The organism is Helicobacter sp. 11S03491-1, assembly GCF_002272835.1.
GTDB lineage: Bacteria > Campylobacterota > Campylobacteria > Campylobacterales > Helicobacteraceae > Helicobacter_J.
This window is the reverse complement of sequence record NZ_MLAO01000006.1, coordinates 57,672-114,126: the sequence shown is the minus strand read 5'-3', so window position 1 is coordinate 114,126 and position 56,455 is coordinate 57,672. Positions and strand designations below refer to the sequence as shown.

At 33.5% G+C, this 56,455-nt stretch carries 52 protein-coding genes (1 of these 52 running past the window's edge); 26 read left to right on the top strand and 26 right to left on the bottom strand.

Annotated features, from left to right (window positions below):
* The coding region (locus BKH45_RS05685) for a hypothetical protein (RefSeq protein WP_143428385.1) at nt 1-1,153 on the bottom strand (1,153 nt) is incomplete at its 3' end.
* Between the two features lie 151 nt (nt 1,154-1,304).
* Between BKH45_RS05685 and carB the strand changes: the two genes are divergently transcribed.
* The 4 genes from carB to BKH45_RS05665 are packed head-to-tail and all read left to right on the top strand — an operon-like array spanning nt 1,305 to nt 6,042.
* Nucleotides 1,305-4,592, top strand: a complete 3,288-nt coding sequence (carB, locus tag BKH45_RS05680) for a carbamoyl-phosphate synthase large subunit (RefSeq protein WP_095274513.1) — start codon at nt 1,305-1,307, stop codon at nt 4,590-4,592.
* Nucleotides 4,592-5,032: a Sua5 YciO YrdC YwlC family protein gene (locus BKH45_RS05675; protein WP_095274512.1), complete on the top strand. Its 441-nt coding sequence runs from the start codon at nt 4,592-4,594 to the stop codon at nt 5,030-5,032. The genes carB and BKH45_RS05675 overlap by 1 nt, the downstream gene beginning before the upstream one ends.
* A gap of 55 nt (nt 5,033-5,087) precedes the next feature.
* Nucleotides 5,088-5,756, top strand: a complete 669-nt coding sequence (locus tag BKH45_RS05670; protein WP_095274511.1) for an outer membrane beta-barrel protein — start codon at nt 5,088-5,090, stop codon at nt 5,754-5,756.
* A gap of 40 nt (nt 5,757-5,796) precedes the next feature.
* Nucleotides 5,797-6,042 carry an RNA-binding S4 domain-containing protein gene (locus BKH45_RS05665; RefSeq protein WP_095274510.1) on the top strand — a complete coding sequence of 82 codons (246 nt, stop codon included), beginning with the start codon at nt 5,797-5,799 and terminating at the stop codon, nt 6,040-6,042.
* On the opposite strand, the gene arsB is transcribed toward BKH45_RS05665, so the two are convergent.
* Nucleotides 6,039-7,301 carry an arsenical efflux pump membrane protein ArsB gene (arsB, locus tag BKH45_RS05660; protein ID WP_095274509.1) on the bottom strand — a complete coding sequence of 421 codons (1,263 nt, stop codon included), beginning with the start codon at nt 7,299-7,301 and terminating at the stop codon, nt 6,039-6,041. The two genes, BKH45_RS05665 and arsB, sit on opposite strands and share 4 nt — an antisense overlap.
* Nucleotides 7,302-7,500: 199 nt before the next feature.
* On the opposite strand from arsB, the gene ileS reads away from it, so the two are divergent.
* From ileS to trmA, 8 genes are all read left to right on the top strand, one after another.
* Complete coding sequence (gene ileS / locus BKH45_RS05655) at nt 7,501-10,278, top strand: isoleucine--tRNA ligase (RefSeq protein ID WP_095274508.1); 2,778 nt, start codon at nt 7,501-7,503, stop codon at nt 10,276-10,278.
* Between the two features lie 36 nt (nt 10,279-10,314).
* Nucleotides 10,315-10,455, top strand: coding sequence for a hypothetical protein (locus tag BKH45_RS08845; protein ID WP_180675658.1), 141 nt, complete (start codon nt 10,315-10,317; stop codon nt 10,453-10,455).
* A 132-nt stretch (nt 10,456-10,587) separates the two neighbouring features.
* On the top strand, nt 10,588-11,568 hold the full coding sequence (locus tag BKH45_RS05650; RefSeq protein WP_095274507.1) for an iron ABC transporter permease: 981 nt from the start codon (nt 10,588-10,590) through the stop codon (nt 11,566-11,568).
* Nucleotides 11,569-12,336: an ABC transporter ATP-binding protein gene (locus BKH45_RS05645; protein WP_095274506.1), complete on the top strand. Its 768-nt coding sequence runs from the start codon at nt 11,569-11,571 to the stop codon at nt 12,334-12,336.
* 51 nt (nt 12,337-12,387) lie between these two features.
* The gene (gene flgG, locus BKH45_RS05640; RefSeq protein ID WP_095274505.1) at nt 12,388-13,176 is read left to right on the top strand and encodes a flagellar basal-body rod protein FlgG; all 789 of its coding nucleotides are present in this window, start codon (nt 12,388-12,390) and stop codon (nt 13,174-13,176) included.
* Nucleotides 13,177-13,452: 276 nt separating this feature from the next.
* Nucleotides 13,453-14,787, top strand: coding sequence for a hypothetical protein (locus BKH45_RS05635; RefSeq protein ID WP_095274504.1), 1,335 nt, complete (start codon nt 13,453-13,455; stop codon nt 14,785-14,787).
* Complete coding sequence (gene gmk / locus BKH45_RS05630; RefSeq protein WP_095274503.1) at nt 14,787-15,404, top strand: guanylate kinase; 618 nt, start codon at nt 14,787-14,789, stop codon at nt 15,402-15,404. The genes BKH45_RS05635 and gmk overlap by 1 nt, the downstream gene beginning before the upstream one ends.
* A gap of 206 nt (nt 15,405-15,610) precedes the next feature.
* Nucleotides 15,611-16,720 (top strand): tRNA (uridine(54)-C5)-methyltransferase TrmA, encoded by a 1,110-nt coding sequence (trmA, locus tag BKH45_RS05625; protein ID WP_095274502.1) that lies wholly within the window; start codon nt 15,611-15,613, stop codon nt 16,718-16,720.
* Here the strand turns inward: trmA and BKH45_RS05620 are convergent.
* A complete protein-coding gene (locus tag BKH45_RS05620) occupies nt 16,684-17,973 on the bottom strand; it encodes an MFS transporter (RefSeq protein WP_095274501.1) in 1,290 nt (429 codons plus the stop codon). The two genes, trmA and BKH45_RS05620, sit on opposite strands and share 37 nt — an antisense overlap.
* Nucleotides 17,974-18,190: 217 nt before the next feature.
* Between BKH45_RS05620 and ggt the strand changes: the two genes are divergently transcribed.
* Nucleotides 18,191-19,867, top strand: coding sequence for a gamma-glutamyltransferase (ggt, locus tag BKH45_RS05615; protein WP_257874503.1), 1,677 nt, complete (start codon nt 18,191-18,193; stop codon nt 19,865-19,867).
* Between the two features lie 16 nt (nt 19,868-19,883).
* Here ggt and BKH45_RS05610 read toward each other — a convergent pair whose 3' ends face one another.
* Together BKH45_RS05610 and BKH45_RS05605 are read right to left on the bottom strand one after the other, a co-directional pair.
* Entirely contained in the window at nt 19,884-20,600 is a 717-nt protein-coding gene (locus tag BKH45_RS05610; RefSeq protein ID WP_095274500.1) for an outer membrane protein, read from the bottom strand.
* Between the two features lie 193 nt (nt 20,601-20,793).
* Nucleotides 20,794-21,342 (bottom strand): YbhB/YbcL family Raf kinase inhibitor-like protein, encoded by a 549-nt coding sequence (locus BKH45_RS05605; RefSeq protein WP_095274499.1) that lies wholly within the window; start codon nt 21,340-21,342, stop codon nt 20,794-20,796.
* 333 nt (nt 21,343-21,675) lie between these two features.
* On the opposite strand from BKH45_RS05605, the gene BKH45_RS08840 reads away from it, so the two are divergent.
* Nucleotides 21,676-21,987, top strand: a complete 312-nt coding sequence (locus BKH45_RS08840) for an acyloxyacyl hydrolase (RefSeq protein WP_180675656.1) — start codon at nt 21,676-21,678, stop codon at nt 21,985-21,987.
* On the opposite strand, the gene pstS is transcribed toward BKH45_RS08840, so the two are convergent.
* Complete coding sequence (gene pstS / locus BKH45_RS05595) at nt 21,984-22,988, bottom strand: phosphate ABC transporter substrate-binding protein PstS (protein ID WP_095274497.1); 1,005 nt, start codon at nt 22,986-22,988, stop codon at nt 21,984-21,986. The two genes, BKH45_RS08840 and pstS, sit on opposite strands and share 4 nt — an antisense overlap.
* 135 nt (nt 22,989-23,123) lie before the next feature.
* On the opposite strand from pstS, the gene BKH45_RS05590 reads away from it, so the two are divergent.
* Nucleotides 23,124-23,801, top strand: coding sequence for a response regulator transcription factor (locus tag BKH45_RS05590; RefSeq protein WP_095274496.1), 678 nt, complete (start codon nt 23,124-23,126; stop codon nt 23,799-23,801).
* The gene (locus tag BKH45_RS05585) at nt 23,794-25,146 is read left to right on the top strand and encodes a HAMP domain-containing sensor histidine kinase (protein WP_180675654.1); all 1,353 of its coding nucleotides are present in this window, start codon (nt 23,794-23,796) and stop codon (nt 25,144-25,146) included. Before BKH45_RS05590 ends, BKH45_RS05585 begins: the two co-directional genes overlap by 8 nt.
* 11 nt (nt 25,147-25,157) lie before the next feature.
* On the opposite strand, the gene pstB is transcribed toward BKH45_RS05585, so the two are convergent.
* The 3 genes from pstB to pstC are packed head-to-tail and all read right to left on the bottom strand — an operon-like array spanning nt 25,158 to nt 27,648.
* The gene (gene pstB / locus BKH45_RS05580; protein ID WP_095274494.1) at nt 25,158-25,922 is read right to left on the bottom strand and encodes a phosphate ABC transporter ATP-binding protein PstB; all 765 of its coding nucleotides are present in this window, start codon (nt 25,920-25,922) and stop codon (nt 25,158-25,160) included.
* Nucleotides 25,919-26,773, bottom strand: a complete 855-nt coding sequence (pstA, locus tag BKH45_RS05575) for a phosphate ABC transporter permease PstA (RefSeq protein WP_219349989.1) — start codon at nt 26,771-26,773, stop codon at nt 25,919-25,921. The genes pstB and pstA overlap by 4 nt, the downstream gene beginning before the upstream one ends.
* Nucleotides 26,770-27,648: a phosphate ABC transporter permease subunit PstC gene (gene pstC, locus BKH45_RS05570; protein WP_095274493.1), complete on the bottom strand. Its 879-nt coding sequence runs from the start codon at nt 27,646-27,648 to the stop codon at nt 26,770-26,772. Before pstC ends, pstA begins: the two co-directional genes overlap by 4 nt.
* Nucleotides 27,649-27,799: 151 nt before the next feature.
* Here pstC and purM point away from each other — a divergent pair, with 151 nt between their 5' ends.
* The 8 genes from purM (at nt 27,800) to rpsR (ending at nt 34,600) form a co-directional block, all read left to right on the top strand.
* Nucleotides 27,800-28,795: a phosphoribosylformylglycinamidine cyclo-ligase gene (gene purM / locus BKH45_RS05565; protein ID WP_095274492.1), complete on the top strand. Its 996-nt coding sequence runs from the start codon at nt 27,800-27,802 to the stop codon at nt 28,793-28,795.
* A 19-nt stretch (nt 28,796-28,814) separates the two neighbouring features.
* Nucleotides 28,815-29,519: an SH3 domain-containing protein gene (locus tag BKH45_RS05560; protein WP_095274491.1), complete on the top strand. Its 705-nt coding sequence runs from the start codon at nt 28,815-28,817 to the stop codon at nt 29,517-29,519.
* Nucleotides 29,516-30,313, top strand: coding sequence for a shikimate dehydrogenase (locus tag BKH45_RS05555; RefSeq protein WP_095274490.1), 798 nt, complete (start codon nt 29,516-29,518; stop codon nt 30,311-30,313). The genes BKH45_RS05560 and BKH45_RS05555 overlap by 4 nt, the downstream gene beginning before the upstream one ends.
* The gene (locus tag BKH45_RS05550) at nt 30,314-32,269 is read left to right on the top strand and encodes a ribonuclease R family protein (RefSeq protein WP_095274489.1); all 1,956 of its coding nucleotides are present in this window, start codon (nt 30,314-30,316) and stop codon (nt 32,267-32,269) included.
* Nucleotides 32,270-32,271: 2 nt separating this feature from the next.
* Nucleotides 32,272-33,261: a DNA polymerase III subunit delta gene (gene holA / locus BKH45_RS05545; protein WP_095274488.1), complete on the top strand. Its 990-nt coding sequence runs from the start codon at nt 32,272-32,274 to the stop codon at nt 33,259-33,261.
* Between the two features lie 92 nt (nt 33,262-33,353).
* Nucleotides 33,354-33,806, top strand: coding sequence for a 30S ribosomal protein S6 (gene rpsF, locus BKH45_RS05540; RefSeq protein ID WP_095274487.1), 453 nt, complete (start codon nt 33,354-33,356; stop codon nt 33,804-33,806).
* Between the two features lie 17 nt (nt 33,807-33,823).
* Entirely contained in the window at nt 33,824-34,336 is a 513-nt protein-coding gene (locus BKH45_RS05535; protein WP_095274486.1) for a single-stranded DNA-binding protein, read from the top strand.
* A gap of 9 nt (nt 34,337-34,345) precedes the next feature.
* Nucleotides 34,346-34,600 carry a 30S ribosomal protein S18 gene (gene rpsR / locus BKH45_RS05530; protein ID WP_095274485.1) on the top strand — a complete coding sequence of 85 codons (255 nt, stop codon included), beginning with the start codon at nt 34,346-34,348 and terminating at the stop codon, nt 34,598-34,600.
* A gap of 38 nt (nt 34,601-34,638) precedes the next feature.
* On the opposite strand, the gene mfd is transcribed toward rpsR, so the two are convergent.
* Genes mfd through BKH45_RS05455 form a run of 15 tightly spaced genes read right to left on the bottom strand, consistent with a single transcriptional unit; the run spans nt 34,639 to nt 54,202 of the window.
* Complete coding sequence (mfd, locus tag BKH45_RS05525; protein WP_095274523.1) at nt 34,639-37,638, bottom strand: transcription-repair coupling factor; 3,000 nt, start codon at nt 37,636-37,638, stop codon at nt 34,639-34,641.
* Entirely contained in the window at nt 37,625-38,041 is a 417-nt protein-coding gene (locus BKH45_RS05520) for a polymer-forming cytoskeletal protein (RefSeq protein WP_095274484.1), read from the bottom strand. The genes mfd and BKH45_RS05520 overlap by 14 nt, the downstream gene beginning before the upstream one ends.
* Nucleotides 37,954-38,901 carry a M23 family metallopeptidase gene (locus BKH45_RS05515; protein ID WP_095274483.1) on the bottom strand — a complete coding sequence of 316 codons (948 nt, stop codon included), beginning with the start codon at nt 38,899-38,901 and terminating at the stop codon, nt 37,954-37,956. The genes BKH45_RS05520 and BKH45_RS05515 overlap by 88 nt, the downstream gene beginning before the upstream one ends.
* Nucleotides 38,898-39,842 carry a M23 family metallopeptidase gene (locus BKH45_RS05510; RefSeq protein WP_095274482.1) on the bottom strand — a complete coding sequence of 315 codons (945 nt, stop codon included), beginning with the start codon at nt 39,840-39,842 and terminating at the stop codon, nt 38,898-38,900. Before BKH45_RS05510 ends, BKH45_RS05515 begins: the two co-directional genes overlap by 4 nt.
* Nucleotides 39,832-40,980: a Mur ligase family protein gene (locus BKH45_RS05505; RefSeq protein WP_095274481.1), complete on the bottom strand. Its 1,149-nt coding sequence runs from the start codon at nt 40,978-40,980 to the stop codon at nt 39,832-39,834. Before BKH45_RS05505 ends, BKH45_RS05510 begins: the two co-directional genes overlap by 11 nt.
* Nucleotides 40,971-42,395 (bottom strand): GGDEF domain-containing protein, encoded by a 1,425-nt coding sequence (locus tag BKH45_RS05500; protein WP_180675653.1) that lies wholly within the window; start codon nt 42,393-42,395, stop codon nt 40,971-40,973. Before BKH45_RS05500 ends, BKH45_RS05505 begins: the two co-directional genes overlap by 10 nt.
* Before the next feature lie 42 nt (nt 42,396-42,437).
* Nucleotides 42,438-42,935 (bottom strand): LPS assembly lipoprotein LptE, encoded by a 498-nt coding sequence (gene lptE, locus BKH45_RS05495; protein ID WP_095274479.1) that lies wholly within the window; start codon nt 42,933-42,935, stop codon nt 42,438-42,440.
* A complete protein-coding gene (leuS, locus tag BKH45_RS05490; protein ID WP_095274478.1) occupies nt 42,935-45,388 on the bottom strand; it encodes a leucine--tRNA ligase in 2,454 nt (817 codons plus the stop codon). Before leuS ends, lptE begins: the two co-directional genes overlap by 1 nt.
* Nucleotides 45,389-45,397: 9 nt before the next feature.
* Entirely contained in the window at nt 45,398-45,739 is a 342-nt protein-coding gene (locus tag BKH45_RS05485) for a DUF6394 family protein (protein WP_095274477.1), read from the bottom strand.
* A gap of 9 nt (nt 45,740-45,748) precedes the next feature.
* Nucleotides 45,749-46,720 carry a protein translocase subunit SecF gene (gene secF, locus BKH45_RS05480; protein ID WP_095274476.1) on the bottom strand — a complete coding sequence of 324 codons (972 nt, stop codon included), beginning with the start codon at nt 46,718-46,720 and terminating at the stop codon, nt 45,749-45,751.
* A gap of 1 nt (nt 46,721) precedes the next feature.
* Nucleotides 46,722-48,305: a protein translocase subunit SecD gene (gene secD / locus BKH45_RS05475; protein ID WP_095274475.1), complete on the bottom strand. Its 1,584-nt coding sequence runs from the start codon at nt 48,303-48,305 to the stop codon at nt 46,722-46,724.
* A 5-nt stretch (nt 48,306-48,310) separates the two neighbouring features.
* Complete coding sequence (gene yajC, locus BKH45_RS05470) at nt 48,311-48,595, bottom strand: preprotein translocase subunit YajC (RefSeq protein WP_095274474.1); 285 nt, start codon at nt 48,593-48,595, stop codon at nt 48,311-48,313.
* A 49-nt stretch (nt 48,596-48,644) separates the two neighbouring features.
* Nucleotides 48,645-49,973, bottom strand: a complete 1,329-nt coding sequence (gene nhaA, locus BKH45_RS05465; protein WP_257874502.1) for a sodium/proton antiporter NhaA — start codon at nt 49,971-49,973, stop codon at nt 48,645-48,647.
* On the bottom strand, nt 49,966-51,441 hold the full coding sequence (gene nhaA, locus BKH45_RS05460) for a Na+/H+ antiporter NhaA (protein WP_095274473.1): 1,476 nt from the start codon (nt 51,439-51,441) through the stop codon (nt 49,966-49,968). Before nhaA (BKH45_RS05460) ends, nhaA (BKH45_RS05465) begins: the two co-directional genes overlap by 8 nt.
* Nucleotides 51,442-51,457: 16 nt before the next feature.
* Nucleotides 51,458-54,202 carry a RecB-like helicase gene (locus BKH45_RS05455; RefSeq protein WP_095274472.1) on the bottom strand — a complete coding sequence of 915 codons (2,745 nt, stop codon included), beginning with the start codon at nt 54,200-54,202 and terminating at the stop codon, nt 51,458-51,460.
* A gap of 146 nt (nt 54,203-54,348) precedes the next feature.
* Here BKH45_RS05455 and BKH45_RS05450 point away from each other — a divergent pair, with 146 nt between their 5' ends.
* Entirely contained in the window at nt 54,349-55,146 is a 798-nt protein-coding gene (locus BKH45_RS05450) for a hypothetical protein (protein WP_095274471.1), read from the top strand.
* 93 nt (nt 55,147-55,239) lie between these two features.
* On the opposite strand, the gene BKH45_RS05445 is transcribed toward BKH45_RS05450, so the two are convergent.
* Nucleotides 55,240-55,548 (bottom strand): hypothetical protein, encoded by a 309-nt coding sequence (locus BKH45_RS05445; protein ID WP_095274470.1) that lies wholly within the window; start codon nt 55,546-55,548, stop codon nt 55,240-55,242.
* 13 nt (nt 55,549-55,561) lie between these two features.
* On the bottom strand, nt 55,562-55,900 hold the full coding sequence (locus BKH45_RS05440; RefSeq protein ID WP_095274469.1) for a hypothetical protein: 339 nt from the start codon (nt 55,898-55,900) through the stop codon (nt 55,562-55,564).
* A 524-nt stretch (nt 55,901-56,424) separates the two neighbouring features.
* Between BKH45_RS05440 and BKH45_RS05435 the strand changes: the two genes are divergently transcribed.
* Nucleotides 56,425-56,455, top strand: the 5' portion of a protein-coding gene (locus BKH45_RS05435) for an A/G-specific adenine glycosylase (RefSeq protein WP_180675662.1). It continues 944 nt past the right edge of the window; 31 of the gene's 975 nt are visible here — the first part of the coding sequence; it begins with the start codon at nt 56,425-56,427; the stop codon falls past the right edge of the window.

Sequence of the window (56,455 nt, the reverse complement as noted above, 5' to 3'; positions counted from 1 at the left end):
TGTATTGGGCTCCATTAACATTATTTGCACTGATAGTATCTGTAGTTCCTGCCCTCACATCAGCCATCAAACGAAAGACACCATTTTCTCCGGTGATGGTATTGACTGAAAGAGTGCGAGGGGTATAATTGGGAGATTCAAGACGATAGGATACCCCATCATTAGCTATTTTTGTAAAATCAACAACTGCAAGTCTTTCAATATTGTTATATTGATTTTCTACCACTTCAGTTAAGTTATTTGTATCTAATGTAACAATTTTGGAAGTAGCATTTAAAAACCACTTCCCTCCATTATTGAGATAGAGTTCAACATTTGATCTGGAGCCGGGCGCAATTGAGACTCTGCCTTCAAAGTAACTTTGAGGATTATCTAAGTTAATATTAATATTTCCTTTTGAACCTGCTTCAGCAGAGAGGTCTCCTTTGAGTTGGATAATGTTTTTAGGGTCAAGAGTTTGCCCTGTAGCCTCGTTATAGTTAAGATAAACAGCCCCATCTCCTTCCAGACTAAAAATCATTCGATACCCTCTGCCACTTTTGACTCCTGCGCCAAATCCTTCTGAAGGTTGCATTTTAGATACATCAATGAATACATTTTTGGTAAATTTAAAATAACCCCCTGTAGGACCATTAGAAGTAAAAACTCCTCTTTGGATATAAACATCAGGGCTTGCAATAAGTGAAAAATTAGCATTAATATCAAAATTAGCATTTGTCCTATCAGATGCTTGTGAACGTGTCATTATCATCCCTTCAAGTCCATTACCTACTTTTTGAATCTGATTAACATTAAAGATAAGATTCCCTCCATTAATTGTATAGGTATTTCCATTTTGTCCTCTAAAAATAGGTCCGGAAAAGCCTAAAATAAAGCCTTTAGAATCAACATTAACAGTAACTGTTGCGTTAGGATCAATATTCATTGTGGTATAGCCATCAAACATTATGCCGGTAAAATTAGCAGGAAATTTATCGGTTGTTTCTAAGGTAAAATCTTCATTGATTGTGGTATCTGCAGTGTAAGTAGATTGCAATTGGTTAAGTGTGCCTGTAAAACCAAAACAAAAAGTTGGAATTAAAATAAATATAAAAGTATATGCAAAGATATGAGAACACAATGAAGTAAAAAATTCTTTAATATTTAATTTCAAATTAATTCTCGCAAATTTTTCTTTTTTTCACAGGATAACAGATAAAACTATAGATTTTATTTTTACATATATATATGTATTTGTATCGGCTAATATCAAGTTATTTTTAGAGAAATTAGACTAGAATCTTAAAAATATTTTGAGGAAAAATATGCCAAAAAGAGAAGATATAAAAACAATACTTTTGATTGGATCTGGTCCTATCGTGATTGGTCAGGCTTGCGAATTTGATTATTCGGGCACTCAGGCTGCCAAAACACTTAAATCTTTGGGCTATCAAGTAGTTCTTATTAATTCCAATCCCGCTACAATTATGACCGATCCGGAATTTGCTCATCGCACCTATATAGAACCTATCACAGAAGAAATAGTTGCCAATATTATTAAAAAAGAAAAAGTAGATGCAATATTGCCGACAATGGGGGGGCAAACAGCACTTAATATTGCCATGAGTATGTATGAAAAAGGTATGCTTGAGGGAATTGAATTTTTAGGGGCAAACCCTAGCGCAATTAAAAAAGGTGAAGATAGACAAGCCTTCAAAGAAGCAATGCTTAAAATTGGCATGGATTTGCCTAAGAGTCGCTATGCTTATGATGAAAATGAAGCCCTGGAAGCTGCCAAAGAAATTGGCTTTCCCCTTATTATTCGGGCAAGCTACACTCTTGCAGGTGGAGGGAGTGGGGTTGCTTATAATATTGATGAATTTAAAATTTTAGCTCAAAATGGACTAGAAGCCTCCCCAATTAATGAAATTTTAATTGAAGAATCTCTGCTTGGTTGGAAAGAATATGAAATGGAAGTAATTCGAGATAGGGCAGATAATTGTATTATTGTGTGTTCTATTGAAAATTTTGATCCTATGGGGGTGCATACAGGAGATAGCATTACAATTGCTCCGGCTCTTACGCTTACAGATAAAGAATACCAACGCATGCGAGATGCAAGTTTTGCTATCTTGAGGGAAATTGGCGTAGATACAGGTGGGAGTAATGTGCAATTTGCTGTAAATCCTCAAACAGGAAGAATGATTGTAATTGAAATGAATCCGCGTGTAAGTCGAAGTTCTGCGCTTGCTTCTAAGGCTACAGGATATCCTATTGCTAAAGTGGCTACGCTTTTATCCGTGGGTTATCGTTTGGATGAGATCAAAAATGATATTACAGGCACACCGGCAAGTTTTGAACCTAGCATTGATTATGTTGTAACCAAAATTCCCAGATGGACATTTGAAAAATTTCCTCAAACAGATTCCACTTTGACCACATCAATGAAAAGTATCGGGGAAGTAATGGCTATTGGGGGGAATTTTTGTGAGTCTGTTCAAAAAGCTATTTGTAGTTTAGAAACGGGCTTATGCGGGTTTGAATCTATTAGTAATGATTTGGAATTTATCAAAAAAGAAATTCGGCGACCTAATGCCAATCGATTGCTTTATATTGCTGATGGTTTCCGACAAGGACTCAGCATCAAAGATATTTACGACCTTAGCAGCATCGATCCATGGTTTTTAAATCAAATTTATTCAATCATCTCTCAAGAATCTATCATTACTTCAGAAATGCTTCAAGATCCAAAGCAAATGCGAAAAATCAAATCAATAGGCTTTAGCGATAAAATGATTGCTAAGTTAATCAATAGAAATGAAAAAATGGAGATGAGCGAAGTTGAAATTTATCAAGCAAGAAATCAATTAGGCATCCAAGCAGTCTATGAAGAGGTAGATACTTGCGCAGCAGAGTTCCCTTCATTGACCCCTTATCTTTATTCTACTATACCTACAGATGATTTTCTCCGGAGCCATTTTTTAGAGTTTAATCCTAGAGATTCAAAACAAAATCAAGAAGAATCTAAAAAAGTTATGATTATTGGTGGAGGTCCTAATCGTATAGGGCAAGGGATTGAATTTGATTATTGCTGTGTGCATGCAAGTTTTGCTTTAGGGGATATGAAAGTAAAAAGCATTATGTATAATTGTAACCCTGAAACAGTTAGCACAGATTATGATACAAGCGATGTTTTATATTTTGAACCTATTGATTTTGAACGCGTACGATCTGTTGTAGAAAGAGAAAAACCTGATGGGATTATTGTGCATTTTGGTGGGCAAACTCCCTTGAAACTTTCTAAAAACCTCACAAAAATAGGAGCTAAAATTATTGGCACTACAGCAAGAGTGATTGATATTGCTGAAGATAGAGAAAAATTTTCTGCTTTTGTGCAAGAGAATAATTTAAGACAACCTGAAAATGGGACTGCTTTCAACAAAGAAGAAGCTTATGTGATTGCAAACAAAATCGGTTTTCCTGTTTTGGTGCGCCCTAGCTATGTTTTGGGCGGGCGGGCTATGAGAATCGTTCATAATAGTGAGGATTTACGTTTGTATATGGAGGAGGCTGTCAAGGTTAGCGAAAATTCTCCGGTATTGATTGATAAATTTCTAGATCGTGCTATTGAGCTTGATGTGGATGCTATTTGTGATGGTAAAGATATTTATATTGGCGGGATTATGCAGCATATTGAGGAAGCAGGGATTCACTCCGGGGATTCAGCAAGTTCATTGCCTACAATCAGTATTGAACAGAGCTTACTTGAAGAGATTGAAGACACTACAGCCAAAATAGCCCTCAAATTAGGTGTTATTGGATTGATGAATGTCCAATATGCCATTTATAAAAATGAGGTTTATTTGATTGAAGTCAATCCGCGTGCAAGCAGGACTGTTCCGTTTGTGAGCAAAGCAACAGGACTTCCTCTTGCCAAAGTAGCCACACGTGTGATGTGGCAAGGCAATTTAAAAGAATGTCTGGAATATTATGATCATTTTAATATCGTGCGTTTTCAAAGGGGCATCTACAAGCCTAAAAAAATGGATCATATTGCCCTCAAAGAATCCGTATTTCCATTTAATAAGCTTTATGGAGCAGATTTACTGTTGGGTCCGGAAATGAAAAGCACAGGAGAAGTAATGGGGATTAGCAAAAATTTTGGATTAAGCTTTGCTAAGAGCCAAATTGCTTGTAAAAATTCTCTTCCCCAAAAAGGACAAATTTTTATCTCATTAAGCGAGCAAGATAAACTTGAAGCTCATAAAATGGCGCAAAAATTTATTGATTTAGGTTTTAGAATTTGCGCTACAGAAGGTACTCATAATGCTTTGGAAGCTAAGGGAATCCCCTCAACAAAGGTCCTTAAAATTTCTGAGGGTCGCCCAAATATACAAGATTTGATGGCTAATGGAGAGATTGTAATGGCAATCAATACAGGGGATAGCAAATCCAACAAGGAAGATGCCAAGCTCATTCGCATTCAAGTATTGAAAAATTTGATTTCTTATTTTACAACATTAGCAGGAGCAGAAGTTGCTACCCAAGCTTTAAGTGAGATGGAAAAAGCAGATGTAAATGAAGCTATTGCCTTGCAAGATTATTTGTGTTAATGGATGCTAAATTTATCTATCTTACTCAGAGTGATACTACAGCAGGTTTATTGAGTGCAGATCCTTTCAGATTAAATCAAATTAAAGGGAGACAGCCATATAAGCCTATTTTAGCTGAAGTTGATTGTTATGAGACACTTAAAAAATTCACAAGAGTGCCTGTTTTGTTTAGAAATCGTGTGCGGCGATCACAAAAAACTACTTTTATCTATCCCAATCATCAATCATTTCGCGTTGTAAAAGATGAATCTCATTTGATGTTTTTAAGAAAATTTTCGATCATGTATTCTTCTTCTGCAAATAAAACCGGATCTGTTTTTGATATTCAAGAAGCAATAAAAATGTGCGATATTATAGTTATAGATTCAAGAGGCATTTTTGCAGGGATTCCATCAAAAATTTTTAAGATTAATAAAATTAAGATTAAAAAAATCAGATAGAGTATTTATTATTGATATAAAATTATATAATAATTATCTAATAAAGAGGAATTAAATGAAAAAATTTTTTATTCTTTTGTTTTTTATACTCATGGTTAGCGTAAATGCTAGTGATAAGGAGAATAAATTAGGTATTTTTATCGGGCTTAATATTGGAGAATTTGGATTGTTTAAAAAATCCGGTTTGAAATCTTTAGATACGCAAAGTCATTCTCAGAATTCTGCAGATAGCAGTATGAATGGTGTTGATAATTTGGGTTTGAGAATTGGCTATCAAGTTATGGGTTCTTATAATGGGGTGTGTTTTTATGGTCACATGGATTATAGTAATTTTAATTTGGATTTTTATGGGCACAAAAATGTTTCTATGATCCGATACGGGGCTTATGTTGATTATTTGCTCAATCTTCTTGAGACAGGCAATTCTCATAATGGAGGGATTTTTTTAGGTGTTGGCTATGAATGGATAGGCGGGAGTTTTGGCAAATATATTGAAGATTTGCCAAATAGTTCTGAATCTATAAGTGTCGAAAAAAATTTGCATGGTTTTTTGATGAATATTGGACTTGCAAACATTTTTTTTGACAAACATCGGGTTGAAGTTGGAGTTAAATTCCCTTTTTATGTTCTATATTTTGCAGAATATAAGCTTAAAAATCCTGCCAACACAGGATCTCTTGATATTTTTGGAGACTATTATGTCAGCTATAGTTATATTTTTTAGTTATTATTTGTTATAAAGGTTTTGAAGGTATGTTTTTAAAATGAGAGTCGATAAATTTATAAACATAGTCAATATTGTCAAAAAACGATCTATTGCCCAAGATATGTGTAATACAGGTGTTGTATGCGTGAATGGCGTAGTTGCAAAGTCCGGCCGTGATGTAAAAATAGGTGATGTGATTGAAATAAAATATTTGGATAATCCCAGACGATATAAAGTGCTTGATATCCCACTTACTAAAAGTATTCCAAAATCTCAAAGTCAAATATATGCTAGAGAAATTTAGTTTATAAATCCTGTTGTAAAAAGAGTGATAAGTAAAACAGGAGGGGTAATGATAAACCCAATTTTGCAATATTGCAGCCATGATATTTTTATTTTTTTGGTAGCTAAGACATGAAGCCACAGAAGTGTCGCCAGAGATCCAATGGGGGTAAATTTAGTGCCCAGATTACATCCAATAATATTGCTAAAAGCAAGATAATTCAAATGAGTGTCTTTGATGGCAATATCTTGTATCATGACAGTTGGCATGTTGTTCATCGTTGCTGAGAGAAAAGCAGAAATCACACCAATACCAAGAGTGGCCATTAATTTTCCTTGCATATCCAGCCATAATATTAATTGACTTAAATAATTGCTTACTCCGGCATTTTTAAGCCCATACACAACAATATATAAACCAATGCTAAAATATACAACTTGCCAAGGGGCAGATTTTAAGACTTCAGTGATTTTGAGTGCTTGATGGTATTTGGCAATCATGAGAAATACTATTGATCCTCCCAAAGCAAAAAGACTTATAGGCAAATGATAAATGTCTCCAACCACAAAACCTATCAAAAGCAGTCCTAAAAATCCCCAAGAAAAACCAAACAAAAAAGAAGATTTAATAGCAGTTGCCGGACTTGGAAGGCAAGAAGCGTCAAAAGATTTTTGAAGTATTTTTCCAAAATACAAATAAAGCACTAAAATTGAAGAAATAATGGCTACTAAATTGGGTATAAACATTGTTTTTGCATATTCAACAAAGCTGATTTGAAAAAAACTTGCAGTAATAATATTGGTGAGATTAGACGTGATAAGGGGGTTTGATGTGGTATCTACAATAAATCCCACTCCTAAAACAAAAGCAATAAGTGTTGGTTTTTGCGCTTGAAGATGTTTCATCAGCGCAAATATAATAGGGGTTAGAATAAGCACTGCTCCATCATTAGCAAGTATGGCTGAGAGGATAGATCCAAATACCAAGATAAAAACAAAAAGTTTTTTGGGATTTTTGAAGCTATGTTTGGCAATCCATAGGGCAATGGATTCAAAAAAACCGATTTTATCTAAGATTATTGAGAGAATGATTAGCCCCACTAAGCTAAAGGTTGCATTCCAAACCATTTCTACCACAAATAAGGCATCCTTGAGACTGACTGTTTGCCCTAACAATGAAATCCCTGCTCCCATCAAAGCAATGCTGCCAAATCCCAAACCAAAAGGTCTGCAGATAACTCCTGCCATTGTGAGAATAAAAATTATTAATGAAAGTAACAAAATGATACCTTAAATAAAATTTTATAGAATAGATTTTATCATATAGAAATGATATTATGAATTATATGTTAAAAGTTTTAAATATTATTGCTATCTTTTCTCTGTGATTTTCTAATGAAGATTTAAGAAATAAATCAAATTTTTAGTTCATTTTTTGTAAAATAGCCTGGAAATTCTATCTATAACAATAAGGATTCTGATGGACTATAAAGATACACTCATACTCCCTCAAACTGATTTTCCCATGAGAGGTAATTTGCCTATAAATGAGCCACTTAGATACCATAAATGGCAAAAAAATAGAGTTTATGACAAAATGAAAAATAATCGAATCCAAGCAGAAAAAAATGCCCAAACCTTCAATCTCCATGATGGTCCTCCTTATGCCAACGGACATTTGCATATCGGGCATGCACTCAATAAAATTCTTAAAGATATTGTTGTAAAATACCACTATTTTCAAGGGAAAAGCATCCGTTATACACCCGGATGGGATTGTCATGGATTGCCTATTGAACAGCAAGTAGAAAAAAAACTTGGTAAGGAAAAAAAAGACACTCTTCCTAAACAAAAAATTCGCGAGCTTTGCAGGGCGCATGCAAGTGAATTTATTGCTATTCAATCAGGAGAATTTCAACAACTAGGTGTCTTGGGGGATTTTGAAAACCCTTATAAGACAATGGATTTTTCGTTTGAAAATGATATTTATAAAGTTTTATGTGAAGTGGCTATGAGTGGTCTCCTTAGCGAAAGAAGTAAGCCAATTTATTGGAGTTGGGCTTGCCAAACAGCTCTAGCAGATGCTGAAGTGGAATATAAAGATAAAGAATCTGATTCTATTTTTGTTGCTTTTCCTTTAAAATCAGATGCCTTGTCTAAATTGGGAGTTTTGCAAGCATCAGTAGTGATTTGGACGACAACACCTTGGACATTACCGGCAAATACAGGTATTGCATTAAAACCAAATCAAAAATATGTTCTTACTCAAAAAGGTTTTATTGTTGCAAAAGATTTGCATCAAAAGCTTGTAGAAAATGGCGTTGTAGATAGTGAGATTTCCAAAGAATTTCTTTCTAATGAACTGGAAAGATTCCACGCCAAAAATCCTCTCAATGGAAGAGATTCTATGTTGGTGTTAGGAGAATATGTAAGTATGAATGATGGGAGTGGCGCTGTGCATATGGCTCCTGCACATGGTGAAGAGGACTATTATGTGGGTTTAAAATATGATATGCCTGTTCTCATGGCAGTTGATGATAAAGGTTGTTTCAATGAGTTTATTCTCAAAGAGGGGCTTTTACCGGAGGAATTTGTGGGCACCCATATTTTTAAAGCTCAGAAAAAAATCCTTGAAATGTTAGGGGATTCTCTTTTAAAACATACTAAAATTATTCATTCTTACCCGCATTGTTGGCGATCTCATGAACCTGTTATTTACCGTGCTACAACTCAATGGTTTATTTTGATGGATAAACCTTTCAGAAATGGAAAAACATTAAGAGAAGTGGCACTGGATGCGATTGATGAAACTGTTTTTTATCCTCAAACAGGCAAAAATCGTATCCGAACAATGGTCGAAAATCGGCCGGATTGGTGTATCTCAAGACAAAGAGATTGGGGTGTACCAATTGCATTTTTTAGAGATAAAAAAAGTGGTGAGCCCATCTTTGATATTGAGGTTTTTGATCATTTATCAAGTATCTTTGAAAAAGAAGGTTGTGATGCATGGTGGAGCAAGGAAATAAAAGATCTCTTGCCTCCTTCATGGGTGCTGAAGGCTAACGATCTTGAAAAAGGCAAGCATATTTTAGATGTATGGTTTGATAGTGGGAGTACCTGGAGTGCTGTTTTGAAAACACATAAAAATAATCCCAAATATGATGGAGGTACTTATCCGGCTGATGTGTATTTGGAGGGAAGCGATCAACACAGAGGGTGGTTTCAAAGCTCTTTATTATTAAGCTGTATCCTTGAGGGCAGAGCTCCTTTTAAATCTATCATCACACATGGTTTTACTGTTGATGAAAATGGTGAAAAAATGAGTAAATCTAAAGGCAATGTTATTGGACTAGATACAATTTTAAAAGAATATGGCAGTGATATTTTGAGACTTTGGGTTGGGATGAATGATTACCAAAATGATTTAACAGTTTCAACAAATTTTTTTAAACAAATTGCTGAGCAATACCGAAAAATTCGCAATACTTTTCGATTTTTACTTGCCAATACAGAGGGGTTGGAAACTTTTGTGGGGTATCATGAATTAGGTCAAATTGATCGCTGGATTGTGAGTAGGGCAGATGAAGTTTTTAGACAAGTTGATGAACTCTTTGGAAAATACGATTTTGTAAAAGCGCTGGGAATTTTGATGACATTTTTAAGCAATGAGCTTAGCGGGATTTATCTGGATTTGTGCAAGGATAGTTTATATTGTGATAATAAAACATCTCTGACACGTAGGGCACATCAAAGTGCAATGGCGGCAATTGGACGAAATTTAGCCCATCTTTTAGCCCCGGTTTTAACTTATAGCGCAGATGAAGTTTTGGAATTTGCTCCAAAAGTTATGAAGGGCAATATAGAAGATGTTTTTGATTTAGATAAGTTAGATTTAAAGGTATTATTTGACCTTGAATTGAAGGTTGATTTTGAAGAACTTTTAAAGATTCGCTCCGGTTTTGGCGAGGCTATTGATATGCTTAAAAAAGATAAAGTAATAAAGTCTTCTTTAGAACTTTGTGTTGGCGTAGAAGAAAATATATTCGAAAATCTTGATACATGGCTTATTGTTAGTGAGATAGTCCCTTCTTCTTTGGCATCTCAAAATAATGTTATCAAAACATTTGAAGTGAGCACTGAAAATAAAGAAAAAAAATTTTTAATTTTTAAATCATCCAAACAGAAGTGTCCCAGGTGTTGGAGATATGTTTGTGCTTCTGAAGAAAAGCTTTGTAAAAGATGTCAAGGGGCGCTTTGAATCTAATAAGGTTGCAAGAGAAAAAAGGATATATAGATGGGATTTGAAATTTTTGGAATCAAATTCTTTGATTTTAGCCGGCCTTTTGGCTATCCGGAAGTGTTTAGTACAATCATTATCGTATGTTTATTGGCATATATAGGGTTTTTTATTTTAAAAATAAAATCAAAAAAATAACTTTTTATCCGGTATTACTAAAAATACAATATTAATAATTTGTCGATATGATGTTGCGTATTAAGTTTAAGCTGGAGTTAAGATGTCGTTTTTACTTGTTCGAAAAATCCAAATATACAGATTTCATTAGCTATGAAAAAAATAATTCTTTATGGACTGGTTTTTATATTAGGCGTGATTGTTTTATTTTTGGGAGCAAGTAATGTTGCTTGGGTTGGAGGGATAAAAAATATTTATTATCATATTTTTTATCACCAACCTTTGAGTGCTGATGGGGTAATTATTTATGAAGTTCGTCTTCCCAGAATTATACTTGCTATTATTATAGGGGGTATTTTATCAGGATCAGGGGCAGTGATGCAAAGTATTTTCAAAAATCCCTTAGTTGATCCGTTTTTATTGGGTATTTCTTCCGGGGCAGCATTTGGATGTGCTATTTCTATTGGTTTGTTTGAGAATCTTCCTTTAGGGATTTTGGCTTTTGTTGGGGCATTAGGAGCATCTTTTGTGGTGATTGTTGTTGGGAGACTTGCGGGAGGATCAAATGTTTCTTTGGTGCTTTCAGGAGTGGTACTTTCAGCATTTTTATCTGCGCTTAGTGGTTTGGTAAAGTTTTTTGTTGATCCTCAAAAAGCCCAAGCAATTGTAGTGTGGCTTTTAGGGAGTCTTTCTCTTGCTAATTGGGAAAATGTAGGGATTGCTTTATTGGGATTTATTGTGGGGTTTATCCCACTTTTTTTACTTCGTTGGAAAATCAATCTTTTAGGTTTGGGCGATGGAGAATGTATATCATTGGGGATTTCTCCTTCAAAAATGCGTTTTATTTGCATTACTTGTGTGAGTTTCGCTTGCGCTTTGGCTGTAAGTGTAAGTGGGACTATTGGGTGGATAGGTCTTGTTGTCCCCCATTTAGCCAGAGTTATATTTGGATCAGATATGCGTTCATTATTAACAGGATCAATTGGTTTGGGTGCATTGATATTATTGGGGGCAGATAGTATTGCTCGAACATTGACTTCTTATGATCTGCCTGTAGGGATTATTACTGCTGTTTTAGGCGCTCCTTTCTTTATTTTTTTATTGGGTAAATTTGCAGGTAAATGGAATCACTAGATGAATATTTTAGAGATCAAGGACTTAAGCTTTAATTATGGGAAAAATCATATTTTAGAAGATATTTATTTATGTTCCAAACAAGGGAGTATTAGTGCTATTTTAGCTCCTAATGGGACAGGGAAAACAACATTATTCCATAATATTTTAGGGATACTAAAACCTTTAAAAGGAAGTATCCGGGTAAAAGATGAAAATATCTTGGGTTTAGGGGCAGCCGGTAGAGCTCATTATATTTCTTATGTACCTCAAGAATGGCAAAGCCCATTTAATTACAATGTCTTAGATATTATTATAATGGGACAAACTCATAAAATGGGATTATTTGGAATGCCAACAATAAATGATAAAAATAAAGCTTTGGAATTAATGGAAGAAATGAATATCGCTCATCTTCAAAATCATGGTATCAATCAACTTAGTGGGGGACAGCGTCAAATGGTTTTGCTTGCACGTGCTTTATTTCAGGAATGTCCTGTGCTTTTACTGGATGAACCAACTTCTCATTTAGATATCAAAAATCAAACTTTGCTTTTTCATCATCTCAAAAATCAAGTTCGTAAAAAATCTCTTTCAGTTCTCATTAATATCCATGATCCTAATCTTGTAAGCGCATATGCAGATGAAGTATATATGATCAAAAATGGGAAAAATTTTTGTAATGGACATGTGAATGAAGTAATGAATGCACAGAATTTAAGTCAATTGTATGAGGTTGGAATAGAGATAGGTTATATCCATAATCGTCCCTTCATCCATGCTTATTGATTTGGTATTTTTTTTGCTTAGAAAGGGTAATTATTCCAAAAGGATTTCGAAATGATGCGTGCATTATATACAGCTACTACAGGGATGTTAGGGCAGCAGCTCCAAATTGATACGACTTCAAATAATATTGCTAATGTCAAAACAACAGGGTATAAAAAACAAAGGGCAGAATTTAATGATTTATTTTATCAAGCGCTTCAATATGCCGGAACAGCTACAAGCGAAACTACACTTTCGCCTACAGGGATAGAAGTAGGCTTAGGTGTGCGTCCGGGCGCAATTAATAAAATGTTTTCTCAAGGTAGCCCTCAAGAAACAGAAAATAATTTGGATATTGCCATAACAGGCAAAGGATTTTTTCAAATACAACTTCCTGATGGAAGTATTGCTTATACAAGAAGTGGAAATTTCAAACTTGATGATCAAGGTAATGTTGTAACAAGTGAGGGGTATTTGCTTTTGCCCCAAATCACTGTTCCCCAAGATGCTACACAGATTAATATTGGGACAGATGGGACGGTGAGTGTTGTGCAAGGAAACCGGGGATTGAGTAATGTTTTAGGACAAATTGAAATTGTAAATTTTATAAATCCTGCAGGGCTTCATGGACTAGGCGATAATCTTTATATCAACACAAATGCTTCCGGAGATCCTATAGCGGGAGTTGGCGGTACAGATGGATTAGGACAATTGCGACAAGGGTTTTTGGAATTAAGCAATGTAAAATTGGTAGAAGAGATGACTGATCTCATCACAGGGCAACGTGCCTATGAAGCTAATTCCAAGTCAATTCAAACAGCAGATTCAATGCTCCAAACCGTAAATAACCTCAAACGATAATCCGGTTTATTGATATTGAATTATTTGAAAGATTTTATAATGATTGATATAACCGGAGTTTTAATTTCTAATTAAAAATAAAAGAGGGATAACTAAAAATTATTATTCAAAGCTTTTGTATGAATTTGATTTTTTAAAGTTAATAAATATCATGATATTGATTGTTAATTTTAGACATATTAAGAGTCTTCAAAAATTAAAAATCAAGAAATTTTTTTTAAGTTTTAAATGTTATAATCTTAGAATTTTTTAAAAAAGTTTGAAAGTAGGGCATGAATGAAGATACTTCTCATAAATAATGATGCTATGGTGGGGAAGCTTTTTGAGACAATTGCTAAAAAAATAGGCTTAGAACTTGTTGTCCAAAAAGGGCTGGAGACACCAAATTTAGAAGATGATTTTTTCTTATTTGTCAATGAAGGGGTTGAGGGAAATTTTTCAGATTTTATTTCAAATTTTAAACCTGTTGCTACTTGCTACTTACATAAGCGCACTTCTTCGGGTATAGAAGGGTTTGAATTTTATGTTAAAAAGCCGTTTTTACCTACTGAGATTTTGGATATTATGAAGACAAAATTAGCTGATTTTGGAATTGATACGACAATGACAAGCAGTATTACAAGAGATGACTTGGAGATTTTGCCTTCTTATGCGCAAGATGATTTTGATTTAGATGAACTGGATGATTTTGATCTGGATGAATTAACAGGAATTCAAGCAGATACTTCCACCAAAGAATCTTCAAACCAAAAATTAAAACAAAAAGATCCTCAAACTCCCCTTGTTTCTAAAGATCTTGACATGAGCGATTTGGAAGAAATCAAGAACTTTGATTTAGATAACATTCAAGATGATATTCTTGATGATAATATGCAAAATCAAAATACTCAAGAAATTTTTGAAATCAAAGATGAAAATTCCGGGCAAACTGGCGATATTTCCCAAACGCAACTACAAAGCAAACTTGATGAAAATTTAAAAAACATCTCTCTTGCAGATAGCCCGGATTCTCAAGATATCAAAGATGATTTTGATGAAAATATCCATGATAACCATGGAGATATTGAAGAGGGCAAAGAGATTAAAGAAGAAAAAGAAGAGTTAGAAGATTTTTCTTTAAATGAGTTTGAAGATTTTGATGAAGATAGCGCTCATGAAGATGCCGACAAACACAGTGATATTGAAATAGACAAAGCCTTTCAAAACTCTTCAAATGTATTAGATAAAAATCAAATTGATGAGATTAAAAAGATTTTAGATGAAACTCAAAGTGAGGAAAATCCAATGGAATCAACAGATAAAATTGACAATTTTGAGGATATTAATGAAAGGGATATTATGAATGCGCTTAAAGATAGTGTAGATGATATAATAGATGCAACAAAATCTCAAGGAAATGAAAAGATGGAAGAAGATTCTCAAGATATACAAAATATGGATTCTACTCAAAACAACCTGGAGCAAGATCGTCAAAATATTTCCGGCAATCAGCCCTCATTCGATAAAAATATTCAAGATTTGATAAAGAATACATCTGTTGATACTCTTAAATCGCTTTTAGATGGGATGGAACTCACTATCAATATTAGTTTTCCCCATAGAGACAAATAATGGATAATGGTGGGATTTTGGTCTTGTCAGGACCTAGTGGTTCCGGAAAAAGCACTTTATGTAAATTTTTGCAAGAGAGTATCCCCAATATTTATTTTTCTATTTCTACAACTACGAGAAATCCCAGAGAAGGTGAGGAGAAGGGGCAACATTATCATTTTGTTTCTCAAGGAGAATTTTTAAGAGATATTAAAGAAAATAAATTTCTAGAATACGCAGAAGTACATGGAAATTATTATGGCACTTCACTTACACCAATACAAGAGGCTTTGAAGTTAGGGAAGTTGGTTGTTTTTGATGTAGATGTCCAAGGACATCAAGGTATTAAAAATTATTATAAAAACTCTGTGCGATCAATTTTTATCACTACGAAGAATAAACAAGTCCTAAAAGAAAGATTAAATTCCAGACATACAGATTCCCAAGAGACAATTGAGCTTCGTTTAATGCATGCTTATAATGAAATGAAACATATAGATGAATTTGATTATTTAATCATTAATGATGATATTCAAGTAGCAAAAGAAGCTATTATCTGTATTGCAAAATCTTTGCCTTATATTCAAAACATCAGTAATTCCAAGCAATTATGTAAAAAATGGTTAGAAAATTTATAATATTTAATGAAGAATGTTTGTTCTTGGGAGTGATATAGCCTTGTTTATTTCATATTGAATTTTAAAATCATTAGTGAGTAAAATTAACGATGAAAACGTAGATATTTATCGTTAAATAGCAATTTTGGCTTTAGATTAAAAAGAAAAATTTAGAATGATAAGATTGAATTTTCATACAGTAAATTTATAATTTGTGAAAGGCAAGAATGATTTGTGAAAATTTTTTAGAATGCGGAGGATGTCAGATTGATCAAGATTATCACGTTCAGTTTTCTCAAAAATTTCAAATTTTTCAATCTCTTTTTGAGCATAAGATTCAAGATTTAGAAATATTTTACTCTCCTCCTACCGGGTTTAGAGCAAGAGGAGAATTTCGTCTTCATAGAGAAAATTCTAAAGTTTATCTATCCATGAATACATATGGGAAAAATAATCGTGTCAAAATCTCATCTTGCCCAATTTTGCTTCCTATTTTGCAAGAAAAGCTTGAAATACTTCTGGCATTTATTAATACTGATCATTTGCTGGAACATAAACTTTATGGAATAAAAATTTTAGGGGGGTTAAGCGGAGATAGTGTCATAACTCTTATTTATCATAAAAAATTAGATAATCTTTGGGAAGAGTCTGCTACAAGACTTTCTCAAGATATGAGATGTTCTCTTATAGGTCGTAGCAGAGGGCAAAAAATTATTATTGGCAAAGACTATATCCGGGAGTCTCTATGGATTGGGCAACAAAATTATTTTTATATCCATCAAGAAAGTGGGTTTTCCCAACCCAATCCCTATACCAATATTCAAATGATTGAGTTTGTTCTTTCTAAACTCCCCCCTGCTTTTCAAAGTGATATGTTAGAAATGTATTGCGGGAGTGGAAATTTTACAATCCCTCTAGCCAAAAGATTTCAAAAAGTTTTTGCTACAGAAGTGGTAAAGTCATCTATCCAAACCCTTAAGATCAATGCTGTAAATAATAATGTTCAAAACATTATTGCTAGCCGACTTAGCGGATTAGAAACACTAGAAGCACTAAGTTACAAAAGAGATTTTTTTCGTTTGAGAAAGGTTTGTTTGGAAGATTTTAATTTTTCTCATATTTTTTTAGATCCTCCAAGAAGTGGCATCAAAGATCCACAAATGTTAGCCTTCATTCAAAAATTCAAGCATATTATCTATATTTCTTGCAACCCTTTTTCTCTCAAGCAAGACTTTGCCACTCTTCTTCAGACCCATCGTATTAAGCATAGTGCTCTTTTTGATCAATTCCCCTATACACATCATCTTGAATGTGGTTTTATGCTTGAGAGATTTTGATGTTTGCCAATAAAATGCAAAACAATACATCCTGCTAAACTAATAAGGGCGATTGGTATGAGGGCATAGGTGAAGCTCCCGCTCCAATCTCTAATAATGCCAATCAGCCAAGAACCTATAAAACCTGCTAAATTTCCAATCGAATTTACTTCAGCAAGTCCAAATGCCACAAGCCCTGCAGGTAAATATTCTCCTCCTAATGCCCAAAAAGGTCCCTTGAACATATAAGTAGCACTCACAGCGATAATAAGAGATAAAATAACCAATAAAGCATATTCAAATACAAAAGCAATGACAATCAGAAAAAACATGACTAAAAATAATGAAATTTTACTATGCCAAATTCTCTCATTTTTCAAATCCGAATGCCTGCCCCACAAAATCATCATCACACAGGCTATACCAAAGGGTAGGGCATTGAGAAACCCCGTTGCCAGAGATTGGAAACCTAAAGATTTGATAATGACAGGTTGCCAAATAGAAAGACATTGAGAAGCTCCGGAAGCACCTGCATAAGCGAGTGATAAAGCCAAAATTCTTTTATTAAAAAAATTCTTTAAATTAATGGAAGATTTTTTGGATTCTCCGGGGGATGGAATTGTTTTTGTAGTTATGTATTGTTTTTCTTCGTCGCAAAGCCAATTAGCATCAGAGGGTTTATTGGGCAAAAACATAATGACTAATATTCCCAAAATAACTGCAGGGAGTCCTTCAAGTAAAAATAACAATTGCCAATCTTTAAGTCCCCATAATCCGTCTAATGTCAGTATATAGGCTGAAATAGGAGAACCAACAAAACTTGATAGAGGAATAGCAACCATAAAAATGGCAATGATTTTAGCTCGATATTTTGGAGGGAACCAATAAGTGATATAAAGAATAATACCCGGAAAAAACCCGGCTTCAGCAACTCCTAAAAGCAATCGGATTGCATAAAATGATTTTTCTCCGCTTATAAACATACCGCAAGCTGAAATAATTCCCCAACTTATCATGATTCTGCCAATCCAAATTCTAGCCCCTATTTTTTCAAGCAACAAGTTACTTGGAATTTCAAAAATTACATAAGTGATATAAAATAATCCTGCTCCAAACCCAAATATTGCTGAGGAAATCCCTATATCTGCATTCATGCTCAAAGATGCAAAACCAACATTGACTCTATCAACAAAGGCAACAAAATAACCCAACATCAATAATGGCAACAGTCGCCATGCTATTTTTGCTATTGTTTTATCTTCTGAAATTTTCATATCAATCCCTGTAGATTTTATTTTATATCTGATTATCTTCTATAAATGCTCTTATTATTAAAAATAGCTAATATAAAATAAAAATATTATTCTAATATGTCCAAAAAAGAAACACTTTTATATAATTTTTTAAGATCTTGCATAAAATTTTGATTATTGTTAGAATTTAAATGCAGGGGATTTAGTATATAGGATATAAATAAAAAAAAGGATAAAAATGAAAAAAATTACATTAATGATAAGTTTATTTGTGATTGGATTAGTATTTTTAAATGCGGCTGCTTATCCTCCTATAAAAGATACTACAGGACTTGCATTAAGCAGCCATGAGTTAGCTAACAAAGTAGGCAAAGAAGTGCTTGATAAAGGTGGCAATGCCATAGATGCTGCTGTAGCTATGGGTTATGTATTGGCAGTTGTTCATCCTGCTGCAGGCAACTTAGGTGGTGGAGGTTTTGGTGTTATCCATTTGGCTAATGGTGAAAATATCACATTGGACTTTAGGGAAAAAGCCCCTCTTAAGGCAACTAAAAATATGTATTTGGATAAAAAAGGAAATGTTATTTCTGATTTGAGCACTATTGGTTATTTGGCAGCCGGAGTGCCGGGTACTGTTGCGGGAATGAGCGCAATGCTTGAAAAATATGGGACTAAAAAACTCTCTGAACTCATATCTCCGGCAATTATATTAGCTGAAAATGGTTTTATTATTTCCCAAAGACAAGCCCAAACAATGGCAGAAGCCAAAAAAGATTTTGCTAAATTTGCTTCTTCTGGAAAATATTTTCTCAAAAAGGATGGGAAAACCTATGAAGAAGGAGATTTATTTATACAAAAAGATCTTGCCAAAACACTCAAATTGATTCAAAAAGAAGGTTCGAATGCTTTTTATGAGGGGAAAATAGCTGATTTGATTGCACAGGATATGGCAAAAAATGGAGGGATTATTACTAAGGAAGATCTGGCGTCTTATCAGGTTAAATGGAGGAAGCCTATTGTTGGTAATTATCGGGGTTATGAGATTGTATCTATGGCTCCTCCAAGTTCGGGAGGTACTCATATTATTGAGATTTTGAATGTAATGGAAAATGCAGATATTGCTAAGTTAGGGTTTGGATCATCAAAAACTATCCATATTATGGCAGAAGCAATGAGACAAGCTTATGCAGACAGATCTGTATATATGGGTGATCCTGACTTTGTCAATGTCCCTGTAGAAAAGCTTATCAATAAGGCTTATGCAAAAAAAATCTATGCCAATATTTTACCCCAAAAGGCAACTCCAAGTTCAAAAATCAATCCCGGATTAGGACAAATTCATGAAGGAGAGAATACTACCCATTATTCTGTGGCTGATAAATGGGGAAATGCTGTAAGTGTTACTTATACTATTAATGCTTCTTATGGGAGTGCAGCAGCCATAGAAGGAGCAGGATTCTTGCTTAATAATGAAATGGATGATTTTTCCATTAAACCGGGCACTCCTAATCTTTATGGTCTTATCGGAGGGGATGCTAATGCAATAGCCCCCAATAAAAGACCCTTGAGTTCAATGTCCCCAACTATTGTGCTTAAAGATGGCAAGCTTTTTATGGTTGTAGGGAGTCCGGGTGGGGCGAGAATTATTACTACGGTTTTGCAGGTCATTAGTAATGCTATTGATCATCAAATGAATATTTCTGAAGCAATCCAAGCCCCGAGATTTCATATGCAATGGCTTCCGGATGAAATTAGGATTGAAAAATACGGCATGAGTGAAGATGTCAAAGATAATCTTATGAAAATGGGGTATAAAATTGTTACCAAGCCTGTAATGGGTGATGTTAATGCGATATTAATTGATCCTGTAACCCATATTATGTATGGCTCAGGAGATCCCAGAAAAGAGTTTTAACTCTTTTCTCATAGATTTAAAAAGTATAGAGATAGCTAAGATATACAGAATATCGACGTTGTATATCTGTTTTGAGATTTTCTTTGATTGTAGTGGCTACATTTGGGCGGAGCGTGTCATTGACATCTTTGAAGATTTCATCTTGAAGGAGGGGGATTTTCACTCCAAGCTCAAAACCATGGTGTTTGTGAAAATTTGTCCGCAAGCCTGCATCAATGAGTGTTTGAAAGTTTGTATAATTAGCCTTCCCATTTGGGAATTGCTTTTTTTGATATTCTTTGCCATTAGCAATCCAAGTATCTCCTCCAACTCCTACACCAACAAAAAGACCAAAGCTGCCATTTTGAGTATTTACAAGATTCCATAATGTGTCCAGACCTACTCCATAATTCAGCATATGGACATAATAATCTTCATCAGGCAAGACTTTTTTGCCAAAATTAGAATAGCCATAGTCCAAAAAAGCATAATAACGCAGACCAAACCATTTGGATTGTCCAAAAAATTGTTTATAACCGATTTTGATCCCGGCTCCATTCATGGATGTTTTTTCCCGAATTGACTTAGGTGTATTCGTGGTTGCTAAAGGCGTTGTTATATTCATATTAAGATCTTGTTTGAATTTTACAGATCCATATTGATAACTCAGCCCAAGGAATGCTCCACTATCTTCTGCTGCCAAAAATGAGTTTAAAACTAAAGAGCACAAGCCCCCTACTAAAATTCTCTTCATCGTGTTCCTTTAAAACGGATATTTTCTCTATAATCAAGCTAAGCCACAAATATTCATTTTATGAAATAACTTTCTTATGGAGATATATTAATATATTTTATTAAATAAATACAATTAAATTTTATTTTTTTAATAAAATAAATAAAAATTATAAATATTATAAAAGGATATTTATTAGCTTTTGATAAAAAACTTAATGTTTGTATTGTCTGTATTTAAATTCAATGCGTCCTATATCCAGGATATGACCCCTCATAGCATCATGTAAATCACTGATGAAAAATGGAAAAATAATTTCTAATTTAGGAATATCTAAGGCATAAACATTGAATAAATAATGGTGATCCCCATCAGGAGGCATGGGACCAATATATTTACTTGTTTTTATATTTGAGGTTAATTTTTGTTTGTCATCTAATTCTGTTCTCAAAAATCCTTGTGTCATGCTGTTAATACCTTGAATGATATTTTTGTCTAATCTGCTTGCATTTTCTTCAAGTTTATTTTCTGCGATATTCCCAACTACCCAATGGACAAATATTTTGCCTGCCACAGGGCAAGAATCATAATCAATCAATTCAAGAGCATAGCTTTTTGCTCCTTGTATTTTTTCCCAACATATTTTAGGTGAAAAATCAGGATAGCCTTCATCGTCCAGAAACTCTTTAGCCGCGTTCCCACCATATTTATCATCTAAAAATCCATTTTCATCCAGTTCCAAATCTATTTTAAAATTTTTCATCTCAATCTCTCCTTTTTATAACTGACTTCAAATTCTATCAAAATTTATTTAAATAATTATTTTTATACTATATTTTTATAATTAATGATAAAATTTAGTAATTTAAAAATAATTTTTAAGGGATTAAATATATTTAAAAAATTAGTTTGTTTATCCTTATTTTTTTATTTTCTTCAAGCCCAAAATATTTTTTTTGGAGATAAAAATAATGCGCTTCATATTTCTATCGGAAATAGTTTTGATTTGAAGGGATTTGAAAATCTTTATCTTATGGAAGTAGCCTATTCACAGCCGAATAAATTTTTTCGTCTTTTTGGGAGGTTAAATTTTGAGATGGGTGGTTTTCTTGCGATAAAAGATAAAAAATTGAAGCAATATAATTTAGGATATTTGGGAATCTCAGAAGATATTGCATTCCCTTTGTATCGCAATTTTTATTTTGGATTGAATTTGGGATTTTATATTAAATCTAAGCAAGATTCACGTGTCGGATCGGCTTTTAGTTTTGGTGAAAAGGCATTTTTAGGGATAAGATGGGGGTGGGGGAATTTAGAACTTTTTGTAAGGCACTTTTCTAATGGAGGGTTAAAAACCCCAAATGTGGGGTATAACTTTGCCGGATTGGCTATGGGTTGGTTATACTAATAAACTTTATTGGATTTCCAATACTCTCTGATGAGGTTTTTTATCTCTTGGGGCAGGGGAACAAAACCCATTTTTAATGCTTCTTCGTCGCCATTTTTAAAAGCGTTATCAAAAAATGCAATCACCTTAGAAGTATTTTTTCCATCTTTGGGTAGAAGGATAAAAGTTGCGCTTACAAGAGGATAAGTATCTTTACCTTTTTGATGGATAAGTTGTGTATAAAAGTCCTTATCTTTATCCCAAATTGCATTTTTGATCGCATTAGTAATTGTATGATTATCAGCTTTTACCCAATGATGATCGCTATTTTGAATTTGTGCAGCTGAGAGATGCATTTGATTTTTGTAAGAGAGTTCTACATAACCAAGAGAATTTTTGACTTGTTTCACTAAGTGTGTAACTCCTTCGTTGCCTTTTGCACCAATGCCTAGGGGCCAAGAAACTGCTTTTCCTGTGCCAATTTTATCTGACCAAGATTTTGAAATTTGAGATAAAAAAAGTGTGAAATTATAAGTTGTCCCACTCCCATCGCTTCGATAAATTAGTTGGATATTTTGATTAGGGAGTTTAAGGTTTGGATTATCTTTGAGGATTTTTGGGTCATTCCATTGTTTGATATTACCCAGAAAAATATCACTGATAACTTCGTTGCTTAATTTGAGTTGGCTATCCTTAATCCCTTCTATGTTATAAACCAATACAATAGCGCCACTTAGAGTAGGGAATTGTAAAAGATTATTTTTGGCAAGTTCATCTGATTTGAGAGGTTCATCACTGGCGCCAAAATCAATTGTTTTTGCTTTGATTTGTTTTATCCCTCCTCCGGATCCGATAGATTGGTAATTGATTTGCATGCCGCTTGATTTTTCATAGGATTTTACCCAGCTCATATAAACATGTGCCGGGAATGATGCCCCGGCTCCATTGATAATAGAGCTTGCTTCCAGAGTTGCAAAGAATAATGCAAACACGCCAAATGACTTGATAAAAATATTTTTCATTGTATTCTCCTTGATTTATTGAATAGCTTAAAAACTATAAAACACAATGATTACAAATCAATTACACGAATATATTTTATTTATAAATTTTTTTAGCTATATTTAATTCACAGAATATGCAAGGATGCCCTAAAGATGAAAGATTTGATTTTAATAATTGAGGACGAAGAAGATTTGCTTGAATTGCTTGAATATCGTTTGGAAACAGAAGGATTTGAAGTAATTGGTTGTTTGGGCAGCAAGAGCGCTAAAAATATACTTTTAGAAGAAAATGTTTCTTTGATGATAGTAGATAGAAATCTTTATGGGGAAGAAGGATCGGAATTTGTTAAGAAAATTCGTAAGGAAGGCTATAGTATGCCTGTTATTTTTCTGAGCGCCAAAGATACTCAAGAGGATAAAATCAAAGGTCTTGAACGTGGCGGTGATGATTATATTACAAAGCCTTTTGATTTTGGTGAGCTTATTGCCAGGATCCATGCTGTTTTGAGAAGATACAAAGGTTTTAATGAAGAAAAAATATGGAAATATAAAAAAATCACTCTTTATCCCAAAACACATCTTGTAAGCATACAAGGAAGCAAGGAAGAAAAGATCGTGCTTACTCCTTTAGAGGTGAAAATGCTTTTGACATTTTTTAAAAATATTGGATTGGTGCTTTCAAGAGAATATTTGCTTGAGGAAATTTGGAACAATCAAGGAGAGCCAAAAAGCGTAAATGTAGCTATTAAGCGTTTGAGAAAAAAATTAAATCCAAAAGATGAAGAAAAGTATATTAAGGCTGTTCGCGCGGAAGGATATATTTTTGTTTAAATTTCACCAACTTTTTTCTTTTGGGGTTTTGGGGGTATTGTTTGGAAGTTGTTTGTTATTAGGTATTTTTTCTTATAACAATCAAAACCATCAAGACAAAGAAGTTTCTTATGAGCGATTAAATACATTATTTGAAGTGGTAGATATCTCAATATTAGAAGGCAATCTGGATGCGAAATTTCTAAAAGATTTACAGCGTCGGACAAGATTAGGAATCGTTGTTATCGACAAGGAAAATCATCAAACTTATAGCAGCGATAAAATTTTTTTAAATGCCCTTTTACCTTCTAATGCTGATCGTGTCTATAGATATATCCAAATAGAAGGCAAAAATTACCTTAGCTTGACTCAGAGTAGTGCCATTGATGATAGGATTTATGATATTGCTTTATTTTTGCCGCAACTTCCAAAAAAATCATTGAGCTTTTGGATAGAATTTTTAGCGCTTTTTGGAATTTTTTTGGTTTTGTGTCTTTGGCTAATTTATTTGATGAAAAAAAACATACATCAAGAATTAGATAAAATAACTTATTGTCTCCATAAACTTGCACATAAGAAGTTTGAAGATTTTTCACAATCTCATTTATTTATTGAAGAATTTGAAGAGATTTCAAAATTAATTATAAAGCTCTCTGAAATTCTTCAAAAACAAGAAAAGAAAGTCAAAAAAAATTCAAAAAAATTGCATTTAAAATATCTCCAAAGCTCTTCAATCATTGCTGCTCTCTCCCATGAATTAAAAAATCCTTTAGCTGTAATTTCAGGGTATTGCGATACAATGATTCAAGCAGAAATAAAAAATGAATTAGACATTCTTCAAAGGAGAAGGTTTTTAAACAAAATCCATGCTCAATCCCAAAGATTAAATAATCTTTTAAATCGTCTAAATCTTGCCCTAAGGCTTGAGAATGATTTAGCCAAACTTGAAATAAACTCTTTTAACCTCAAACCTTTAATACAAGAAGTTGTTTCTAATTTGAGATTGCGTTATTACAATAAAAATATAACTTTGATTCTCAAAGATAGCATTGTTGATGCCGATAAAATTCTCTTAGAACATGTGATCATTAATTTGGTCGAAAATGCGCTTAAATATTCAAAAAAGAAAATTAAAATTATACTTAAAGATAAAGAAGTGAAAATTATAGATGATGGAGAGGGGATTGAAGAAAAGAAAATTAATCTCATTACTAAAAAGTTTTATCGCATTGAAGAAAAATATCAAGAAAATTCTTTGGGCTTAGGGCTTTTTATTGTCAAATATATTTTAAAGCTTCACCATAGCGAACTTAAAATTAAAAGTAAGCCTGCAAAGGGTTCTGTTTTTAGTTTTAAATTATCATAAATTTAATATTTTTATCCAAATTTTCCTCCAATATATTCACGAGTAAGTTTTTCTTTGGGGTGTTCAAAAATATTTTGAGTTTTATTTATTTCAATAAGATTACCTAAATACATAAAAGCTGTATAATCACTTACTCTTAGGGCTTGTTGCATATTGTGGGTAACAATGACAATACTCATTTTTTTCTTAAGTTCTTTAAGAAGATCTTCTATTGCTTGGGTTGAAATAGGATCAAGCGCACTTGTGGGCTCATCAAAAAGTAGAATTTCAGGATCTATGGCAATAGCCCTTGCAATACAAAGCCGTTGTTGTTGCCCGCCTGAGAGTGAGTTTGCATCCCTTTGAAGCCTATCTTTAACTTCACTCCAAAGGTTTGCATTTTTTAATGCCTTTTCAACCCTTGCAAATAATTCCATTTTATCTTTAACCCCCTGAAGTCTCAAACCATAGGCTATATTTTCAAAAATTGACATTGGAAATGGAGTGGGCTTTTGAAAAATCATTCCAATACGAGTTCTTAGTGCAATTAGATTTGTCTTTTTTTTGAGAATATTTTTGTCCTCAAAGATGATTTCTCCTTTGTATTTGACTCCTGCATATAAGCAATGGATACGATTAAGGCATCTTAAAAGCGTACTTTTACCACAACCACTAGGCCCTATAAGGGCAACAATTTTATTTTGAGGAATTTCTAATCTTATATTCGTGATACTTGGAGTATCTGAATAAGGATAATAAAAACTTAAATTTTTTACTTCTAAGGCTATTTTGCTCATTTTTTTCCTTTATTTTTATGGAGTATGATTTTGATCGTAATGTTAATCCCCAAAATAAATAAAGCCAATAGAAATGCTCCTCCAAATCCAAGTTCTTGCCATTCTTTATAGGGTGATGAGGCATATTGAAACATCGTGATTGTTAGGGATGGAAAAGGTTGGTTTAAGTTAAAAGTGAAAAAAGCGCTATTTAATGAGGTAAAAAGCAAAGGAGCTACTTCTCCGGTAATCCTTGAAAAAGCTAGTAAAATACCTGTTAAAATACCTGTTTTTGCTCCTCTATAAACCACATTCAAGATTGTTTTATATTTAGGCGATCCTAGCGCCATAGATGCTTCACGAAGAGAGTCAGGTACTAAAGAAAGCATATCATCAGTAGTTTTGAGTATGATAGGAAGCATGATGATTGAAAGTGCTATAATCCCCGCCCAGCCGCTAAAATGTCCCATAGGTACAACTATAACAGCATAAATAAAAGTAGCAATCACGATTGATGGGGTTGCCATCATTACATCATTGATATTGCGAATAATATTAGCCAGTCTTGGATTTTTGGCATATTCTCTTAAATAAGTCCCTCCTAATACACCTAATGGCATGCCTATCAGGAGTGCTCCAAAGCTTAAAATAAGCTGTCCGATAATCACATTGCGTAACCCGCCATTCTCCCAAGGAGAAGCTGTGTCTTTGAGAAAAATATTTAGTCCTAATGCATGAAAACCTTTGTAAAATAAAGTCCCTAATATCAAAAATAAGATACTGAGCGCTAATAGCGCAAAAATACTTGAGATAACAAGAATAGCTTGGCTATAGCGCATACGTTTGTTGATGATCAAGTTCTTTTTTTTCATTTTTTGCCTTGATGATTTTGTTGTATTTTTTTCATTAGATAAAATTTTGCTGTTGCAATAATCAAGAAACTCAAACAAAATAAAATCAATGCTAAATAAAATAAACTTGAGTAATAAATTTCACTATCTGCTTCTGCAAATTCATTAGCCAAAGTTGCCGGGATATTTGTCGCAGGTGTCAATAAAGAAGTTGCTATTTTATGAGAGTTTCCTATGACAAAAGTAACTGCCATTGTCTCCCCTAATGCTCTTCCAAGAGATAAGATTATCCCTCCAATAATGCCGATTTTGACATAAGGGATAATGACATCTTTGATAACCTCGGATTTTGTTGCTCCAAGGGCATAAGCAGATTCTTTGAGAATATCAGGAGTAGTTTGCATACAATCACGAGTAATAGCGCTCATGATGGGTAAAATCATGATACTTAAAATAATTGAAGCGCTAAGAATCCCTAGCCCCATCCCTCCAAATATTTTGCCAATTACAGGTGTGAGGTAAAAAAGTCCCCACATTCCATAAACAATTGAGGGAATAGCTGCCAGGAGATCAATGCTTGATCCAATAATATTTTTAAGGCGTTTGGGGCAAATTTCATTTAAGAATATGCTAATCCCCAGTGAGAGAGGGATGGCAAAAATCATGGCTAAAATAGTTCCCATAAGGCTGCCATATATGGCGCTTAATCCTCCGAATTTTTCTTGATTAGGAGACCATTGTGATGATAGAATGAAAGAAAAACCAAAGTTTTTAATAGCCGGAAGAGATTGGATTAAAAGAACAATAAAAATCCCCAATAGGATCGCCAAACATAAAAAAGCAAAAATCCTGCCGGCATGAAAAAAAAGTTTTTCTCTGATAATAAATTTTGACATCATGATTCTCCAAAAATATTGACGTATTATTGTCTTGTTGGGATTATAAAAATCCTTGATTACAAAAAGATTACATTTCAACATCAAATAAGCTGATTTTGAAGTGTTTGAAGGTAAAATTTGTTTCTATACATAATACGAAGGAAAGCAAATGCAAAAGCTCACTTATAAAGATTCCGGAGTTGATATTGATGAAGGGAATGCTTTTGTAGAAAATATTAAACCCTATGTAAAAGCGACATATAACCAACAAGTGATTGGAGGTATCGGTTCTTTTGCAGGAGCATATGCTCTTCAAAGCGGATTCAAAGATCCTGTTTTATTGGCAGCCACTGATGGGGTTGGGACGAAATTAAAATTAGCGATCGAATCAGATACTCTTGAGAGTGTAGGGATTGATTTGGTTGGAATGTGTGTGAATGATTTGATATGCTCTTTTGCTTCTCCAATGTTTTTTTTAGACTATTATGCAAGTGCTAAATTAGATAAAAATCGTGCTACACAGGTTATAAAAGGGATCGCAAAGGGATGTGAGATAGCCAAATGTGCGCTTATTGGCGGAGAAACAGCTGAGATGCCCGGAATGTATCACGGTAAGGATTTTGATCTGGCAGGTTTTGCTGTAGGGATTGGAGAAAAAGCAGATTTGTATAAAAGCTCAAAAATTCAATGCGGGGATATTTTAATTGCTTTCCCCAGTAGTGGGATTCATAGCAATGGTTATTCATTAGTGCGTAAAATTCTTTTTGAAAATCTTGGAATGAATTTTGGAGATATATTTTGTGGCAAACCATTGATTGAAACACTTTTGGTGCCTACAAGAATTTATGTTGATATTTATCAAAAAATAAAAGATAAAGTTTACGCTCTCGCTCATATTACAGGTGGGGGGATTGTAGAGAATTTACCAAGAGTTTTGCCTGCAGGTCTGGGCGCACAAATTGATAAAAAACTTATAAAAATATTGCCAATTTTTGATATACTAAAAGAAAACGTTGAAGAAAGTGAATCTTATAGAGTGTTTAATATGGGCGTAGGTATGATTAGTGTTGTCCCAAAAGAGAATGTCAGCTTTGTGCTTGCAAATACAGACGGGTATTTAATAGGTGAGGTTATTGCCTATGACCATGGAGTGGAGTTAATTTGATAATAGGGACTCTACCATAATGAATATTAAGTCTTTTTTTAAATTATATACAATGCCCGTTTTAGCCTTGTTTTTTGGATTTGGGTTGTATTATATTGTTTTTGTAGGCACAAGCAAACAAAAAGAATTTTCTATTTCAGAAAATACATCCACTCAAGTTGTAGATTCCACTCATCAGGATGCAACTAAAGATATCCAAGAACCTACGCAACCCAATCAGACCAATACACAAACTCATGTTGGGCAAAATATTCTCAATGAAGATATGTTTCAAAGCCAAGTCTCTACTTCTGAAATACCAAACAATAATTCTTTACCTGCGCAAGCTAATCCTCAAACATATATTGTGATCCCTAAAGCAATTAACATTCGTCAATCTCCCGGCACTACTTCTGATATCGTAGGGAAGCTTACACAAAATCAAAAAATAGAAGTCTCATTTATTGCTGAGGGCTGGGCAAAAGTTAAAGAAGGTTGGATACTTTCAAGTCTTTTAAAACAAGACAAGGAAGATATTCTTGCTACTTCTCCATCTGCTTTAAAAAAATATATTGTGATTCCCAGAAGTGTTAATATTCGTTTGAATCCTGATATTTCTTCAAAAATTATAGGGAAAATTTTGCATGATGAAGTGGTTGAGGTTGCTTATACTCAAAATGGCTGGGCAAAAGTTAAAGAAGGTTGGGTTTGGCTTAGTTTGCTTAAAAAGCAGGCAAATCCTTGAGACAATTTTGTGTTTTTGGTAACCCTATTGCCCATTCTAAGTCGCCTCTAATTCATAATTTTGTTTTTTCTTCTTTTTCTTCTCAAATTGGGTTTGAGGGGTTTTATGGTCAATATTTGCTTGAAGATGGTGAAAAATTGCGCCAAACTTTTTATCAACTGGAGTTAAGTGGCGCTAATATTACTGTTCCTTTTAAAGAATACGCCTATACTCAAAGTGATGAAGTCAAGGGCATTGGATCAAGGATTGGATCTGTCAATACATGGGTTTTGGAAGATAATCACAGGTTGATTGGCTACAATACAGATGCAGAGGGTTTTTATCAAACAATACTTGATTATAATTTTCAAACAGCTTTAATTATTGGAGCAGGAGGAAGTGCAAAAGCAGTTGCTTATATTTTGAAAGAAAAAGGGATAAAAGTTTGTATCCTTAATCGTTCAAAAAATCATTTGGAATCTTTTATTCAAAATGGATTTGAGTGTTATTTGAGCGATGTATTTATGCCTAGAGCTTTTGATTTGGTAATTAATGCTACTCCTGCAGGTCTTAAAGATACCGGGTTGCCATTACAAGAAATGCTGCTTAGGCAAATTCTTTTGGATGCAAAAATGGCTTATGATTTAATCTATGGAATCTCTACGCCTTTTTTAAAATTGGCCAAAGAATTGAATATTCTTTCCAGAGATGGTAAAGATATGCTTATTGAGCAAGCTGCATTGGCATTTGAATTATTTTGCAAGCACAAAATTCCCTTAGAGTCTATCAGAAAACAAATGAAACTTATTTTATAAATGAAAGAATTCTTACTCCAACTTACCTATGGGATAAAATCCATTCCCAAAAAATGCCAAGAAATATATGAATTACTCAGAGAAAATAATTCTATCCAAGAGAGTAAAAATTTTTATCAGCTTAAAGAAAACTACATCATAGGCAGTATAGATATTTCCAGAGGTGGTAGAGTATTTTTATGCGCTTTTAAAAGCAGAAGTCAAAAAGATTTTTTTATTGATTCTAAACCCAAGTCAATTGGTCAAGATGACATTGTGCTGGCGAGATTGTTAAAGATAAGAGGTAAAACTAAGGCAAAAATTATTACCATGCTCTATTCTCAATCAAGTCATATTTTATGTTATTTAGAAAAAATAAAGGGAGAAATTGTAGGGATTTTAATCAAAGACCCTTATTGCAAGCCTATACGACTGGGTATTTCTCAAAAATCTCTCTTTGCTCTGCCTAAACATTGTGTTGTAAGTATTGATGCGCATACAAACCAAATTAACGAGGTTTTGGGGGTTTTAGAAGATCCCCAAATTGATGAGAAAATATCACTCTTTTTATACCATCACCCCTGTAATTTTTCTTCTGAATCTCTTAAGTTTGCAGAAAGTTTTGGGCAGGAAGTAGATGTGGGGTTATATTCTCATCGAAGGGATTTGAGGCACTTGGCATTTTGCACTATTGATCCTGATGATGCCAAAGATCATGACGATGGGATTTATTTTGATGTCTCAAAGCATGAGCTTTATGTGGCAATTGCTGATGTAAGCGAATATGTAAGCCCGGATTGTCCGCTGGATCTTGAAGCAAAGAAACGTGGGTTTAGCGTATATTTTCCACATATAAGCTACCCAATGTTGCCTAAAAATCTTAGTGAAAATATTTGCTCCTTACATCAAGACAAAGATCGTTTGGCTTTTGTATGGAGATTAAGACTCCATAGAAGAAATTTTGATGTCATTGATGCAGAACTTTTTGAGGCTGTTGTGCATAATTACCAAAATATTAGCTATACAAATGTGGATAAATTATTAAAAAATGAAGAGATAGCTATAGATGATAGAGTCAAAGAAAGTATTTTAAATTTTTATCCCATAGCTCAAAAAATTCATTCTAAGCGGCTTAAAAAGGGATATGAGTTTTTTAATGATGAAATTAAACTAGAGTTAAATTCTAACGGGATGCTTCAAAAAGTCAATGTATATCCTCAAACTTTTTCACACATGATTGTGGAAGAAGCCATGTTATTAGCCAACAAACAAACGGCCAAATTCTTAAGGGAACATTTGCAAAATAATGGTATTTATCGTGTCCATGAACATCCTTCCAAAGAACGCATTGATGAATTATTTTTTGAACTTAATTCTTTGGGGTATAGTATTCCCCCTGATTTTTCCTCAAATTTGCATCAATGCCTCCAAGCAATCCAAACTCAAGCCAAGAAAAAAAATGCTCAAAAACAAATTGATAAAATGATTATCAAAGCCCAATCTCAAGCTAATTATTCCCCATACAATTTAGGGCATTTCGGATTGGGATTTGAAGAATATACCCATTTTACTTCGCCTATTCGGAGGTATAGTGATTTGATGTTGCATAGGATTTTAAAACAAATCCTCTTAAATACTCCACACTCAAATAAAAAATTGATGCATTTGTTAGGTTGTATTCAAGCTTCTTGCATGCTTTTGAACGATCAAGAAAGGCAAGTATTTAAAATTGAAACAGATTTTAAAAATCGTAAATATGCTCGTTGGGCATTTGAAAATATTGGTTTTAAATTAAAAGCGAGTATTACTGATGAGAATTACCCACCTTTAGCTTCCGGGCTTGATACAATTATTGGAGCAAGATTAATAGTGGAAAAGTTACCTTTGGAATTACATAAATTTGATGAAGTTTGTGTCCAAATAGTAAATGCAGATATATTGAGTGGCAAGATTTTTGTAAGGGTTATTAAGGGGTAAAAATGTATAAAAAAGAGCTTGAGAGCTTGCTTAAAAATTCTTTTCCAAGGGCAGCTTTGCTTTATGGGGAATCAGATTTTTTAATCAAATATTATTCAGACAAAATTGCAAGTAAAATTACAGATCCTTTCAATAAAATTACATTTTATTATAGTGATTATGATTTTAAGGCAGTGATGGATATATTGGGGCAAAGTTCTTTGTTTGGAGATGAAAGTCTTGTGGTATTAAAATTAGACAAGAAACTTCCCAAGAAAGAAATTGATGCTATGTTAAAAGCCATTGTTTTAAATCGTCATCATTTCTTAGTCATTGAATTTTACCAAGCAGATTCCAAATCAAATGCTGAATATGCGCAAGATTTTAGAACATTTGCTTCATCTTTTAAGGGGACAGAAGTTATTGATGTAAGATTTTTTGCTCCAAGTGTATATGAATCTCAAATATTTTTAAAAGAGAGGGCAAATGCACTAAATTTAAAAATTGATGATCGCTTATTGGGTATTATCTTAAATTTACAAAACAATGACTTAGGGATAGCTTATAATGAGTTAGAAAAATTTACAATTTTTGATACCCCCATTACCCTTGAGGAAATTCATCAACTCTCTTATGGTCTTGGAAGTGTGCGTATTGAGGATCTCTATGAAGCAATTTTTAATAAAAAAGACTTTTTTGAGATTTATGAGAAAATGCAAGAAGAGGGCTTAGATGAATTTCAAATTCTTCGCGAAATGGAAAAATATTTTTATCAATTATTCTTATTTTTTGCTTATATCAAAAGCAATGGTCAGCCAAATCCAAAAGAAATACTTGGTTTTTCTCCCCCACAAATAATCGTAGAAACTCTTGCTTCAAGGGCTATTAGAATCAAAGAAGAAGGGTATCAAAAAATATTTGAGTTATTTCAAAAATGGAGAAATGCTAATATGAAGGGTGGAAAAAATATTGGTCTGCATGCTTTAATAAAATTGCAAGCATATATAAGATAGAATAAGTCTCTTTTTATAAAAAAAGCCTTGCTCTTTTTTGAGTTTTAGAATTAGAACTTATAGAAAAAGGGCTAAAACCACAAGGAGAATAGATGAAATATTATGAGACTATGTTTATCCTCAAGCCTACGTTGGTAGAAGAGGAAATAAAAGCCAAGATTGACTTTTATAAAGAAGCCATTACTAAAAATGGTGGGAGTATTGAAACTTGTTTGGATATGGGCATGAGAAATCTTGCTTATGAAATTAATAAAAACAAAAGAGGTTATTATTTTGTGATTTATTTTCAAGCCCAAGCAAAGTTTATCCTCGAACTTGAGAGACTTTATCGTATCAATGAAGATATTTTACGCTTTATAGTGATTAAATATGAGAGCAAAAAAGATCAAAAATCATGGAAAACATTGGTAGATAGAGCCAATAAAAAGCCTGAAGCAAAGGCAGCTTTTAAACAACCACCAAGAGAAAAGCCAAAAACTGATTTTGAGACAAAAGAATCTGTTGCTATAGAGGTGCAGCCACCTACACAAGATCAGGCAGAATAAATTAAGAAGGCGATTATATGTATAACAAAGTCATTATGGTAGGGAATTTAACTCGTGACGTGGAGCTTAGATATTTGCCTAGTGGTTCTGCATTAGCGACTTTAGGGCTTGCCAGCAATCGTAGATATAAAAAACAAGATGGAACACAAGGTGAAGAAGTGTGTTTTGTAGATGTCAAACTTTTTGGTAGGGCAGCGGAAGTGGCTAATCAGTATTTGAGAAAAGGTTCAAAAGTTTTGATTGAAGGACGATTGACTTTGGAGAGTTGGGTAGATCAAAATGGTGCAAAAAAAAGCAAACATACCATTACAGCCGAATCTATGCAGATGTTAGATAGTAAGTCTTCAAATATTCAAGATGAAAGCAATTATCAAAATGATGAATCAAGCTACTTGCAATCTCAGCCTCATTCACAGAATAATCATCCGCCTAAACAGACTATGCAGAGCGCACAAGGTGGGGTAAATACTCAAAAATATGAGCAAAATATCCCTGAAATCAATATAGATGAAGATGAAATACCCTTTTAGGAGCAAATAATGGAACGTAAAAAATATTCAAAAAGATACTGCAAATATACAGAAGCAAAAATTGATTTTATTGATTATAAAGATATTGAAATGCTTAAGCATTCTTTATCTGAGAGATATAAAATCATGCCAAGACGTCTTACCGGTAATACAAAAAAATGGCAAGAACGTGTTGAAGTTGCTATTAAGAGAGCTAGACAAATGGCGCTTATCCCTTATATCGTAGATCGAAAAAAGGTAATTGAAAGCCCTTTTAAAATTTAATTTTTTTGCCCTTTGAAGGGCAACTTCTTTTTATAAGCTTAGTTTTTATTTTTGATTTGTGTATGCAAATATTCTAAAATTGTATTCAAGATGTCATCATCGTCTTTACTGGGAGAATTTAGAGATTCTTTAGAGTCATCACCATAGACGATAGAAATATTTTGAGTATAGTTAGAAAGTGTCTTGATTTTTAAAGAATTTGCTAAAATTTTTATCATGATTACTTGCAAGAATTGCAAACTCATTTTATCAAGCTTGCCAAATCTATCTTCAATTTCTCCTTCTATCTCATAGACTTCGGTTGTTTCCTTACATAAAGAAAGTCGTCTGTAGAGTTCAAGACGAAGCCTATCGCTGGCTATGAGTTCAGGATTGAGATAAGCGCTAACGCCCAGCTTGAGTTCTACGCTGGAAGTGTTTTCCGGATTGTTGCCGCTAAGTTGGCCAATAGCATCTTCAAGCAATCGTAAATAAAGTCCATAACCAATATTTTTGATATGCCCACTTTGGGCTTGTCCAATAAGGTTTCCTCCACCTCTAATTTCAAGATCGTGATAAGCAATGGAAGCCCCACTTCCTAAATAAGAATTTTTTTCTAATGCTAAAAGTCGTTTTTGTGCTTCTTGTGTGATGGATTTTTTGTCATCAACAAGGAAATAACAAAATCCTTCCTTATTGCTTCGCCCTACGCGCCCTCTCAATTGGTGTAAATCAGCAAGTCCAAATCTATCTGCATTATCAATAATAATCGTATTGGCGTTTGGAAGATGGATTCCTGATTCTACAATTGAAGTACATAAAAGCATGTGGTATTCTCTATTTGCAAAGTCCAACATAATTTGTTCGCTTACTTTTGGATCAATTTGTGAATGTAGAATAGCGATTTTTAATTTTGGAAGAAGTTCTTGGATTTTTTCTTGAGCTTTTGTGATAGTAGCAATATTGTTGTGGATATAAAAGATTTGTCCATTTCTTCTAAGCTCACGATGAATAATTTCTTTGAGTAAAGAAGTATTTTTTTCTTTGAGAAAAGTTTTGCTTGGTTGTCTTTCAACAGGAGGGGTGAGCAAAGAACTCATTCCTTTAATTTCAGAAAGAGCCATATTGAGTGTGCGTGGAATAGGAGTAGCAGACATGCTTAAAAGGTGTAAATCTTTACTTAATTCTTTGATAGTTTCTTTTTGTTTAACTCCAAATTTATGTTCCTCATCAATAATCATCAATGCTAAATTTTTGAATTTTGCATTTAGAAGTGCATGTGTGCCTACAACTACATCAATACTACCCTCAAGAAGTCCTTTGAGGATTTGATTTTTTTGAGAAGTTTTTATGAAACGATCCAGTTTTGCTACTTTGATTCCAAAAGAAGAAAGTCTATTTTGGAGCGTATGAAAATGTTGGTTTGAAAGTAATGTTGTAGGGACAATCATAGCTGATTGATAGCCATTTTTATAGACAGCAAAAATAGCATTGATAGCAACTTCAGTCTTACCAAAACCAACATCACCACTCAAAAGTCTATCCATCACTTTGCCACTACGAAGGTCTGCAAAAATTTCTTGGATGGATCGTTGTTGATCTTGAGTGAGGACGAAGTTGCAAGAATCTCTAAAAGTTTGTATTTCAACCAAAGATGTATCAATTTTTTTCCCTTCAATGAGATTGCGTTTTGCTGCAAGTTTGATAATACAATCAGCAATTTCAAATAACTTAACTTTAACTTTTTCTTTGAGTTTTGCAAAACTTCCTTTGCCCAGTTTATCTAAAACAGGCATTCCATCAGAAGCGGCAATATAGCGTTGGATAAGGTGAAGATTTTCTACCGGCAAAAGAAGTCTATCCTCTCCTTGATAATCAATATGAATAAAATCACGCACATTTCCTAAAATACTTGCTTGTATGATCCCTCTGAAAATACCAATTCCATATTCATCATGAACAATATATTCTCCAATGTTAAGCTCATCAATACCTAATGCGGATTTTTTTTGTTTTTGCACTTTGGTTTGGGTATTCAGAGAAATAATTAATTGTGTTGGAGTAGAAATATTTACAATGCAATCAGAAAGAATTGTGTTGATAGGGGTTTTTATTTCTACGCTTTTTAAAAGCGCTTGGTTTCTGGCTAAAAGAGTAATTTTTTTATTTGCATTGAGTTCGATAATAGTATTTAAATTTTTTAGATGCACATCTATATCTATGCTTCCATTATTTGGAGGTAATAATACTTCTAAAGAAAGGAAATCTTGTAGTTTAAGGGATGAATTTGTTTCAAAAGAAAAAATCTCCTTTGCCTCATCTTGAGCGCTAGGGGTTATGATGGTGTCATAAGTTTTGATAAAATTAATACCATCTTCTTGAAGATACCAAAAACCCAAAGACGCAATATCTTTGCTAAAAGCATCAAAATGTGATTGGGATACTTGCTTGAGTAATTTTTGGTATTTTGCTTCATCCAGGCTAAAAATTGCCGGAGAAATACAAATACAATCCGGCTCTGTTTGGTTGCTTAGTTGGGTGATAGGATCGAACTCTCTGATACTTTCACATTCTGTATCAAAAAAGCTGATTCGATAAGGTTTTGAAAATGGAATAAAGATATCCATAATATCGCCTCTAAAACTTACTTCTCCTTCCGTTTCAACTATATCAACAACTTCATAGCCATAATACAAAAGCTTCTTTTTTAATTCGGATAAATAAACAGGAGTATTTTTACTTAATATAAAAGTTTCCAGAAGCGAAGTGTTGGGGAGGGGATAAATTAGAGCAGATATAGGTGCTATTAAGAGAGGATGAGAAGTTGTATAAAATGTGCGTAATTGAGCAAGTAATGAGATAAATTCACTCATAAATGATCGGATATCATCACCCATCTTGGCCCGAAATTCCGGAAGCAAAATAGGAGTAAGCAAAGATTCTTTTTGACAAAACTTTGCGACTTCATAAGCTTGTTGTGCTTCTTTAGAGTCTTTGGTGATTAATATTGAGTGAGAAAAGCCTTTGTTGAAGGCATGATAAAGGCTAGATTGTATCATTGGTTGGTTTGTTGAGAATTTTTTGAGTTTTTTCATTCAGGCTTTGTTTGGTTTTGCTCTCGCCCATAAAAATACCTTTTCGTTCAATCACAAGTTCTGAACTGATGATTTTGCCATCAATACGACCCATAGGAAGAATTTCAACAACATCACATTCTGTAGTCCCACTAAATTTACCGCTGACAAGTAGTTTTTGAGCATAAATCTCGCCGCTTACGAACCCACTTTTTCCGACCATAACGATATTTTTAGATTGAATATTTCCCTCAAATTCACCATCAATATGCAGGTGGCAATCTGTATGGATCTCACCTTTTAATTTTGTTCCTTGAGCGATAATTGTTGCCGGTCCCATTTTTCCTGCCCCATTAGATTGTTTATTGTCGTTAGTAAAGATTGCCATGCAATTGTCCTTTCTTTTTCAAATATAGAATCAAAATTTTTCATATCCCATTTTACAAAATTCAGAGGGTTAAGAGGTTGATTCAAAAACCGAACCTCATAATGCAAATGAGGACCTGTACTCACCCCGGAATTTCCACTATAAGCAATAAGTTGTCCTTTTTTGACAAATTGCCCATTCTTAACAACAATGTTATTTAAATGGGCATAATAGGTTTTGAATCCAAAAGAATGGGCAATTTTTACGAGTTTTCCATAACCTCCATTCCAACCATTGGCTGCAAAATCAATCACGCCATCTGCTGTAGAATAAACAGGCGTATTGACTTGTGTGCTAAAATCTAACCCTGTATGTTTGTGCAAAATATGCAAAATGGGGTGCATTCGATTGCCAAATTCTGCTGAGATTCTGCGATAATAATCAAGTGGGCGACCATTAGGAATAAACTTCATTACAAAAGCCTTTTGTGCTCCGGTAATGCTGGCAATATCAATCCTGCTTAAAAGATTTTCATTTTTTTCTAATTCTTCTTCATCTTTAGAAACGCCAATGACCCCCTCTAAGTCATCAATCCTATCCCCTGCAAGCGCAATTTCTTCTAGACGTTGATTGATTTGGTCGTTGAGATAGGAATTTTTTTTAAGCATTTTTTCATATTGTTCATTGATTAAAATTGTTTTAATATTTACGTCTTTAATTTCAGAATTAAAAACACTAATAGATACGGCTAGAAATAAAATCACTCCAAGAATAAACAACAAAAAATAAAGACTTAATTGGCGAAATATCATGCTGACATTAATATGGCGGCTACCATTTTTGTCTGTAATCATTAACACGAGTCTTTTGTCAAAAATCATTTTTCTTCGCCCATATAGGGTAGATCGTTGTTTTGATAACTGAGACGATAAGTTTGGAGTTGGACCATGTCTTCGATTGTCCAAACAAGACTTTTCCAGTCAATAGAAGTATCATCATCAAAAACTTCCTCAAAATTATCTGCATTCCAAGAAGTATAAACAACAGGATTCAGAATTTTTCCTAAGAAACGAATTTCATAATAAAGTGTATTTTTATCTACATCTCCACTATGCCCACTATACCCAATAAGTTGTCCTTTTTGGACAAAATCCCCCTTTTTTACAACAGCTTTTTCTAAATGGGCATACATAGAGCTAAACCCAAAAGAATGTGTGATTTTAATCAAATTACCATACCCTTTGTTGTAATGATTGCGTGTCAAATCAATCACACCATCTGCAGTTGCATATACAGGCGTGTTTTCTTTGGTTATAAACTCATAACCTGTAGTAATGTCTTTGGTTTTTTTACTTGAGTGAATTTTTTTGGAGCTTAAATCTTTGGATGTATAAGAAGCAATAGGTTCTCCATTGGGAATAAGGCTAAGGATTAGATTTTTCTGCGAACTGGAAAGATCTAAAAGATTGATTTTATCATTTACGTCAGTATTCTTATCTGTGTTTTTCTTCAAATCAACAATATTTTCCAGGTCTCCAATTTTTTGACTCACGATACTGAGTTCTTGAGTTTTTTGTTTGATTTGATCTTTGAGGAAATTATTTTTTTGATAGATATATTTATATTCTGAAAGGGCAATGTTTTTATTCAAGGCAATTTCATCTATTTTTTGCATCAAAAATTTCATCAATAAAACACTACCAAAAATAGTAACAAGGAGAATAGAGCAAATAATAATAATAATTTTTTTGGTATTTTTCGGTAGCCGAAATTGTCGCGAACCAGACTCATCAACTATGGTAATGACAAGTTTATCTTGCACGATATTCCTCCAAAAATTGCTTGACTACACTAAAAGAACCAAAAACTAAGTATTCTTCATTTTTTTGCATAGCTTCCAGACTAAAAATTCCTGATGGAATCTCTAAAGATTGGATGACTTCCTGAAGCTTTGGTTTTTCTATGATTCTAGGATTTGAAATTTCTATAATTAAAATCTTTTTAATCACAGGCTTGAGTAACTTAAGTATAGTATAAACATCCTTTTGTTTATAAGTATTATACACCAGGATTACTTTTTTATGGTTAAAAACTTTTGCTATTTCTTTAGCTGCTTGTTCATTGTGCCCTACATCAATTGTAATATGAGGGGTAATTTTTTGACATCTTCCGGTTAAATCAAGCATAGGAAAATGTATCAAATCAATAGTGCATTGCAGATAAGAAAGTACATAAAGAGCTGTGTGCAAATTATACATTAAGAATTCCGGTAAGTGATGAGTTTTTGCATAAGAAAAGATTGTCTCAGGAATAGTATTGGGGACAAAATAAAGCTTGGTTTTATGTTTTAGGGCGATAGATTGGGCAATATCTTTAATAACACAAGAAGATTGTGGAGCTATAAAGGCCACAGAAGACATGGAATTTAATTTTGTTGTAGCGATTTTTTCAACACTCTCTCCCAAAATTTCTTGATGATCGAGTCCAATAGGTGTAAATACTGAAATATCACGTTTAAGACAACTTGTAGAATCCCACTCTCCCCCAAGTCCTGCTTCAAGGACAAGAAATGTAACATCTTGAGCCAAAACCAAAGCCAGAAAAGTTGCATATTCAAAGTAGCTACAAGCTTGTATAAAATCAAATTGTTGCAAGAAATAATGGGCTTCTTGAAGTGTTTTATCATCTACAATATGACCATTTTTATAATAACGCTCATTAAAATCAAATAAGTGAGGGGAAGTAAAATGTAGCGCACTATAACCTGCTTGCAAGAGTCCTAAAGTGATGAACCTTCCGGTACTTCCTTTGCCATTAGTGCCAACAATATGGATTTTTTTAGAGGGATTTTTAAGATATTTAGAGAGTCTTTGATAAATGATTTTAGCACGATTGGGATCAAAGGGGGCATATTCATTCCCCTTAGATTCTAAAAACTCTTCAAGAGAAACTATTGCCATTCCACTCTATTCCTGCCCGCTCTTTTTGCTTTATAGAGAAATTTATCTGCAGAATCAATCATTTCACTTTTATCCTCGTAAGAAGATCTATCGGCAATTCCTATGCTTGTAGTGATTTTTATTTTTTGATTTTTATAAATGAAATTACTATTTTCTATGGTTTTGCAAATTCTATTTGCAAAACCTCTTGCCTCTTCTAAACCTGTGTTTGGCATCAAGATTAGGAATTCATCTCCCCCATATCGCCCTACCATGTCTGTCCCTCTACAATTTTGCTTGAGAATCTTACTAAAAATTCCCAATATCTTATCCCCTGCGCCATGCCCATAAATATCGTTGATGTTTTTGAAATCATCGATATCAAAAAATAAAATTGAATAATTTAGAAAATTTTCTTGGTATTGTTTTTCATAAACTTCAGCAATACTATCAATATATTTGCGATTATAAACATCAGTGAGGTTATCAAGTTTAGATTGTTCTTCAATATTTTTGATGTATAGAGAAAGAGTGTTGAGTTCATCATAAAGATATTTAATTTTTTCTTCTTTGTTTTTTAAGATCGTATTGACACCTATAATTTTTTCAGAAAGGACTTCTGAAAAGCTAATGAGATTTTGTTTTTCTTCTTGAAAATTATTTTTTGCTTGCACGATGGCATTTTTAATATTTGAAATTTCTTTGACACATTCATTGTTATTTTCAATAACTTTATCAATTTCAAATAAAATCTCAATGGTATTTTGTTTGATCTCTTGCCCATTTTTTTTGAAAAGATTGCAGTTTAAAATCCCTATATCTTTATTTCTATAATGAGAGATCTCTTCTAGAGATTTTAGGACATTTGCATCTGTAATGGCTTGAGGCGTTTGATTGAGAACATCCACAATTTCTTTAAATTCCGGTTTAAAGTCTGTCGTATAAGATTGGACAAAATTAGACACAATAGATGAAATTTGTTTTTGAAGTTTAAGGTGTTCTTGATTTTGGATAAAATCACTCCAGCCTTCTAATAACTCTTTAATCCCCTGAGGAGTTTGAAGATTTTTTTCAACAAAAAGATGCGCCTTTTCTTCTTTAAGTTGTTCGCTTGCAATTTCACTTAACAGCTTTAACAAGGCGTTTAAAAGCACATTGGTTTCTTCTAGAGATTCTGAGTTTTTAGAAGAATTGCTTGCATTCAAAAACATGATGAGTCTTTGAATAAATTCATCTTTTGTCTGTATATTGTATTCAAACATCCCCTTAATCCCATGATTAAGCGAATCCAAATATTTTTTAAGCCAATCTTTTTCATCTAAATTCTGCTTTTGGAGTTCTTGGACAAAAAGATCCACATATTTTTCTTTTGATAAATGAGGGAGTTTATCAAGCTTTTTAAAAATTTCTTCAACAGTTGATTTAAGATTTGCCATCAGTATTCCTAACATTTTTTTGTTCTCGGTATTATATTATATTTATTTCCCTTGATAGGAAATTTGTGCGACAAATTTATCGATAGCTTGATTAGTAGCTTGTTCAATGGCATAATATCGGTTATTATAAGTAGTTAATGGGTTTTCTAAAGATACAGCATAATCATAATACCCATTATTGTGAAAAGCTCCGGATTTGCCTTGTTTATTTTTGTAGATAAAATCTATATAGACTGTAGCCCGATAGAATGTTGTGAAGCCTTGTTCATTGGTTGCAATAGAAATATCTGTAACATTTGTAATCTCAATAGTGATGATTGAATCTGCATCTTTTTGATCGGCTAATTTGCTTTGGAATCTTGAAACAACTGCTTTATTAAGGGCATCTTTAAATTGCACTGAGCTTTCCGGATTAGGAAGGTTGACAATAAGTTTTACATAAATACTATCGCCCAATACTTTTTTGGCATAATAAGCTGTGGGAAAATACCCACACCCACTAATAATAAGAAAAATAAAGGTATAAAAAATATATTTCATTATTTGATAACAAAATTAACGATTTTATTAGGGACAAGTATTTCTTTGATAATTTCTGAATTTTCTAGCCATTTTTTTACAGAGTCTTTGGCTATTTGTAAGACTTCTTGTGCATCTGCGTTGGGGGTAATTTGAATTTCGCTACGTTTTTTTCCATTGACAGTAACTCCAATAGTAATTCTTTGAGATTCTAAAGCGCTTGAATCTATGGATATTTCAGACATATTTTTAAGATTGAAATAATTTTGACTAATCTCCCAACATAGATGGGGGATAATGGGTTCAAGAATATGGAGTAAAATAAAATATCCTTCTGTCCAAACAGATGGGTTATTTTGTTCGTTTAAAGCATTCAAAGCTTCCATGCAAGCAGCAATTAAAGTATTAAAGGCATAACCGCTTTGTTTTTTATTAAAAATATCATTAGATTTTATCAAGGCTTCATAGACTTTTTTTCTAGCCATTTTTTCTTTTTCATCAAGATTACCATGAATGATTTTTGGAAGTTCTTGGGTAGGGACAATATTTTTAGATCTTTCCCAAAGACGTTTGATGAAGCGATAACCTCCTTCCAAGGCATTATCACTCCATTCAAGTTCTCTGGTTGGGGGAGCGGCAAAAAGAATAAACAATCTTGCTGTATCTGCGCCATATTTTTTGATAATATTATTTGGATCGACAACATTTCCCTTTGATTTACTCATCTTTGCCCCATCTTTAAGCACCATTCCTTGAGTAAGCAGGTTTGTAAAAGGCTCACTTGAGTGGGTATAACCTAAATCCCTGAGAACTTTGGTAAAAAATCTGGCATACAAGAGATGTAAAATGGCATGCTCAATCCCTCCAATATATTCATCTACATCCATCCAATATGCCAAAGATTTTGGATCAAAAGGTTCTTTATCCCAAGTATCTTTTGGTGAAGTATATTTTAGAAAATACCAACTTGATTGTACAAAAGTGTCCATTGTATCTGTTTCTCTTAGGGCATCACCACCGCATTTTGGACATTTGCAGTATTTCCAAGTAGGGTGCTTTTCTAAAGGGTTTCCCTCTCCATCAATCACAACATCTTGAGGTAAAGATACCGGAAGATTGGAATCTTTTTCTAAAACAATGCCACATTCCTTACAATGAATAAGGGGGATAGGCGCTCCCCAATATCTTTGACGTGAAATACCCCAATCTTTGAGTTTGTAATTTGTAACTGCTTCTCCTAAATGATGATCTTCAAAATATTTAATAATTTGAGTACGTGCCTTTTGGGCTTCCAAACCATTAAAACTCTCGCTATTAATGATCTCTCCTTCTTGAGTGTAGGGCAGGGTAACTTGAGTATGAGTTTTGATGACTTGTTTGATGGGGAGGTGGTATTTTTGAGCAAACAAAAAATCTCTTTCATCATGAGCGGGCACACTCATTACAGCACCACTTCCATAATCCATCAAAACAAAATTTCCTACCCATACAGGTAATTTTTCTCCACTGAGAGGGTGAATGACATAAATTCCTAAGTCTAGCCCCTCTTTTTCACTCATTGATCGTTCTCTTGTTCCCATGTTTTGCATTTTGGTAATTTTGGAAACTACTTGTACGGGTAAAGAATTGTTTTTTATCATTTCTTTAATGATCGGGTGTTCAGGAGCTATTGCGCAATAAGTAACTCCATAAATTGTATCTGCACGAGTGGTAAAAACTTCAAGTGTCGTTATATCTCCGGTGAGTTTTTTGCTTTTTTCATCAAGACAAAAATGAAATTTTAACCCTTTAGATTTTCCTATCCAGTTTTTTTGCATTAGTAAAACTTGCGGAGGCCATTGATCTTGAAGAGTATCCAGAGCATTTAAAAGTTCAGGAGCATAATCAGTGATTTTAATATAGTATTGATCCATTTCTTTTTGGACTACTTCTGTATCACATCGCCAACATTTTCCATCAATAACTTGCTCATTTGCCAATACGGTTTTGTCATTAGGGCACCAGTTCAAATAAGCTTTCTTGCGATAGATTAGTCCTTTTTCCCACATATCTGCGAAAAATTTTTGTTCCCATCTTGTATATTGAGGATCACAAGTAGCAAATTCTCTTTCTTGGGAAAAAGAAAGCCCTAAACTTGCTAATTCATGTTTCATATTTTCGATATTGGCATAAGTCCATTGCTTTGGATGTGTTTTGTGTTTGATAGCAGCATTCTCAGCCGGCATACCAAAGGCATCAAATCCCATAGGGTGTAAAACATTGTAACCTTTTTTGCGGTAATGCCTGGCTAAAGCATCGCTAATGCAGTAATTCCTCACATGCCCCATATGGATTGCCCCACTGGGATAGGGAAACATACTTAAAATATATTTTTTGGGTTTTGAAAAATCAGCGCAAGGTTCATGGATATGATGTTTTGTCCAATATTGTTGCCATTTTTTCTCTATTTGTGTGGGGCTATAAGGAATATCCATTACATTATCCTAATAATCAGTTTCAGTAGTTTTTGCACTCTCAATAAGCAAAAGAGCCAAAGAAAATACATTAGCCAGCAAAGCACCAATAATGAGGACATAAGTGACATTGAGATTATTAAAGACCTGCAAAAAAATAAAAGCAGGGATTAAATGAAAATCTGCCACTAAAGAACTTGCTAAAAGTTCTGAAGCTAATTGCTTTTTTACCCCTATTTTTAGGGTAGTTGAGATTAAATTAAGTGCTAAAGCTATGAATAAAATCACAAGATTAGGATCCCATAAAAATCCTGCCGTGGAAGTTAGACTGCTTAAACTAAAAAATATAAAAATTACCTTACCCCAATCCATATTTTCTCCTTAAATACGACCATTTTCATACATTTGGCGTAACTGCTTTTTTTCTTGGGCTTTTTTTGCTTTTTTGACTTCTTTGGCATGGTATTTTTCAATATTAAACCCAAACATAATTGCTAATTTAGGGGCTACAAACATAGAGCTATAAGTTCCAAATACGACGCCTATAAGCATTGGTAAAGAAAATCCCACGATGATTTCCCCACCAAATAAATAAAGTGTTAAGACAACAAAAAATACCGTCAAAGATGTAAGTAATGTGCGTGATAAAGTGCTTGAAATTGCTTCATTGATAACTTCTTGTATATTATCAGTTTTATGAGTAAGCATTTTTTCTCTGATGCGATCAAATACAATAATAGTATCATTAATTGAATATCCAAGCAATGTAAGTAATGCTGCGATGACTTCAAGATTGAGATCAATATCAAAAACAATTACTGAAGCAGCTGTAATAATCACATCATGGACAAGCGCGACAATACCGGCTAAGGCAAAACGCCATTCATAACGAAAACTTACATAAATCATCATAGCCAAGGTTGCCAAAATAAGCGATAAAATACCTTTTTGTTTTAATTCATTCCCTACTTTTGGTCCCACAGTATCCAGTTTTCGGATTTCAAATTTTCCTGTAGGTTCCAGAAGGTTGCTAATAAGAGGTCCTAAGTCTTTCTCATCCCCGGCTTGCACATAAGGGAATCTTATCAAAACTTCAGTATCTGCTCCAAACTCACTTACTTGCACACCCTTAAAATGAGAGTCTTTTTCAAGTAATTCACGGATTTGATCAATAGGCGCATTTTGAGTATATTTTATTTGCACTACACTCCCACCGGCAAAATCAATCCCCAATTTAAAGCCTTTGGTGAATAAAAGAGAGAACGCCCCGATGGTTAAAATAACTGAAAAGATAAGCCCATATTTAGAATACTTAACAAAATCAAAAATCCTAACTTTTTTAAAAATCTCCATTTTAGCCCTTTTTGCTGATTCCAAACCAAAAATAAGGATGCTTGGTTTTAGAAATTTTTGAAAGTATTGCGAGATAGAATCCCTGCGTGCCAATGATCGCAGTAATAATTGAAGCAACAATACCAATACCGGTTGTGATAGCAAATCCTTTGATAGCACCTGTTCCATAAGCATATAAAAGAATTGAAGCGATCAAAGAAGTGATATTAGAATCAAAAATTGCTCTTGAGGCATTAGTATAGCCTAAATGAATAGATCTGGAGATATTTTCCCCCATTCTCAATGCCTCTCTGATGCGTTCATTGATGATAATATTAGCATCAACAGCTATCCCTACGGTCAAAACTATTCCTGCCATTCCCGGAAGTGTAAGTGTTGCTCCAAAAATTGCCATTATAGCCACAATTAAAAGAAGATTTACAACAAGCGCAACTGAGGCGATGACTCCTGCCATTGAATAATAAACAATCATAAACCCGACCACAAGAATAAAACCACTGATTAAAGCAATCATTGATGATCTAATGCTGTCTTGACCGAGACTGGGACCTACGCTTCTTTTTTCCAGGATCTGCATTGGAGCAGGCAGTGCTCCGCTTCTTAGGGCTATGGCTAAATCACTTGCTTGTTCAACGCTAAACCCTCCGCTAATTTGACCGCTTCCTCCACCAATGCGTTCGCGAATAACAGGCGCAGAATATACTTTTCCATCAAGGACGATAGCCATTCTTTTATTGATGTTAGCACCGGAAAAGTCTCCAAAAATCTTAGCACCTCTTGAATCAAGACTGAAACTAACTACAGGCTGATGATTTTGATCATAGGCTACTCTTGCATCTGTAAGCATGTTACCATCAAGAATAGGGATAGCTTTTAGGAGGATTTTTTGTCCGGGTGATCCGGAAGAATCACTAAAGGGCAAGATAACATCGCCATATTTTTGAGCTTCAAGATCGTTGATTGAATCTACATGGGCATTTCTTTCCTCATCTACAGCCATCATTTGCAAATGAGCAGATTTTGAAATCAACTCCATTGCTCGTTGTTCTTCTTGGGCATTTTTAATACCGGGGAGTTGGACCAAAATATCTTCTTTTCCTTGTTGGGTAACACTGGGTTCGGCCAGACCAAATTGATCAAGTCGGTTGCGAATGGTGCCTATAGCTTGAGAAATGGCATTTTTTTTGATAGTCTCTTCTTCAAGTGAGGTAAAAGTAATGTCATAGTGAGTATTGCTTGAATCAATTTTTATGCCATCAAATTTTTTGAGAATATCAGAGAGATTGCCCGCTTCATCAGTATCTATCAAATCAAAATAGATACCGCTTTGGTCAGAACGAAGATTATCAAGCAAGATATTTGATTTTTTTGCTTCATAAGCAATAGAAGAAGCAATAGATGCGTAGCGACTCTTGAGGGCTTCTTGTGTTTTGACTCCCAAAAGCAGATTCAGACCCCCTTGCAAGTCAAGCCCTAAATTAATCTGAGGACCTTTAGTATGGAATACAGAAGGGATAGAAAAAATAACCCCAAAAAGGATAGCTAAAATAAAAATCACCAATCTAGGGTTAAATACTTGTTTCATTAAAATTACTTTGAAAGGGTATTATCAATTTTGTAAGCTACATATTCTTTAGCTAATTTTACAATGGTATCATCATTGAGCTTTACAGTAAAAAAAGTATCTTCAGGTTTAATAACTTCGCAGATAAATCCCCCTTGTGCGACTATCTTATCCCCTTTTTGAAGGTTCATTAACATTTCTTTATGCTTTTTTTGTTGCATTCTTTGTGGGCGAATAATGAAAAAATAAAAAATGGCAAATAAGACCAATAAAGGCAATACGGATGTTAAAATATCTTTATAATTTTGCATAGCTATCCTTTTGTGTTGAATTTGGGGCGTATTCTATCATTTGTTTCATTTAATTTTCTTTAGTCTTAACTTTTGATAATAATGTTAAATATATAACTCCAATAATCCCTGATATGCTCGATCCAAGTAAAATGGCAACTTTTGATACTTCCATAGATTCAGGATGACTAAAGGCAAGATTGGAAACAAACATTGACATTGTGAAGCCAATCCCTGCGAGCATGCCTGCTCCAAAGATATGCCCCCAACTAATGCCATTAGGTCTTGAGGCAATACCGGATTTTTCGCAAATAAAAGTAATCAAAACTATCCCAACAGGTTTTCCTACAACTAATCCTAAAATAATACCCAAGAGAATATGATCAATATTAAAATGGATCTCTCCTCCTATATTAACTCCGGCATTAGCAAAGGCAAAAAGAGGCATAATAAAATAAGCACTCCAAGGTTGTAGTAAATGCTCTAAGCGTCCTAAGGGACTTTGAATGGCATTTGTTTCATCTTTGATGGAATAAAGAATGTTGATTTGATCTTCATTGAGGTAATGATGATTTTTTGAAGCTTTGAGTTGAAAATGTTGGGTAAGATTTTTGATAAAAATTGAAAAATTTTTGCTTTGTTTTTTGGGTTTGATAGGGATGCAAAAAGCCAAAATAACTGCTGCAATGGTTGCATGAATCCCACTATTGTGAATGCTAAACCAAAGAAAAATACCCAATATCAAATAAGGAATGAGACTTTTTACTCCTATTTTATTCAAAGTAATCAATATGGCTACAATGACACCTGCTCCAAACAGCCAACTTAATTGCAATCCGGAAGTATAAAAAAATGCAATCACAACAATTGCTCCTAAATCATCAGCTACTGCCAGAGTCACTAAGAATACTTTTAAGGCCATAGGCACTTTTTTGCCTAACAACATAATCACTCCAAGCGCAAAAGCAATGTCTGTAGCCATTGGAATACCAAAACCATGATAAGAGGGTGTTTGGGCATTGAGGAGATAATAAATAAGTCCGGGGACAATCATTCCTCCAAGCGCTGCAATCGCAGGGAATGCTGCTTTTTTGAATCCGGCAAGTTCGCCAAAAAGCACCTCACGTTTAATTTCCAGCCCCACCATTAAGAAAAATAATGCCATTAAAACATCATTGATCCAATGATGGATTGAGAACCCTACAAAATGTTCTCCAAATTTAAAGCCAAAATCAATATGCCAAAATTCAAAATAATAAGTACTCAAAGGCGAATTTGCCACAATCATTGCCAATACAGCGCTGATAAAAAGAAAAATACCTCCAAAAGATTCGCTTTTGATAAAATTTAAAAAAACATTTTTGAGACCTATTTGAGCGGATTTTTCTAAATTATTCACTATTTATCCTTTGTTTTGAATTTGTGCTGAAAATCAATGCAATAATCCCTAAAATTACAGAAATAAAAGATGCGCATAATATGGATATTTTTGAAACATCAATCGCTACGGGGTTATTATAAGCAAGATTGGCAACAAACATTGACATTGTGAAACCAATCCCGGCTAAACAACCTACTGCAAATATATGTGCATAACTTAACCCTTTGGGTCTGAGTGAAAAATTCAATTTTTCACTCAAATAAGCAAAAATGATAATTCCAATGGGTTTGCCTACTACAAGCCCTAATACGGTTCCTAAAAATATTCCGTCAATTCCAAATTCTACTTTGGAGTTGATTTTTACTCCGGCATTAGCAAAGGCAAAGAGAGGCACAATAAAATAAGCACACAGAGGTTGTAGGGCTACTTCAATCCTAATAAGCGGATTTTGGGCGTATTTTGAGTATTTAGCAATAGTATCCAACATATGGACTTGTTTGCTTGTTTTTTCCATATCAATTTTTTTCTTTATGTCTTCATTAGATCTGATGAAATTTTTAATATTTTTCCATGAAGAGACAAAAAACCCTAATTTTTCTTCATTTCTATCAAGATGCATATCTTTGCCATTGTTGGTCATGAAGTTAATTTTATGCCACTCTTCCATCATATTCATAAAATATGTTTTTGTAATATTAGATCTCCCCGGGATACACAATGCTAAAATCACAGCCGCAACAGTTGCATGGATACCGCTATTATGCACAGCAATCCAAAGCAGAACACCTACTCCTAAATAACCGGAGATATATTTTGTATCTGTATAATTGAGATAAATAAGCACACAAATTAATCCAAGCGATATATAAACCCAACCCATATGCAGTGTATTTGTATAAAACAATGCAATGACGCTAATAGCTCCCAAATCATCAGCCACTGCGAGGGTAACTAAAAAGATTTTAATGACAGCAGGGACTCTTTTGCCTAAAAATAAAATAACCCCCAATGCAAAAGCAGTATCTGTGCTCATAGCTACGCCAAAGCCATGCTGTGAAGGTGTATGATAGTTAAAATATAAATAAATAATAATAGGGACAACAATCCCCCCCAAAGCTCCAAATACTGAAAAACTTACTTTTTTGAATCCGGCAAGCTCCCCATAGAGAACCTCTCGTTTCATTTCTAAGCCTACCATTAAAAAGAAAAACGACATCAATACATCATTGATAAAATTAAGCAATGTAATCCCGCTTGTTTTATTTCCAATAAACCCACCAAACTCAAGTTGCCAAATTCCAAAATAAATATTGCTAAAATCAGAATTTGCTATTAATAAAGCAATCACCACGCAAAAGAATAATAATAATCCTCCAAAGGATTCGTGCCCGATAAAAGTATGGAGACCTTTTTGAAGTTTATTTTTGATATAAAAAGATGAATTTTGAGATTTTTCTTCTTTTACAACTCTTAATATCTCTTCCATATGGAGTTCCTTAAAATTATATTACAGGTGTGAATTCTATTTTTTCGCGCACATACAAAACATATGCTTTTACAGATTGATTTTGGAATTGACCTTTGGAAAATTCTAAATATTTCTTTACTTGCCCAATATGTTTATTTTGATTTTTAATACCACTTTTATAATCTAGGATAATAACCTGATTGTTTTTATCTAAAATCATTGCATCTATGCGATTGAGGGTATTTTTGTTTAGATAAGAAACTTCCGATTTTATCCAAGCTTGGCTGATAATTGATTTAAACATTTCATTTTTTTTGAGTTTGTCTATGAGATTCAAAATATCTTCAATACTTTTTTGAGAAAGAAAAAATCCAAATTGATTATTGAGAATATGCCCAATAATTTCTTCTTTTATTCCATATCCAATCCTATATTCAAGCCCCTTATGCAAAGCTTCCCCAAATATTATATTCGCAGAAGCAGAAGATTGGAAATTATCTTCTTGTTTCACAAAGCCCTTTTGCCTGCCGAAATTCTTTTGTTCTATGACCAAGGGAGTGGGGTGAGATTCTTTGGAATTTTGCGATGGTGAAGGATGAGGGTTGCCCATAATAAGCGGGGTGAGTTCAAGTGATTCAAAAGAGCTTTCCTTTTCTTTTGGAATAACAATAAGCCCTTGTTTTGCCCTTGTAAAAGCAACGTATAAAACATTCATTTTTTCTTTTTCGCTGAGTTGTTTTTCTTTTTGGCAAGCTTTTTTATACTCAAAATCAATTCTCTCTCTTTGTTTTTGTTTGTAAAAGATTGTTTTGAGATCTATGCCTTCATAATCAAAGATGAGTTTGCCGGTATCGGGTCTTGGAGCTTTGAGACGATCACAAAGAATTACATATTCAAATTCAAGTCCTTTAGATTTGTGGATAGTCATTATTTGTAAGCCTTTTTTACTCTCAGGAGCAAATCCAATTTCAAGACGATGGATGCTATCTTGGAATTCATCCGGACTATCATAATCACAAGCTATTTCAAGCATTTTTTGAGCTGCTTTGCCATAAAGATTAAAGGTTTCCATAATTTCTAAAATAAATGCTTGAAGTGATTGCGAAGGTTTTTTTAGGGGCATTTGTAAGGTTGCATGATAGTTAAGTCCTGCAAGTTTATAGGCGCATTTTTTATGGAATTCTAATTTTGTTTTTGAGAATGCAATGGCATGGAGAATAATTTTGGCTTCGCTTTGATGAGCAAGCTTGGTGTTGGTTTCAGTAATAATTTGGAGATCGGAGTTTTGCGCCCATAGATAATCTCTGATATCGAGGACATCATCATTGCCAAAACATAAAATAGTAATCTCCCTTAAGGCAATGCCCAAAGAGAGTAGGGCATTGAGATTTTGCCAAATATTTTCATAAATATTTTCATCATTTTGACATATTTTGACATAACCTTTAAAAGAGTTGTTTTTGTTTGGAGAGACCTTTTGAGGGATATAATCTGCAATTTTAGTTCTGAAAATATCATTGACATAAGCAATAACATTTTCAGAACTGCGATAATTATAGGGAAGATTTTTTTGATGGATATTTTTGGAGGCATGATCAAAAAGTTCGCTATTACTCCCTCGAAATCGATAAATACTCTGTTTTGTATCCCCTACAAAAAAGATACTTCTTTCTCCAAAACGCCCTTCCCCGGAATAAATCTCATCAATTAATGGCTTGAGGATTTTGTATTGCACCATGCTGGTGTCTTGAAACTCATCAATAAGAATATGGGTAATCTTATCATCAAGCCTAAAATAAAAAAAATCGCTATCAAAATGATTTTGTAATAATTCATAAGCTTTCAGCGTGATAGCGCCAAAACTTAAGGTGTTATTAAAATTTATTCGCCGGCTTTTTTCATAAAGTTTTAAAAAATGAGAGATTTTATGAAGCGCTAAATACTCAGAGTAATCATAATATTTTTTAAGGGCATCTCTGAGTTCTTGAAATTTGGGTTCTAAATGTTGTAAATGCAATTTTTTGAAATAAAAGTATTCACTCCCTTCTTCAAGCCATTTGAGATTGTCTGTAAGGATTTTGATATTGTCTGTTTTGATAGCATCTTTTGCCCTGGAAGAGGCATTTTCACATTGAGAAACAATCATTTTGATATTTTGAGCAAGTTCTAAAATACTTTTAATATCTTTTCTAATATCTATCGTCTGCAAAGAGCTGACAGGGGGGAGATATTTATCAAATTGAAAGTATTCTAAATCAAGATAAAACACAAGATCAAGCAAAGAGTTTGGACTCATATTTTGAAATATACAAAAATCTAAAAATTCTTGATTGTCTTTTTGTGTGAGAGAAAGAAGAAAATCTTGATAAATTTTGTCTTTATCTTCAAATTCAATTTTGTATTGATGGCTTATGCCCACATACCAGCAAAACTTTTTGAGGATGAAGTTTAAAAAGGCATCAATTGTCATGATTTTTGTATTTGCGTATAAAAATTTTTCATAAATATGGTGGATATTTTTTTGAATATCTTGTGGATCAATCCCGTAATTTTGGAGTTCTTCAATTAGGGGTTGAGCATTTTTGTTGGTTTTGAGGGCGATAAGATTGTCTGAAATACGTTTGTTCATTTCAAAAGCTGCTTTTTTGGTAAAAGTTAGCGTAAGGATTTCATTAGGGTTTGCTCCATTAAAAAGTAAGCCAATATATCTCATCGCAAGCGCAAAGGTTTTTCCACTCCCCGCAGATGCTTTTAAAGCAAGCCATTGTTTGGAATCCATTTTAAGATACACTCCTTTTTGTCAAATAAAAACTAAAAATCTAAATATATCAGAAATATTGTCGATTTTTAAATTCAAAGGTATCCAAAGAAATTAAAATTGTTTTCATTGTAAAATAATATACATGAGATGAAAGGAATATAAGAATGAAAAAGATAATGTTTTTCTTTGTAGGAATAAGTTTGCTTCTAGGTAATGTTTATGGAGCAACTCAAAAAAAATCAACCTCTCCTGTCAAAACAATCCAAACCAAACGGAACATGGTTCTCAATCAATTCACGCGAGGCTCTATTGTGAGTGGGACAAAAGGCACAGGTTCTGTGAGAAGATGGTATTTGTTTAATGAAGGCAGCGTAGGCAGTTCTTATACAATGCTTGGAAAATCCCAATATGTATCTGTAGATTTGGGGTATAGCACTTATATTCGTAGTATTGAGTCTCTTTTTGGTGGGATGAGTTTGATGGCAGGGACAGAAGTGAGTGTCCCTATTTATTTGACAGTTCGGGGCAAGTCTAATATCTTAAGCGATAATCCCGCTCTTGAGACAAAAGAAACACAAGGATTGATAGGAGTTGGAGTCCAACTTCCTTTTATGCTGGGGCTTGAGTATAAGGGATTTTATATTAACGGGCTTGTAGGCTATACATGGTTATTTATGAAAGATACCTACCCTTCTACAGGAGCAGGGGATCACCCAAGTGTGCAAACAACCTATGATGGGTTGATTTATGGAGGCGGGTTAGGTTATAAGATTAGCAATGTTGTCAATATTGGCGTGCGTTATGTAAGAGGCGAACTTACTAATCGAAAAAATCAAACAAAATTCGATCAACGTGCCATTGATCAAGGGCTAGAAGCTAATAGCATTACCAAAGAGCGTGGTAGGGATATTTGGAATGTTGATTATCAGAGATTTTATGTATTTCTTTCTTATATTTTTTAAGTAAAATTTAGATTTGATTTGGATTATTAATTTGAGGTTTGGTATTGGGTATAGGCAACTTGGTAGAGTCATTTGAAAGAACTAAAATCTCATTTATTTCATGTAAATGAAATAAATGAGATTAAAAAGTGCCAACAAAGCTATTAACCCTATAAATACTAGAAAATCTTTGGATTCGTTTTTGATTTTGATAATTTTATAAGAAGTAAAAATTGAGAATATAACATAAAAGGACACAAGTACCATCGCCCAAATATCCACAAATGGCATAGGAAGGATAATTATCCCTCCTATAATTGCTAAGTATTTTTCATAGGGTTTGAGGTATTTGGTGTTGCACCACAGATACAAAAGACAGAGTGATCCCATCCCAAATAGACTCAACCATAAAAATTTTTCCATTAAAATCCTTATTTTAATCTACAAAATTACCAATAAAATGGTGGTTTGCCTCTGTATAGATATGATCATTTGGTCCTGGAGCATTCAGCCAAGAAATTCCAGATATGGCTAATCCAATTCCAATATTGATCAATAATGGCCAAAACTCTCCTTGAGTATGCTTCATTTCATCATTATCTAACAATACTACATTAACATTAGAGCCAAAAATTATATTTTGTTCTCTATCACTCAATACAGATGAATGAGTATTTTTATAAAATACTGCATTTTGTGCAGCTACAGTATTATTTGATTGTCCATAGACAAAAGAAGTTCCCATAAGTAAGATAGAAATCAATACTATTCGCATTTTTTTATTTATTTCTCCGTATTATTTAATATATATTGACAAATAAATTAAATTTTAGTTGTCATTTTGGAAATTTATTCTATTTTAAATTCCAAGTCAATAAAGAATGAAAAATTATTATGAGAAGTATTATTATTTATTACTATATGAAACATTTTTATTATTTTGATAATAAATATTTTATATATTTTTGTCATATAAATATCAATAAATAAAATTTATTATGATAATAAATAGAAATAATATTAAATAAAAATTTTATAAAGTAGATAAAAATCCTTAATAATAAAATTTTGTAATAAAAATAATAAAATATACTTGCATAGGCATTATAAGCAAAGCAGAGATGACAACTCCTTTTAAAAATTCAGAAAACACTATACATATTCGGATTACAATTGATATTTTATCCATTGTTTGTTAGACTTGTGCCATGAATGAGTTATTATCTATGGGTCAAGCTAGCGATTTTAGAGGTATAATAAGCTTATAAACAGGAGAGCTTATTGATGGAAGCAAAGGTTTTGAATGCTATGCACGCAGAGATTTTGCAAT

Bases quoted from the DNA above. Each gene is read 5' to 3' on its own strand.
- carB (WP_095274513.1), top strand. From the start codon at position 1,305: ATGCCAAAAAGAGAAGATATAAAAACAATACTTTTGATTGGATCTGGT.
- BKH45_RS05675 (WP_095274512.1), top strand. From the start codon at position 4,592: ATGGATGCTAAATTTATCTATCTTACTCAGAGTGATACTACAGCAGGT.
- BKH45_RS05670 (WP_095274511.1), top strand. From the start codon at position 5,088: ATGAAAAAATTTTTTATTCTTTTGTTTTTTATACTCATGGTTAGCGTA.
- BKH45_RS05665 (WP_095274510.1), top strand. From the start codon at position 5,797: ATGAGAGTCGATAAATTTATAAACATAGTCAATATTGTCAAAAAACGA.
- ileS (WP_095274508.1), top strand. From the start codon at position 7,501: ATGGACTATAAAGATACACTCATACTCCCTCAAACTGATTTTCCCATG.
- BKH45_RS08845 (WP_180675658.1), top strand. From the start codon at position 10,315: ATGGGATTTGAAATTTTTGGAATCAAATTCTTTGATTTTAGCCGGCCT.
- BKH45_RS05650 (WP_095274507.1), top strand. From the start codon at position 10,588: ATGAAAAAAATAATTCTTTATGGACTGGTTTTTATATTAGGCGTGATT.
- BKH45_RS05645 (WP_095274506.1), top strand. From the start codon at position 11,569: ATGAATATTTTAGAGATCAAGGACTTAAGCTTTAATTATGGGAAAAAT.
- flgG (WP_095274505.1), top strand. From the start codon at position 12,388: ATGATGCGTGCATTATATACAGCTACTACAGGGATGTTAGGGCAGCAG.
- BKH45_RS05635 (WP_095274504.1), top strand. From the start codon at position 13,453: ATGAAGATACTTCTCATAAATAATGATGCTATGGTGGGGAAGCTTTTT.
- gmk (WP_095274503.1), top strand. From the start codon at position 14,787: ATGGATAATGGTGGGATTTTGGTCTTGTCAGGACCTAGTGGTTCCGGA.
- trmA (WP_095274502.1), top strand. From the start codon at position 15,611: ATGATTTGTGAAAATTTTTTAGAATGCGGAGGATGTCAGATTGATCAA.
- BKH45_RS05620 (WP_095274501.1), bottom strand. From the start codon at position 17,973: ATGAAAATTTCAGAAGATAAAACAATAGCAAAAATAGCATGGCGACTG.
- ggt (WP_257874503.1), top strand. From the start codon at position 18,191: ATGAAAAAAATTACATTAATGATAAGTTTATTTGTGATTGGATTAGTA.
- BKH45_RS05610 (WP_095274500.1), bottom strand. From the start codon at position 20,600: ATGAAGAGAATTTTAGTAGGGGGCTTGTGCTCTTTAGTTTTAAACTCA.
- BKH45_RS05605 (WP_095274499.1), bottom strand. From the start codon at position 21,342: ATGAAAAATTTTAAAATAGATTTGGAACTGGATGAAAATGGATTTTTA.
- BKH45_RS08840 (WP_180675656.1), top strand. From the start codon at position 21,676: ATGGGTGGTTTTCTTGCGATAAAAGATAAAAAATTGAAGCAATATAAT.
- pstS (WP_095274497.1), bottom strand. From the start codon at position 22,988: ATGAAAAATATTTTTATCAAGTCATTTGGCGTGTTTGCATTATTCTTT.
- BKH45_RS05590 (WP_095274496.1), top strand. From the start codon at position 23,124: ATGAAAGATTTGATTTTAATAATTGAGGACGAAGAAGATTTGCTTGAA.
- pstB (WP_095274494.1), bottom strand. From the start codon at position 25,922: ATGAGCAAAATAGCCTTAGAAGTAAAAAATTTAAGTTTTTATTATCCT.
- pstA (WP_219349989.1), bottom strand. From the start codon at position 26,773: ATGAAAAAAAAGAACTTGATCATCAACAAACGTATGCGCTATAGCCAA.
- pstC (WP_095274493.1), bottom strand. From the start codon at position 27,648: ATGTCAAAATTTATTATCAGAGAAAAACTTTTTTTTCATGCCGGCAGG.
- purM (WP_095274492.1), top strand. From the start codon at position 27,800: ATGCAAAAGCTCACTTATAAAGATTCCGGAGTTGATATTGATGAAGGG.
- BKH45_RS05560 (WP_095274491.1), top strand. From the start codon at position 28,815: ATGAATATTAAGTCTTTTTTTAAATTATATACAATGCCCGTTTTAGCC.
- BKH45_RS05550 (WP_095274489.1), top strand. From the start codon at position 30,314: ATGAAAGAATTCTTACTCCAACTTACCTATGGGATAAAATCCATTCCC.
- holA (WP_095274488.1), top strand. From the start codon at position 32,272: ATGTATAAAAAAGAGCTTGAGAGCTTGCTTAAAAATTCTTTTCCAAGG.
- rpsF (WP_095274487.1), top strand. From the start codon at position 33,354: ATGAAATATTATGAGACTATGTTTATCCTCAAGCCTACGTTGGTAGAA.
- BKH45_RS05535 (WP_095274486.1), top strand. From the start codon at position 33,824: ATGTATAACAAAGTCATTATGGTAGGGAATTTAACTCGTGACGTGGAG.
- rpsR (WP_095274485.1), top strand. From the start codon at position 34,346: ATGGAACGTAAAAAATATTCAAAAAGATACTGCAAATATACAGAAGCA.
- mfd (WP_095274523.1), bottom strand. From the start codon at position 37,638: ATGATACAATCTAGCCTTTATCATGCCTTCAACAAAGGCTTTTCTCAC.
- BKH45_RS05520 (WP_095274484.1), bottom strand. From the start codon at position 38,041: ATGGCAATCTTTACTAACGACAATAAACAATCTAATGGGGCAGGAAAA.
- BKH45_RS05515 (WP_095274483.1), bottom strand. From the start codon at position 38,901: ATGATTTTTGACAAAAGACTCGTGTTAATGATTACAGACAAAAATGGT.
- BKH45_RS05505 (WP_095274481.1), bottom strand. From the start codon at position 40,980: ATGGCAATAGTTTCTCTTGAAGAGTTTTTAGAATCTAAGGGGAATGAA.
- BKH45_RS05500 (WP_180675653.1), bottom strand. From the start codon at position 42,395: ATGGCAAATCTTAAATCAACTGTTGAAGAAATTTTTAAAAAGCTTGAT.
- lptE (WP_095274479.1), bottom strand. From the start codon at position 42,935: ATGAAATATATTTTTTATACCTTTATTTTTCTTATTATTAGTGGGTGT.
- leuS (WP_095274478.1), bottom strand. From the start codon at position 45,388: ATGGATATTCCTTATAGCCCCACACAAATAGAGAAAAAATGGCAACAA.
- BKH45_RS05485 (WP_095274477.1), bottom strand. From the start codon at position 45,739: ATGGATTGGGGTAAGGTAATTTTTATATTTTTTAGTTTAAGCAGTCTA.
- secF (WP_095274476.1), bottom strand. From the start codon at position 46,720: ATGGAGATTTTTAAAAAAGTTAGGATTTTTGATTTTGTTAAGTATTCT.
- secD (WP_095274475.1), bottom strand. From the start codon at position 48,305: ATGAAACAAGTATTTAACCCTAGATTGGTGATTTTTATTTTAGCTATC.
- yajC (WP_095274474.1), bottom strand. From the start codon at position 48,595: ATGCAAAATTATAAAGATATTTTAACATCCGTATTGCCTTTATTGGTC.
- nhaA (WP_095274473.1), bottom strand. From the start codon at position 51,441: ATGGAAGAGATATTAAGAGTTGTAAAAGAAGAAAAATCTCAAAATTCA.
- BKH45_RS05455 (WP_095274472.1), bottom strand. From the start codon at position 54,202: ATGGATTCCAAACAATGGCTTGCTTTAAAAGCATCTGCGGGGAGTGGA.
- BKH45_RS05450 (WP_095274471.1), top strand. From the start codon at position 54,349: ATGAAAAAGATAATGTTTTTCTTTGTAGGAATAAGTTTGCTTCTAGGT.
- BKH45_RS05445 (WP_095274470.1), bottom strand. From the start codon at position 55,548: ATGGAAAAATTTTTATGGTTGAGTCTATTTGGGATGGGATCACTCTGT.
- BKH45_RS05440 (WP_095274469.1), bottom strand. From the start codon at position 55,900: ATGCGAATAGTATTGATTTCTATCTTACTTATGGGAACTTCTTTTGTC.